At 33.7% G+C, this 56,595-nt stretch carries 65 protein-coding genes and 1 pseudogene (2 of these 66 only partly in view); 47 read left to right on the top strand and 19 right to left on the bottom strand.

The window, feature by feature from the left end:
* The 4 genes in view from MKX37_RS13955 to MKX37_RS13940 are tightly spaced (at most 23 nt apart) and all read left to right on the top strand, a layout consistent with a single transcriptional unit that may run on beyond the window.
* Positions 1-328 carry the 3' portion of a YhbD family protein gene (locus tag MKX37_RS13955; protein WP_002189908.1) on the top strand. The gene continues 296 nt to the left of window position 1, outside the view, so 328 of the gene's 624 nt are visible here — the last part of the coding sequence; the start codon falls outside the window, past its left edge; the stop codon is at positions 326-328.
* 13 nt (positions 329-341) lie between these two features.
* Positions 342-1,052 (top strand): polymer-forming cytoskeletal protein, encoded by a 711-nt coding sequence (locus MKX37_RS13950; protein WP_002127804.1) that lies wholly within the window; start codon positions 342-344, stop codon positions 1,050-1,052.
* Between the two features lie 17 nt (positions 1,053-1,069).
* Positions 1,070-1,777 (top strand): hypothetical protein, encoded by a 708-nt coding sequence (locus MKX37_RS13945; RefSeq protein ID WP_002127803.1) that lies wholly within the window; start codon positions 1,070-1,072, stop codon positions 1,775-1,777.
* Positions 1,778-1,800: 23 nt separating this feature from the next.
* Complete coding sequence (locus tag MKX37_RS13940; RefSeq protein ID WP_002127801.1) at positions 1,801-3,336, top strand: MDR family MFS transporter; 1,536 nt, start codon at positions 1,801-1,803, stop codon at positions 3,334-3,336.
* Positions 3,337-3,390: 54 nt separating this feature from the next.
* On the opposite strand, the gene MKX37_RS13935 is transcribed toward MKX37_RS13940, so the two are convergent.
* Entirely contained in the window at positions 3,391-3,711 is a 321-nt protein-coding gene (locus tag MKX37_RS13935) for a hypothetical protein (protein ID WP_002032538.1), read from the bottom strand.
* Between the two features lie 255 nt (positions 3,712-3,966).
* Here MKX37_RS13935 and MKX37_RS13930 point away from each other — a divergent pair, with 255 nt between their 5' ends.
* Complete coding sequence (locus MKX37_RS13930; protein WP_002127800.1) at positions 3,967-4,746, top strand: BC_2878 family exosporium-associated protein; 780 nt, start codon at positions 3,967-3,969, stop codon at positions 4,744-4,746.
* A 286-nt stretch (positions 4,747-5,032) separates the two neighbouring features.
* Here the strand turns inward: MKX37_RS13930 and ycaC are convergent, their stop codons facing one another.
* Positions 5,033-5,668 (bottom strand): isochorismate family cysteine hydrolase YcaC, encoded by a 636-nt coding sequence (gene ycaC / locus MKX37_RS13925; RefSeq protein WP_002013351.1) that lies wholly within the window; start codon positions 5,666-5,668, stop codon positions 5,033-5,035.
* A 490-nt stretch (positions 5,669-6,158) separates the two neighbouring features.
* Between ycaC and MKX37_RS13920 the strand changes: the two genes are divergently transcribed.
* The 3 genes from MKX37_RS13920 to MKX37_RS13910 all read left to right on the top strand — a co-directional run bounded on the left by MKX37_RS13920 (position 6,159) and on the right by MKX37_RS13910 (position 9,527).
* Positions 6,159-6,929, top strand: coding sequence for a GNAT family N-acetyltransferase (locus MKX37_RS13920; protein WP_002127799.1), 771 nt, complete (start codon positions 6,159-6,161; stop codon positions 6,927-6,929).
* A 593-nt stretch (positions 6,930-7,522) separates the two neighbouring features.
* A complete protein-coding gene (locus tag MKX37_RS13915) occupies positions 7,523-8,218 on the top strand; it encodes a CsxC family protein (RefSeq protein WP_002013348.1) in 696 nt (231 codons plus the stop codon).
* Between the two features lie 127 nt (positions 8,219-8,345).
* Complete coding sequence (locus tag MKX37_RS13910) at positions 8,346-9,527, top strand: BC_2427 family protein (RefSeq protein ID WP_078422491.1); 1,182 nt, start codon at positions 8,346-8,348, stop codon at positions 9,525-9,527.
* Positions 9,528-9,895: 368 nt separating this feature from the next.
* On the opposite strand, the gene MKX37_RS13905 is transcribed toward MKX37_RS13910, so the two are convergent.
* On the bottom strand, positions 9,896-10,327 hold the full coding sequence (locus MKX37_RS13905) for a GNAT family N-acetyltransferase (RefSeq protein WP_002012927.1): 432 nt from the start codon (positions 10,325-10,327) through the stop codon (positions 9,896-9,898).
* Between the two features lie 254 nt (positions 10,328-10,581).
* Between MKX37_RS13905 and MKX37_RS13900 the strand changes: the two genes are divergently transcribed.
* Entirely contained in the window at positions 10,582-11,442 is an 861-nt protein-coding gene (locus MKX37_RS13900) for a DegV family protein (RefSeq protein ID WP_000538291.1), read from the top strand.
* A gap of 71 nt (positions 11,443-11,513) precedes the next feature.
* On the opposite strand, the gene MKX37_RS13895 is transcribed toward MKX37_RS13900, so the two are convergent.
* On the bottom strand, positions 11,514-11,717 hold the full coding sequence (locus tag MKX37_RS13895; RefSeq protein ID WP_002127795.1) for a hypothetical protein: 204 nt from the start codon (positions 11,715-11,717) through the stop codon (positions 11,514-11,516).
* 463 nt (positions 11,718-12,180) lie between these two features.
* Here MKX37_RS13895 and MKX37_RS13890 point away from each other — a divergent pair, with 463 nt between their 5' ends.
* From MKX37_RS13890 to MKX37_RS13870, 5 genes are all read left to right on the top strand, one after another.
* Positions 12,181-13,449 carry a helix-turn-helix domain-containing protein gene (locus MKX37_RS13890; protein WP_002127794.1) on the top strand — a complete coding sequence of 423 codons (1,269 nt, stop codon included), beginning with the start codon at positions 12,181-12,183 and terminating at the stop codon, positions 13,447-13,449.
* A gap of 242 nt (positions 13,450-13,691) precedes the next feature.
* Positions 13,692-15,311 (top strand): M3 family metallopeptidase, encoded by a 1,620-nt coding sequence (locus MKX37_RS13885; protein ID WP_078422490.1) that lies wholly within the window; start codon positions 13,692-13,694, stop codon positions 15,309-15,311.
* Positions 15,312-15,344: 33 nt separating this feature from the next.
* Positions 15,345-16,046 carry a 5'-methylthioadenosine/adenosylhomocysteine nucleosidase gene (locus tag MKX37_RS13880; protein ID WP_002127791.1) on the top strand — a complete coding sequence of 234 codons (702 nt, stop codon included), beginning with the start codon at positions 15,345-15,347 and terminating at the stop codon, positions 16,044-16,046.
* 29 nt (positions 16,047-16,075) lie between these two features.
* Positions 16,076-16,750, top strand: a complete 675-nt coding sequence (locus MKX37_RS13875; RefSeq protein ID WP_016120368.1) for an HAD family hydrolase — start codon at positions 16,076-16,078, stop codon at positions 16,748-16,750.
* Positions 16,751-16,880: 130 nt separating this feature from the next.
* Positions 16,881-17,294, top strand: a complete 414-nt coding sequence (locus MKX37_RS13870; protein WP_002012933.1) for a GNAT family N-acetyltransferase — start codon at positions 16,881-16,883, stop codon at positions 17,292-17,294.
* A gap of 39 nt (positions 17,295-17,333) precedes the next feature.
* Here MKX37_RS13870 and MKX37_RS13865 read toward each other — a convergent pair whose 3' ends face one another.
* Positions 17,334-17,750, bottom strand: coding sequence for a hypothetical protein (locus MKX37_RS13865; RefSeq protein ID WP_002012934.1), 417 nt, complete (start codon positions 17,748-17,750; stop codon positions 17,334-17,336).
* Positions 17,751-17,871: 121 nt separating this feature from the next.
* Between MKX37_RS13865 and MKX37_RS13860 the strand changes: the two genes are divergently transcribed.
* The 10 genes and pseudogenes from MKX37_RS13860 to MKX37_RS13815 all read left to right on the top strand — a co-directional run bounded on the left by MKX37_RS13860 (position 17,872) and on the right by MKX37_RS13815 (position 26,669).
* Positions 17,872-18,519, top strand: coding sequence for a response regulator transcription factor (locus MKX37_RS13860; RefSeq protein WP_000865958.1), 648 nt, complete (start codon positions 17,872-17,874; stop codon positions 18,517-18,519).
* Positions 18,512-19,888 (top strand): sensor histidine kinase, encoded by a 1,377-nt coding sequence (locus MKX37_RS13855; protein ID WP_002127789.1) that lies wholly within the window; start codon positions 18,512-18,514, stop codon positions 19,886-19,888. Before MKX37_RS13860 ends, MKX37_RS13855 begins: the two co-directional genes overlap by 8 nt.
* A 136-nt stretch (positions 19,889-20,024) precedes the next feature.
* On the top strand, positions 20,025-21,821 hold the full coding sequence (locus tag MKX37_RS13850) for a Xaa-Pro dipeptidyl-peptidase (RefSeq protein WP_002127788.1): 1,797 nt from the start codon (positions 20,025-20,027) through the stop codon (positions 21,819-21,821).
* A gap of 228 nt (positions 21,822-22,049) precedes the next feature.
* Positions 22,050-22,808 (top strand): class I SAM-dependent methyltransferase, encoded by a 759-nt coding sequence (locus MKX37_RS13845; protein ID WP_078422489.1) that lies wholly within the window; start codon positions 22,050-22,052, stop codon positions 22,806-22,808.
* Positions 22,809-22,923: 115 nt separating this feature from the next.
* A pseudogene (locus MKX37_RS13840) lies at positions 22,924-23,486 on the top strand (AAA family ATPase).
* A gap of 143 nt (positions 23,487-23,629) precedes the next feature.
* Positions 23,630-23,893 carry a hypothetical protein gene (locus MKX37_RS13835; protein WP_002127785.1) on the top strand — a complete coding sequence of 88 codons (264 nt, stop codon included), beginning with the start codon at positions 23,630-23,632 and terminating at the stop codon, positions 23,891-23,893.
* Positions 23,894-24,301: 408 nt separating this feature from the next.
* Positions 24,302-24,802, top strand: a complete 501-nt coding sequence (locus MKX37_RS13830) for an invasion protein (protein ID WP_002012946.1) — start codon at positions 24,302-24,304, stop codon at positions 24,800-24,802.
* 166 nt (positions 24,803-24,968) lie between these two features.
* Positions 24,969-25,199 carry a hypothetical protein gene (locus tag MKX37_RS13825; RefSeq protein WP_000789035.1) on the top strand — a complete coding sequence of 77 codons (231 nt, stop codon included), beginning with the start codon at positions 24,969-24,971 and terminating at the stop codon, positions 25,197-25,199.
* Between the two features lie 385 nt (positions 25,200-25,584).
* Positions 25,585-26,076 carry an ankyrin repeat domain-containing protein gene (locus MKX37_RS13820; RefSeq protein ID WP_002127784.1) on the top strand — a complete coding sequence of 164 codons (492 nt, stop codon included), beginning with the start codon at positions 25,585-25,587 and terminating at the stop codon, positions 26,074-26,076.
* Positions 26,073-26,669 carry a DJ-1/PfpI family protein gene (locus MKX37_RS13815; protein WP_002168209.1) on the top strand — a complete coding sequence of 199 codons (597 nt, stop codon included), beginning with the start codon at positions 26,073-26,075 and terminating at the stop codon, positions 26,667-26,669. Before MKX37_RS13820 ends, MKX37_RS13815 begins: the two co-directional genes overlap by 4 nt.
* Before the next feature lie 48 nt (positions 26,670-26,717).
* Here MKX37_RS13815 and MKX37_RS13810 read toward each other — a convergent pair whose 3' ends face one another.
* Complete coding sequence (locus MKX37_RS13810; protein ID WP_002127781.1) at positions 26,718-27,644, bottom strand: aldo/keto reductase; 927 nt, start codon at positions 27,642-27,644, stop codon at positions 26,718-26,720.
* 288 nt (positions 27,645-27,932) lie between these two features.
* Here MKX37_RS13810 and MKX37_RS13805 point away from each other — a divergent pair, with 288 nt between their 5' ends.
* The 7 genes from MKX37_RS13805 to dltD all read left to right on the top strand — a co-directional run bounded on the left by MKX37_RS13805 (position 27,933) and on the right by dltD (position 34,285).
* The gene (locus tag MKX37_RS13805) at positions 27,933-28,289 is read left to right on the top strand and encodes an FtsB family cell division protein (protein ID WP_002085024.1); all 357 of its coding nucleotides are present in this window, start codon (positions 27,933-27,935) and stop codon (positions 28,287-28,289) included.
* Complete coding sequence (locus tag MKX37_RS13800) at positions 28,228-28,503, top strand: hypothetical protein (RefSeq protein WP_002127780.1); 276 nt, start codon at positions 28,228-28,230, stop codon at positions 28,501-28,503. The genes MKX37_RS13805 and MKX37_RS13800 overlap by 62 nt, the downstream gene beginning before the upstream one ends.
* An 88-nt stretch (positions 28,504-28,591) precedes the next feature.
* Positions 28,592-28,918 (top strand): DUF3870 domain-containing protein, encoded by a 327-nt coding sequence (locus MKX37_RS13795; protein ID WP_002127779.1) that lies wholly within the window; start codon positions 28,592-28,594, stop codon positions 28,916-28,918.
* A gap of 104 nt (positions 28,919-29,022) precedes the next feature.
* Positions 29,023-30,084: a dipeptide epimerase gene (locus MKX37_RS13790; RefSeq protein WP_176126856.1), complete on the top strand. Its 1,062-nt coding sequence runs from the start codon at positions 29,023-29,025 to the stop codon at positions 30,082-30,084.
* A 39-nt stretch (positions 30,085-30,123) separates the two neighbouring features.
* The gene (locus tag MKX37_RS13785; RefSeq protein WP_078422539.1) at positions 30,124-31,125 is read left to right on the top strand and encodes a C40 family peptidase; all 1,002 of its coding nucleotides are present in this window, start codon (positions 30,124-30,126) and stop codon (positions 31,123-31,125) included.
* 20 nt (positions 31,126-31,145) lie between these two features.
* Positions 31,146-32,768 (top strand): peptide ABC transporter substrate-binding protein, encoded by a 1,623-nt coding sequence (locus tag MKX37_RS13780; protein WP_078422540.1) that lies wholly within the window; start codon positions 31,146-31,148, stop codon positions 32,766-32,768.
* A gap of 335 nt (positions 32,769-33,103) precedes the next feature.
* Entirely contained in the window at positions 33,104-34,285 is a 1,182-nt protein-coding gene (gene dltD, locus MKX37_RS13775; protein WP_078422541.1) for a D-alanyl-lipoteichoic acid biosynthesis protein DltD, read from the top strand.
* Positions 34,286-34,332: 47 nt separating this feature from the next.
* On the opposite strand, the gene MKX37_RS13770 is transcribed toward dltD, so the two are convergent.
* Positions 34,333-34,557, bottom strand: a complete 225-nt coding sequence (locus MKX37_RS13770) for a hypothetical protein (RefSeq protein ID WP_002127774.1) — start codon at positions 34,555-34,557, stop codon at positions 34,333-34,335.
* A 145-nt stretch (positions 34,558-34,702) separates the two neighbouring features.
* Between MKX37_RS13770 and MKX37_RS13765 the strand changes: the two genes are divergently transcribed.
* A complete protein-coding gene (locus MKX37_RS13765) occupies positions 34,703-35,200 on the top strand; it encodes a DinB family protein (protein ID WP_002165617.1) in 498 nt (165 codons plus the stop codon).
* A gap of 28 nt (positions 35,201-35,228) precedes the next feature.
* Here the strand turns inward: MKX37_RS13765 and MKX37_RS13760 are convergent, their stop codons facing one another.
* Both MKX37_RS13760 and MKX37_RS13755 read right to left on the bottom strand, forming a co-directional pair.
* Positions 35,229-35,834, bottom strand: coding sequence for a DedA family protein (locus MKX37_RS13760; protein WP_002032601.1), 606 nt, complete (start codon positions 35,832-35,834; stop codon positions 35,229-35,231).
* A gap of 232 nt (positions 35,835-36,066) precedes the next feature.
* Positions 36,067-36,831, bottom strand: coding sequence for a DUF1836 domain-containing protein (locus MKX37_RS13755; protein ID WP_016127125.1), 765 nt, complete (start codon positions 36,829-36,831; stop codon positions 36,067-36,069).
* A 257-nt stretch (positions 36,832-37,088) separates the two neighbouring features.
* Here MKX37_RS13755 and MKX37_RS13750 point away from each other — a divergent pair, with 257 nt between their 5' ends.
* Both MKX37_RS13750 and MKX37_RS13745 read left to right on the top strand, forming a co-directional pair.
* Complete coding sequence (locus MKX37_RS13750; RefSeq protein ID WP_002032604.1) at positions 37,089-37,538, top strand: hypothetical protein; 450 nt, start codon at positions 37,089-37,091, stop codon at positions 37,536-37,538.
* The gene (locus tag MKX37_RS13745; protein ID WP_078422348.1) at positions 37,526-37,837 is read left to right on the top strand and encodes a YxcD family protein; all 312 of its coding nucleotides are present in this window, start codon (positions 37,526-37,528) and stop codon (positions 37,835-37,837) included. Before MKX37_RS13750 ends, MKX37_RS13745 begins: the two co-directional genes overlap by 13 nt.
* 24 nt (positions 37,838-37,861) lie before the next feature.
* Here the strand turns inward: MKX37_RS13745 and MKX37_RS13740 are convergent, their stop codons facing one another.
* The 4 genes from MKX37_RS13740 to MKX37_RS13725 form a co-directional block, all read right to left on the bottom strand.
* Positions 37,862-39,097, bottom strand: a complete 1,236-nt coding sequence (locus MKX37_RS13740; RefSeq protein WP_002127769.1) for an NAD(P)/FAD-dependent oxidoreductase — start codon at positions 39,095-39,097, stop codon at positions 37,862-37,864.
* The gene (locus tag MKX37_RS13735; RefSeq protein WP_033713751.1) at positions 39,094-39,426 is read right to left on the bottom strand and encodes a (2Fe-2S)-binding protein; all 333 of its coding nucleotides are present in this window, start codon (positions 39,424-39,426) and stop codon (positions 39,094-39,096) included. Before MKX37_RS13735 ends, MKX37_RS13740 begins: the two co-directional genes overlap by 4 nt.
* Positions 39,419-39,694 (bottom strand): (2Fe-2S)-binding protein, encoded by a 276-nt coding sequence (locus MKX37_RS13730; RefSeq protein WP_003189776.1) that lies wholly within the window; start codon positions 39,692-39,694, stop codon positions 39,419-39,421. The genes MKX37_RS13735 and MKX37_RS13730 overlap by 8 nt, the downstream gene beginning before the upstream one ends.
* Positions 39,695-39,767: 73 nt before the next feature.
* Positions 39,768-41,429: a sigma-54 interaction domain-containing protein gene (locus MKX37_RS13725; protein WP_003189777.1), complete on the bottom strand. Its 1,662-nt coding sequence runs from the start codon at positions 41,427-41,429 to the stop codon at positions 39,768-39,770.
* A gap of 182 nt (positions 41,430-41,611) precedes the next feature.
* Between MKX37_RS13725 and MKX37_RS13720 the strand changes: the two genes are divergently transcribed.
* From MKX37_RS13720 to MKX37_RS13690, 7 genes are all read left to right on the top strand, one after another.
* Complete coding sequence (locus MKX37_RS13720; protein ID WP_003189778.1) at positions 41,612-42,787, top strand: NAD(P)/FAD-dependent oxidoreductase; 1,176 nt, start codon at positions 41,612-41,614, stop codon at positions 42,785-42,787.
* Positions 42,784-43,821, top strand: a complete 1,038-nt coding sequence (locus MKX37_RS13715) for a proline racemase family protein (protein WP_001257535.1) — start codon at positions 42,784-42,786, stop codon at positions 43,819-43,821. Before MKX37_RS13720 ends, MKX37_RS13715 begins: the two co-directional genes overlap by 4 nt.
* Entirely contained in the window at positions 43,818-44,759 is a 942-nt protein-coding gene (locus MKX37_RS13710; protein ID WP_016120361.1) for a proline racemase family protein, read from the top strand. The genes MKX37_RS13715 and MKX37_RS13710 overlap by 4 nt, the downstream gene beginning before the upstream one ends.
* A gap of 22 nt (positions 44,760-44,781) precedes the next feature.
* Entirely contained in the window at positions 44,782-45,678 is an 897-nt protein-coding gene (dapA, locus tag MKX37_RS13705) for a 4-hydroxy-tetrahydrodipicolinate synthase (protein WP_078422347.1), read from the top strand.
* An 18-nt stretch (positions 45,679-45,696) separates the two neighbouring features.
* Positions 45,697-47,181, top strand: a complete 1,485-nt coding sequence (locus tag MKX37_RS13700; RefSeq protein WP_002032614.1) for an aldehyde dehydrogenase family protein — start codon at positions 45,697-45,699, stop codon at positions 47,179-47,181.
* 132 nt (positions 47,182-47,313) lie between these two features.
* Positions 47,314-48,804 (top strand): alanine/glycine:cation symporter family protein, encoded by a 1,491-nt coding sequence (locus MKX37_RS13695; protein ID WP_002185654.1) that lies wholly within the window; start codon positions 47,314-47,316, stop codon positions 48,802-48,804.
* A gap of 125 nt (positions 48,805-48,929) precedes the next feature.
* Positions 48,930-49,295: a carboxymuconolactone decarboxylase family protein gene (locus tag MKX37_RS13690; RefSeq protein WP_002168216.1), complete on the top strand. Its 366-nt coding sequence runs from the start codon at positions 48,930-48,932 to the stop codon at positions 49,293-49,295.
* 54 nt (positions 49,296-49,349) lie between these two features.
* Here the strand turns inward: MKX37_RS13690 and MKX37_RS13685 are convergent, their stop codons facing one another.
* Both MKX37_RS13685 and MKX37_RS13680 read right to left on the bottom strand, forming a co-directional pair.
* Complete coding sequence (locus tag MKX37_RS13685; protein WP_033713265.1) at positions 49,350-49,622, bottom strand: hypothetical protein; 273 nt, start codon at positions 49,620-49,622, stop codon at positions 49,350-49,352.
* Position 49,623: 1 nt separating this feature from the next.
* Positions 49,624-50,265, bottom strand: a complete 642-nt coding sequence (locus MKX37_RS13680; RefSeq protein ID WP_003189790.1) for an HD domain-containing protein — start codon at positions 50,263-50,265, stop codon at positions 49,624-49,626.
* Positions 50,266-50,370: 105 nt separating this feature from the next.
* Here MKX37_RS13680 and MKX37_RS13675 point away from each other — a divergent pair, with 105 nt between their 5' ends.
* The 4 genes from MKX37_RS13675 (at position 50,371) to ppaC (ending at position 53,829) form a co-directional block, all read left to right on the top strand.
* Positions 50,371-50,874 (top strand): GNAT family N-acetyltransferase, encoded by a 504-nt coding sequence (locus MKX37_RS13675; RefSeq protein ID WP_048516846.1) that lies wholly within the window; start codon positions 50,371-50,373, stop codon positions 50,872-50,874.
* A 255-nt stretch (positions 50,875-51,129) separates the two neighbouring features.
* Positions 51,130-51,645 (top strand): DinB family protein, encoded by a 516-nt coding sequence (locus MKX37_RS13670; RefSeq protein WP_078422346.1) that lies wholly within the window; start codon positions 51,130-51,132, stop codon positions 51,643-51,645.
* 437 nt (positions 51,646-52,082) lie between these two features.
* Entirely contained in the window at positions 52,083-52,748 is a 666-nt protein-coding gene (locus MKX37_RS13665; protein WP_002127752.1) for a lytic polysaccharide monooxygenase, read from the top strand.
* A gap of 151 nt (positions 52,749-52,899) precedes the next feature.
* Positions 52,900-53,829, top strand: coding sequence for a manganese-dependent inorganic pyrophosphatase (gene ppaC, locus MKX37_RS13660; protein ID WP_002032629.1), 930 nt, complete (start codon positions 52,900-52,902; stop codon positions 53,827-53,829).
* A 129-nt stretch (positions 53,830-53,958) separates the two neighbouring features.
* Here ppaC and MKX37_RS13655 read toward each other — a convergent pair whose 3' ends face one another.
* On the bottom strand, positions 53,959-54,147 hold the full coding sequence (locus tag MKX37_RS13655; RefSeq protein WP_002012993.1) for a DUF4017 family protein: 189 nt from the start codon (positions 54,145-54,147) through the stop codon (positions 53,959-53,961).
* 319 nt (positions 54,148-54,466) lie between these two features.
* On the opposite strand from MKX37_RS13655, the gene MKX37_RS13650 reads away from it, so the two are divergent.
* Positions 54,467-54,916 (top strand): DUF6884 domain-containing protein, encoded by a 450-nt coding sequence (locus MKX37_RS13650; protein WP_002127751.1) that lies wholly within the window; start codon positions 54,467-54,469, stop codon positions 54,914-54,916.
* Between the two features lie 126 nt (positions 54,917-55,042).
* A complete protein-coding gene (locus tag MKX37_RS13645) occupies positions 55,043-55,228 on the top strand; it encodes a hypothetical protein (protein WP_002085081.1) in 186 nt (61 codons plus the stop codon).
* Positions 55,229-55,279: 51 nt separating this feature from the next.
* Here MKX37_RS13645 and MKX37_RS13640 read toward each other — a convergent pair whose 3' ends face one another.
* The 3 genes from MKX37_RS13640 to MKX37_RS13630 all read right to left on the bottom strand — a co-directional run.
* Positions 55,280-55,732 carry a hypothetical protein gene (locus MKX37_RS13640; protein ID WP_002012998.1) on the bottom strand — a complete coding sequence of 151 codons (453 nt, stop codon included), beginning with the start codon at positions 55,730-55,732 and terminating at the stop codon, positions 55,280-55,282.
* Positions 55,733-55,869: 137 nt separating this feature from the next.
* Positions 55,870-56,226 carry a hypothetical protein gene (locus tag MKX37_RS13635; protein WP_002012999.1) on the bottom strand — a complete coding sequence of 119 codons (357 nt, stop codon included), beginning with the start codon at positions 56,224-56,226 and terminating at the stop codon, positions 55,870-55,872.
* Positions 56,227-56,355: 129 nt separating this feature from the next.
* Positions 56,356-56,595 carry the 3' end of a hypothetical protein gene (locus MKX37_RS13630; RefSeq protein WP_002127750.1) on the bottom strand. Its footprint extends 384 nt past the window's final position, so 240 of the gene's 624 nt are visible here — the last part of the coding sequence; its start codon lies beyond the right edge, outside the window; it ends in the stop codon at positions 56,356-56,358.

Here is a 56,595-nt window from a genome sequence, read left to right as displayed (position 1 = left end):
ACCTGTTTTACAATTTTTCATGGAGCAAACGAACAAAACGGCAGATTTTCAATTTGCAGATATTCTTTATGTATACGTGTTAGAAGAACTTCTTCAATCAGGAGACGTTAGCTTAGAAGAAGGGAAAATGGTTTTACAAGTTTTACGTGAAAATTATGAAGCGATTAAACATAAAAATTGTGACTTAGTTATTATTCGGAAGTTAGGGATTTCTACATGCTTCTTAGTATCAAGCGTTGAGGATTTAATTTTTGAAAAGGGAACAAAGATTGTTTTACGTGTAGCAATTATGAAATATACCGAAGCATTAAAAACTAAACTGTTGTAGTGGAGGAGAAATCATGCGTACAGAAAATTTAATTATAAACGGTTACGGTACATCGAATGGCGGTGAGTTTCACAAAGTACAGCTAAACGGAAAAGGAACTGTTAATGGAAACGTTGAATGTGAGCAATTTGAATGTAATGGTTACGGTGCAGTTACTGGTGATTTGAAAAGTAGTAATGCAAGAATTAGCGGATCGGGTAAAGTTGATGGTACAGTTAGCACAGAAATGATGCGAATCGATGGGAAAGGGACAATTACACAAGATGTAAAGGCGACCACTTTAAAAATTGCAGGAAAAGGTACGATAGGTGGAAATGTCACCGGTGAAGAATTTAAAATCAATGGCCAAGCGACGATTGATGGTAATTGCGAGGTTGATGTTTTTTCTTCAGAGGGACAGTTTACGGTAGGTGGTTTATTAAGCGCAGATGAAATTAATATTAATATTCACGGTACATGTAGAGCGAAAGAAATTGGCGGTCAAACAATTAAAGTAAGACATAGATTGAGTACTTTTAGTAAACTTTTTAAAACAGTATTTGGCCTGCAGTTAGAGGCTGAATTGTTAGAAGGTGACAATATCGATATTGATTATGCTCACATAAAAACGGTAAGAGGAAACAATGTTACAGTAGGACCGAACTGTGAGATTGAACTCATTGAATATACCGGAGTTCTTACTGTTGATAAAAGCGCAAATGTAAAAGAAATTAGGCAGGTGTAAAGAAGGGAGCAATCGATATGGAAAATCAACATAGTCTTACTGTTAATGGATCAGGTAGCTCAGCGGGTGGGGATTATAACAAAGTAAAGATACGCGGCGAAGGAACAATTTCTAATCATATGAGTTGTAATGAATTTAAAACGTACGGCACGAGTGATGTACGTGGTAATATGAAAGTTAAAAATTATGTCGTGTATGGAGATAGTGGAGTACAAGGAAACGTAGATGCGGAATGTATAAAAGTATATGGCAATACACAAATGTATGGTGATGCTCATATAGAAAAAACAAAAGTAAGAGGTATGATTGAAGTTAAAGGAAAGTTTTCAGGTGATTTCGTAGATGTGAAAGGCGCTTTAAATGTGAAGGGAGATATAGAAGTAGAGGAATTATTACTAACTGGTGGTCTTGAAAGTGATGGTTTGCTTAATGCTGAAAATATTGAAATCTCACTTCGTTATGAAGGAAGTAAAGTAAGGGAAATCGGTGGCAAAAAGATTACAGTACGTAAAAAAGTGAGATTTAATCCTTTTACAAGTCATGCTGGAAACCTCCAAACATCAATTATTGAAGGAGATGATATTTATTTAGAGCATACAATTGCAGACGTAGTTAGAGGAAATCATGTTATAATTGGCCCTGGCTGTGAAATTAGTGTAGTAGAATATCATACTAGTTTTAACCTGAAAGGGAATTCAGTCGTAAAAGAACATAAACAAATATAAGTAGTATGAGGGAGAGCAAGGTTATGGTTGAAAAGAATAATAAACTCGGCTTCGTTGTTGCCGGTTTATTGCTAGGTATCTTAATGGCATCAATGGATAATACCATTGTCGTAACAGCGATGGGAACAATCGTTGGTGATTTAGGAGGTCTTGAAAACTTTGTATGGGTTGTTTCTGCCTATATGGTTGCAGAAATGGCAGGTATGCCGATTTTCGGTAAACTATCAGATATGTATGGTAGAAAGAGATTCTTTATTTTCGGTTTAATCGTCTTTATGATTGGTTCGGCACTTTGTGGTACTGCTGAAAATATTACACAGTTAGGTATTTATCGTGCCATTCAAGGTATTGGCGGCGGGGCACTAGTGCCGATCGCATTTACTATCGTTTTTGATATTTTCCCTCCAGAAAAGCGCGGGAAAATGGGTGGTTTATTCGGAGCAGTATTTGGTTTATCAAGTATTTTCGGGCCATTACTTGGCGCATATATTACGGATTATATTAGCTGGCACTGGGTGTTTTATATTAACTTACCACTTGGAATTTTAGCACTTATTTTTATTACATTATTTTATAAAGAGTCACGAGTTCATAGAGAACAAAAGATTGATTGGTTTGGCGCAATTACTTTAGTTGGTGCAGTAATTTGTTTAATGTTCGCCTTAGAATTAGGCGGACAAAAGTATGATTGGGATTCTAGCTTTATTTTAAGTTTATTTGCTGGGTTCGCTATTTTAGTAATTGCTTTTATTGTTATTGAACGAAAAGTAGAAGAACCAATCATTTCATTTGAGATGTTTAAACAACGTCTATTCGGAATGAGTACAATTATTGCCTTATGTTACGGGGCGGCATTTATGTCAGCAACTGTGTACATTCCGTTATTTATTCAAGGCGTATACGGTGGTACCGCAACAAACTCAGGATTATTGTTATTACCAATGATGTTAGGATCAGTAGTTACAGCGCAGTTAGGTGGATTTTTAACATCGAAACTTAGCTACCGAAACATTATGATTATTTCTGCTGTAATTATGCTAATCGGATTATTCTTATTAAGTACATTAACGCCAGAAACAAGTCGTATATTATTAACAATTTATATGGTTATTATCGGTTTTGGAGTTGGTTTCTCATTCTCTGTACTAAGTATGGCTGCTATTCATAACTTCGGTATGGAGCAACGCGGTTCTGCGACTTCAACGAGTAACTTCATTCGTTCATTAGGTATGACACTTGGTATTACAATCTTCGGAATGATTCAAAGAACTGGTTTCCAGGATCAATTAGAAGAATCGTTTAAAGGTATGAGCGGGGGAATGAATACAAACGCTTTAGGAGATTCAAGAGCTATTCTATCAGAATCGGCAAGATCTCAAATTCCGCCGCAAATATTAGATAAAATTATTGAAGCTCTCTCTAGTTCAATCGTTCAGACATTTATGTGGGCGTTAGTCCCCGCAAGTTTAGCGTTCGTATTCGTTTTCTTTATGGGAAATGAGCGCATGGTATATAAAAAAGAACAAAACAAGGTGAAAAGTGAAACATCAAAAGCATAAAGAAAAAGCTCCTTTCAATTTTGAAAGGAGCTTTTTCTTATGTACGGAGTCGAATTAGCCTTCGATAATTTCGTATTCTTCGTCTGCTAATAATAAAATTTGTGTTTTCTTACCTTTGTTTTGAACTTCGATTACATCATATGTACCTAAGTCTCTTAGCTTGCTTTGAGAAGCGTTAACCATAACTTCCATAGAATCAATTAAGATATCTTCTTCAACGTATGATTCAGGTAATGCCATATCTTCAGTATCTAATACACATGTATATAGATTTTGTAAGTTCTCAGCAGTTGGGTTTTGTTCCTCAACATCAATAATGTTTTTTACTGCTTCCATATTTTCTTCTTTTACTTGATATACTTTAATTTTAGTCATTGTTTTAATCTCCTTTATTACGTAATCTTAGAGGCTGCACCTCATTATAACGCTTTTTCATTGAAAGATGAAATTGTTATATGTATTTATAGTAAAAATTATGTGTTATTACTTATTATTGGTGTAATTTCCATATTGATGTTAGGCGTAACAAATTATATCCTTACGTTAAAATTATATTGTCCAAGCTTTTCATATATCCCGCTCATATTATGTGTATTAGATAAAAACATATAGGGAAGGGATTGAATGTAAGTGGATTGCGAGCCGAAACGAAATTGTCAATGTTGTCAAAATAGTATATGTGAATTTTTGAAAAGTTTAGATCCTTATTCTAGGATTGAGAGTATCACAATAGACGGAAACGAAATAGTTGTATCATATTTCATTTCATTTAATGAGATAAAAGGTATAGTTTCATTTGCACAAGAAGACAATGAGGTAATATTTGTAGATTGTTCAAGGATTGATGCGATTCGAATAGGAAAAGTGTGTAGTTGTAAAGCGAAAGTTAAATTTATTGAAGAGGATTTTAGTCTCCTTGGAAATGTTTGTCCACAGTGTTTAACGGAGGGAAGTACACTCTTTTTCGATTTTTATAATTCTGAATTGAATTTATCTCTACAAGCAAAAACAATTGATACGCCTAGATGTATTGAATTTACAGATGAACTTGGGAATGTAGTAAAGCAAATTACAATAGTAGGTGAAGCGATTGTTTCTAAAGATTTTGTTCAAGTGCCAGAACTACTAGATTTCCGATTGCTTTTATCGCATCCAGCTGGAGATCCTTTGAACTATGGATTGCTATTTATTAATTTCCCTGATGTTACTTTTATTATTATTTTAGTATCAAGCGGATACCTTTCCATTTCGAACTGTTTAAAAATAGAGAGTGGAACTGGCAATGCCGAAATAGAAGAAATGAAAAAAATGATAGTGGATGACAATAATACGTACAAGTCGATTATTAAGTTGACCAAAATATATAAAAATGGTGCGACGGAATCTTTTATTTCTAAGAAGGAGCTATAACGTACCTATTGATTAATCCTCTTAAAATATACGAGGCGGATTGTAGTAACGGAAGAAATCGCTTTGTTAGTATGGATGTTAGAAGTAAATAGGATGGCTAGTTGTACTAATAATTGCTATTTGTAATTTAAATATAGTAACGGAGGAACATACAATATTGGTAAAGCAATTAAGAAAAGGGCTATTAAAGCAGCCCTTTTCTTAATTATGTAAAATAGCTATTGGTAGTGTTTATTGAGTTTACATAGTTATTCAAAATTGATATCAAGTTTAATCAAGAATTAATTTATTTACTAAATTCTTTTTGAGCCCCCATATAGCTTCCAATGATATTTTGATAACTTGGAAGATGCTTAGCAAGTAAAGCTCCGAAACCTTCAACATCATTTCGCCAGTCACGCTGTAATTCTGCTGCAACGCTAAACCAGTTCATTAGTTGCACCCCTCCATGAGCCATACGCATAAGAGCGGCATCAGCAACTTGTTTACTAAAAGTTCCAGATGCATCCGTTACAACAAATACCTCATACCCTGCATTTATAGCTGATAGAGCTGGGAACGCAACACAAACATCAGTAACGACACCTGCGATAATTAACTGTTTTTTACCCGTTGCTTCAATAGCTTTTACAAATTCATCATTGTCCCACGCGTTAATTTGTCCAGGACGCGCTATTTTAGGCGCATTTGGAAATAGTTCGATTAATTGCTGCATGAGTGGACCATTAGGACCGTCTTCGAAGCTAGTTGTTAAAATAACAGGTAAATCAAAAAACTTAGCGGTATTCGCAAGAGCTAAAACATTATTCTTGAATTCATCAACACCATAGTCACGCACTAGACTGGAAATAAGACCTGTTTGATGATCCACTAGAAGAACCGCGGCATCACTTTTTGAAAGACGAGAATACAAATCAGACATTTTATAATCCCCCTTAATAAGCTTATTTACAAATCAATCTTACAGTTATTTATCTTGATTTGGTATACATGCAAAAATTTATCAACAAATAGTTTTCATTAGAATATTGGGATGTATGTATTTTTATATTGAGGAATTACAAATTTTTCGTTTTGGGAAACAATGTATTAATTGAGTGGATAGCTATGTGGTATGGTCCTAATGCTATCTATTATTTGTGAATAATAATGTTTTTACCTGTAAATAGAAAATGAGATATGAGGACTAAAATGAATCTGAAAATAGCAATTCTTGATTGGTAAATCATTTCAATGAAATTAGATGTTATAATAAAATTGAATTTACGTATAATTTATAATTATTTGACATTTTAGAGTTGAGTTTCATAGACATTTACTTAGATAATAAATAAGTGTGTATAAGAATACTAATAAAAGTTAACTCATGAAAATGTTGAGTCTAGTTGATTTTAAAGAAAGCGGGAATGTAAATGATATATGAGGCAAAAATACATACAAGAAAAAAATTAGTTTCTATGTTCGAGGATTTTAATAATGTTGTTCTACTTTCTTATTTACAAGGACATATGGGCAATGCCTGGGTGAACGATCTTGAAAACCCGACAGTAGCGCAAATTACGGTAGGGATTTTCACATTTTACGCTGGGGATCCAAATGCAAAAGAGACAGAAGAGTTATTACGTAACATCCCTGAAAGAATTTTAGTAATCGTAAATAGTGATCAATGGAAAAAGCGTTTAGAAACATTCCATGAAAGAAAAATAGATAAGTTTTTACGATATAAATTTAAAAGAAATGCAGAAGTGTTTAATCGCTCAAAATTACAATCTTTTATAACTGCACTTCCAAAAGGATATGAATTAAGAAAAATAGATGAGCATATCGCAAATAATCCAACATTACACAACGTTTCTGAAGATTTTACAAATCAATTTCGATCAATAGATGATTATGTAAATCGAGGTATAGGTTATAGCATTTTGTATAATGGAGAAGTCGTATGCGGTGCATCATCATATAGTATTTATAATGATGGTATTGAAATTGAAGTTGCTACTGATCTTGATCATAGAAGAAAGGGATTGGCAACTGTAGTTTGTGCGACCTTAATATTGGATTGTTTAGAAAAGGGGAGGTATCCAAACTGGGACGCAGCGAATAGTACTTCTGTCAAATTAGCAGAAAAGCTAGGGTATGTTTTTGATAAGGCATATGATACTTATTTTGTAAATAATAAGTGAATGAACGGGAGCGTGTACGGATTGTACAACGTCATAAGACTAGTAAATTAACGTTTAGTAGTCTTATTTTTTATAATTGCAAACAAAAACTAAACTATCCAAAGATAAAAAGGTATTAAAAGAGATGTTAATAAATGAAATTAAGGGAAAAGAATGACGACAAGATTGGTTTCCTAAGAAGAGTTGATAAATTTCAGTGAAAAATTTGAGAATAAAACAATGATATTAATGATAAGGATGAAGGGATTCCGCAAGAATTTGGGTATAAAAACCGACTTTTTTTAGTCGGTTTTTATTTTTTTCAACAGTAGAGTGATACTAATATTGATTTTTCTTCTATTACTAGTGAATATAATTAACACATCAGTTCCTACTTCCACGATGAGGGTTCAGAAATTCTCTTTTTATATAGGTAGATAATCATAAAGGCTTAATATATTAAGTTATGTGTGCTTAACTAACAATAAATTTGCTATTTTTTTGTAAATGATGAAAGTAACTATTATACAAACCCACGCATTAATAGAAGAGATACATATACAGTATAGAGAGTTAAAAAACTCCAAAATATTGTATAAAGGAGATTATAAAATATGAGCGAACAATGCCCAATTAATGTACCATGTCAGGTAGATGGACAAACTCAAACGCCATTAAGTGATGCAGCTGCAACACCAATTCTTACTCCAGGAACACCGATTGTAAAAATACCAGTTGTATTAGCAGAAAGAACAATTCAAATTGTTGTAGAATCTGATATTTCATTAGATCCTCCAGCAACTGAGATTAAACGTGTGTTAAAAAATGTATTTTTAACACAATGTAAGTTAGTTCCTGTAGCATTTACTCCAGTACCAGGTACAAATTACCGCCGAGTTACAAGAGCAAAATTATTTGTACAAGGATATATTCGTAAAAATATTGAATATGCAAATGATGAGTGTAATGGAGTGCTATATGATCGTATTGCAAATGTTCCATTTTCTGGTTTTGCAGATTTAACAGCAGCTGATTTTCTATCACAAGCTGTAGTAGCTTCTTCCTCAGATACTACATCTCACTTTATTAATCCTAAAAATGGTGATTTACCACGTTTAGACAAATACTTCTTCGAAAATACAGTTTTTTATAATGAACAACCATATTGTGAATTAGTAAGCGCACAATTTTTCGAATTAGACTTTTCACCTTGTCCAACAGAATTAAACGAGCCATTTGGAACTCTTCGTGAAAAAATTGTACTAGATCTTACTTTAAAAGTTTTACAAGTACAACAAGTACAAGTATAAGACTAAAAAAGCATTGTCTTTAATAAAAAGACAATGTCTTTTTTATTATTATAAAACATATATAATGATGGAATGGTCGCGTACAAAAAGCATATTTTTATGAATTTCATCAGATGGGGGGATGGTGATGAATAAGCCATGGGTTGGTAAGGAAATATGGAACAAAGTTTACAAATGGAAAATGCTGAATGTTCAAGATGATTCGCGCGAAATAAGAGAAAAAAAGGAAAGTAAAGAAACAGAGTCAAAAAAAGAAGATAAAGCAATGGGGATAGAGAAAGAAAGTAAAGAAACAGAGTCAAAAAAAGAAGATAAAGTAATTGGAATAGAGAAAGAGAGTGAAAAAACTGGATTAACAAAAGAAAATAAAGCGATTGGATTAGAGGAAGAAGAGGTGAAAATTGAATCAGTAAAAGAATATGAAGAAAGAGAATTAGAGAAAGAAGAAATAGCAATTGAATCAAACAAAGAAAGTGAAGAGACTGAACCAGCAAAAGAAAATAAAGTGATTGGATTAGAGAAAGTAGAAGTAGCAAATGAATCAGAGAAAAAAAGTGAAGAAACTGAATCAAAGAGAGAAAGTATAGGTTTAGGATCAAAAATAGAGACTTCAGTGCATTCAATGGTAGTGAAAACGCCATTTTCTATTATTTCAGAAGTGTCTAGCTTTAAAGTATTTCCAAAAATAAATGTGAAAAATCAAGATGCATTTGTATTTCGAAATGAAAAAGATGCGGAGGGGCGTGAATTAGATTCTAAGTTATTAACTACAGTGCAACAGTATCATTCGGAGGCTTATTGTAAATTAGTTTCTTTAAATCTTCATGAAAAGAGAGTGCTTGTTGAATTATATAATCAAAAAGTTAAAGGGAATAATGAAGAGAATAAGGTAGAGACATCTTCATGGATTCCTATTCACAGCATAATATTAGAGAGTGAAAATGGGGGAGAAGTAAGTAATTATATAACAGCCAGACTACCAATAGAAATAGGAAGATATAAAGGTGAAATTAGTTTACGAGAAAAAGTGGTATTTACAGAAAAAGTGATAGGAATAAAAGAGGTGGAACAGGAGATTATTTTGACAAAAACCGAATTTTTAGTACCAAAAGTAAAAAAGAATGGACAAAATAAATTTACAGTTGAAAAAGGGAGCTTATTGGTAGAAGGATATATATATCAATGTATTGAATACATATCAGAACAAAGTACATTTCATGACAATGTGTATCAGTTAGTACAAAATATTGTATTGGAATTAATCATTCAAGTGATACAAGAACAGGAAGTACAAGTGCGAATTACATAAAAATGATTATATTCCCTTGATTAGCTCATTATTTTTATTCGTAGCGTATCAATGCGTAATCTTTTGTAAATCATTCAGTGCTATAGAATATCCTCCAAACGGTTTATCCTCAATGAATTCATTTTAATATTTATGAAGGATTATATTATTGCTAGCTAGGATAGTTACTTAATTGTATGGATTTCTTCAGGTTTAAGTTTTAAAAAGGTGCTAACAAGTTTGTCAACGAACTTGCTAACACTTATTTAAAACGGACATAAAATTGGCGTAAATGTTGTTTGATTAATGAAGCTAATTAATAACATAGATAATTACATCTTATAACCTAGGGTGTAATATAAAGTATATTCACTCCTTTTTTACAAAACTCACAATTTAAATAGTAAAACATGTTTATCGTAATTTTCCAAACACCAATTATATTTTTTTAGAATAATTGGGTGGACGTCTTCTTCTGTAGTATCGACTTCAGTATAGCCGTATTTTTTATAAAAGCTTTCTAGTTCTTCAAAAGGAAGACAATACACATTTTGTATTTGTAATTTTTTCGCAGTTTGTACTAAAAATGAAACAAGTTCTCCAGCTAATTGTAGACCCCTGAATTTAGGAAGAATGAAAATTCCACCCATTTCAATTGTATCTTCATCTATTTGGACTAAACGTCCAACACCCGCATACTCTTTGTTGTATGTAATGATCGCAACCTTATCTCGTGATAAATCACTCGGTACAAATCCGATTGATTCGTATTGGTTATTAATCCATTCTATATCATTAGGTATAGCTAGTTGAATTCCCATTTTTAGGCCTCCATTTGAAATGTTTTAATATTTCTATTATATAAAGAACGATACGAGTTGTAATTCATAATTGGCACAATAAATTATGAAAATAGGAGAAAACGGTATCATTTTTAATAATAGTTCAAGTTTTGAAGAAGAGTGCATATAATATAAAGTCTTTTCCTTTCTTCATTTAAGTTTTACGTATATAATTTAAAAGTACTATTTTTATTTTATATTTTTTATATTTATAACAGAATAGAGGTTTAAAAATGGGTGTTAAAATCATTACGGATAGTGCGGCGGATTTACCGGTAGAATTGCTGCAAGCATATGATATTGATTTAATTCCACTCCGTGTATATGATGAAGCAGAAACAGAGTATTTAGATGGGGTTACATTAAAATCGGTTACATTACTGCAAAAAATGAGAGAAGGTGCAGTGTATAAAACGTCACTGCCTTCACTTGAAACATTCCAAGAAAAATTTGTTTCTTATGCAAAAGAAGGTAATCCTTGTATATATTTAGCTTTCTCATCTGAACTGTCCGGTACATATCAATCGTCAGTTCTCATTAAAGAAGAAGTGAAAGAAACATACACTGATTTAGATTTAGAAATTATTGATACAAAATGTGCCTCACTCGGTCAAGGTATTGTCGTATTAGAAGCTGCAAAAATGGCGAAAGAGGGCGCATCAAAAGAAGAAATATTAAACCGTGTCGCTTTTCTAATGAACCATATGGAACATATCTTCACTGTAGCTGACTTGCAGTACCTAGTGAGAGGTGGGCGTTTAAGTAAAGTAGCTGGTTTTATCGGTGGTTTATTAAACATTAAGCCGATCTTAAATGTGGATGAAGGGAAACTTGTACCACTTGAAAAGGTAAGAGGGAAAAAGAAAGTATTAAGCCGCATTGTTGATATTATGGAAGAGCGTGGGAAAGACCTTAAAGGTCAAACAATTGGTATGACTCACGGTGATGATTTAGAAACTGCCGAAGCATTAAAAGCATTAATTACTGAAAGATTCGGCTGTGAAGTATTTATCGTAAATACAATTGGAGCTGCAATCGGAGCGCATACAGGACCTGGTGCGTTAACATTGTTCTTCTTAAATGAAGTAGAGTAAAGGATTGATCTTTTGATCAATCCTTTTTTTTATTCTATTATAATTGTTTTATGTAAATAAAAAATATGTAATTATTTCTTCACTTTCTCTTTAAAAGGTAAGAAGGTAGATAGGAAAGTAATGATAACTAGTCCAAAGCTGACTCTTTCAGTTTGATCAATTACTAAGTCATTTTTCCACTGATAAAGGAAAGAAGCGATTATTAAAAGTAAAGCAGCGCCTCCAACATATCTTACTATTTTTCGTGCGGATTCATCTTTAAGTCTTACAATCATGTTTATCATCCTTTCGAGTTTACTAAATAATTCGACAAACTAATTACTAGGAAGTGATATTGATAATTCATCTATTAAGCTTAATTAATTTATTTTGATATACAATAGATGTCTTTCATGTACTAGGTAAATGTAATTAACCATACGATCTAATTTAAGATGGATAGTTTACATGTCGTTAAATCTTTTCATTAAGTTTATCGTAATTCAAGTATATGACGCTGTCTTTGTTAATAACAAGTAGTAAAATTGCATGAAAAAAATGGACAAAAAAACCAAATTTTAACCATTAAATTTAACAAAGTATCTAGAAATAATCATAATATGAATGTAAAATTAAAATGGGTGATACATTTTTTTACATTTGTGAAATTATAAAGTTTATTTAGTATGAAAGATTAAGAAATACATAATGACTTAATTAGTAAAAAGCATGAAATGGTTAAATAGGGAGAGTAGAGAGATGGAAATTGGGGAACGTATTCGGCAAGTTCGTATGCATAAAGGATTAACACAGGGGGAGCTCGTATCAGAAATATGCTCAGTAACCTATTTAAGTAGAATTGAGAGTGGGAAAATCAAACCATCATCTTCTTTTTTAAAGAAAGTTTCTAAGAAGCTGGATGTTGATGGTGATTATCTCATAGAAGGTAATCACGAGGAGATAAAGCTTACTATTCTTGAAATATGTAATAAATATAAAAAAGATAAAAGTATAACTAAAGCTGAATTATCCTCATTAGAATTATATGTGCGTGAAGTGGATTCAATCCCTTTATTATTAAAGGTATATGGTGTACTTATATACTATCATGCCCGACAAAAAAACTTGTTATATGTGAAGTCGCTTGTAGATCAAGCTTCGCAAATGATACCAAGTCAGGTCGAAATGCAAGATCCTGAAGATTATATTTATTATTTAAAATCTCGAGGTTATTATTTTTATAATAAACAAGACTACATTGCTGCGCATGATATTTATGTACAGGCTGAGAGTTTACTTGGAGTAGAAGAAACTGAACAACATGCTCATATATACTATAATTTATGTCATGTATATAAGGAGCTTTATAAAGATAAAAGTATTAGTCGTTTGTATGCCTTAAAAGCTTTCAATATATACAGAAAAAACGGTATGCAGAAAAACGTAATAAATGCACTTTTAATGCTTGCCGTATTGTATATTATGGATGAGTTATATGACAAGGCACTTGAAATTTTACAGCAGGTAGAAAATAGTTTAGCTACTAATGGTGATTCAAAGTATTTACCTATCATTTCTTATGATTACGGGAAAATTTATCAAGGTTTGAAAGACTATACGAATGCCATTAAATACTATGAAGAAACTTTGGAGTTAAGTGAATTTTTATCGGAGAAAGATCAAAAGGTGTATGCATTACGAAATATGATAGAGGTGTACATAGAACTTAAAGATTGGAAAAATGTTAATAAAGTTATGGATGAAGCATTTCATTTTATATCGATTTATGATGTACCAATTGCACATGTCCAACTATATGGTTTGAAAGCTAAAATATTCAAAATACGTGGAGATTATTATGAATATGAGAAAAATATACAAAAAGCAATTGACGTGGGAGTAGAAAAAAAGCAACATCGCTTAGTTGCTGAATTATCCTATGAGTTAGGTAACTTTTATAATGAAAATCGCTCTTATAAATTATCTGCGAAGTACTTTAAAATTTCAGCTGAAAATAAAATGGATTAAAACAGGTTTTCAGTAATATGTTTTCTCAGATTATTAATTAAAAGAGGTTCCCACGCATTAATGGTTCTGTATGGGAAGGAATCACAAAATAAGAATTTCGTATAGGAAGAAATAGAAAATGAAATATCAAATTACATTCATATAAGTTTGAACATTTCAAGATATTAAAATTTTGATAGTTCATATATAATAGTGAAAAGAGTAGATTTTTGTAACTATTTGTAAAAAAAGAAGGGTGCAAAATGAATAAAATAATACAAGCCCAATCTCAATGGGATTTGGACAGGCTATATCCTCAAGAACAAAACTTCACGTTTTCTATAGAAACGATAGAAAGATTAAAAATTGAATATAAAGCAACAAAAGACTCAGTAATCCTTTCACAACTTATAGAGGCTATCGAAAAAGCAGAGTATTACTTATATTGCCGTGCTGCTGAAGATGAGAAGCATCCTGAAAATACTTTACTAAGTGTAAAAGTAAATCAATTAAAGAAAGAAGTTCAACTATTAATAGAATCTAGTAAGGGACAAAGTGTTAATACAAATCATTCAAGTATTAAACTAATAGAAAATGAATTAAAAGCTTGGGAAGATATGTATACACAATTAAGAAATAAAATAGAAGTAATACACGATAAAGAGACTTTATCATTTGGACAAGCAAATTACGTTGCGATGAATAGTGATGATCATAATGAAAGATTAATAGTATTTGATTCTCTTACAAATGCTTTGAATAAGGAAAAAGATATCTTCGCTACTGTATTGAATCAAATAGGAAGATTACGTCATGCTAAAAGTGATGAAATGGAAGGGACAGAGATTTTAAAACAATCACTACAAGCAAATGGCATCTCTGAAACTGCATTATCCCAAATGTGGAATGCAACGGAACAAAATCTTACGAAGCTAGTAATTGCGTTAAACGGTTATAAAAAAGGAAAGAATTCAATTACATGGTACGAGCTAATGACATGGAAAGAAAGTAATGAGACTGTTATTCCTTTTTCAGTAGCAGTAAAAAACATATATGATGCACTAAAAAATATAGATGAAGAATTGGCACAGTTCGCACAGAATGCAATAGCAAATGGATGGGTAGATGCTGAACCGAGAGATAATAAACCACCAGGTGGGTTTTGTGCTCCTTTTTTCAGTGAAAAAGAATCCCGTATTTCAATGCGTTATGATGGAACAATTGATAGTGTAAGAGTACTTGCTCATGAATTAGGACATGCTTGGCATTTTTATGTTATGAGTTTGGAACAATCTACTTCATTTTTAGATGATTACCTGCCAATGAGTACAGCAGAATCAGCGTCTATTTTCTTTGAGATGGTGCTCGTAGATCACTTAATAAAAACAGCAGAATGTACAGAAATGAAAAAGGCATTGCTTAGCTGGAAAATTAGAAATAGCTTTAATTATGTTATGGCAATTCGTGCATCGTTTCAGTTCGAAAAGAGTTTTTATGAAAAAAATAAAGAAGGTCCTATAAGTGCTGATGAAATTGAGAAATCATCTATAGCAGCGCAAGAAAAGGCATACGGAAATGCACTAACAGAATATCAGCCATTTGTTTGGATGAAATACGTTCAGTTTTATATAGCAGACGTTCCTTTTTACAATTATCCATACACATTTGGGTATTTAGTAAGTTTTAGTTTACTAGAATTAGCGAAAGAAAATAAAAGTGAATTTCATTTGAAGTATAAAGAATTTTTGCGAGAAACGGGAAAAGCTCCAGTTGAAGAACTTATGAAAATACATTTTGAAATTGATCTAACAAATTATGAATTTTGGAATAAAGCTTTTATACAAATAAATAAAGATATTGATGAATATTTGCAGCTTATGTAGGGGGAGAACAAATTAACAAAGGGGACTACATACATGAACAGAATCGGTATTATCGGAGCAATGCAAATCGAAATAGACTTACTATTAGAAAAACTACTTATTAAAGAGGAACATACTATTGCGGGAATACCTTTTTATAAAGGAAACTTCATGGATACAGAAATTATTATTACGCGATGTGGTGTAGGAAAGGTAAATGCTGCCGCATGTACACAAATTTTAATTAATAAATTTGATGTGGATTCTATCATTAATACAGGTATTGCGGGTGGATTACATCCGGATGTGAAAATTGGTGATCTAGTTATTTCTACAAATGTTACGCATCATGATGTTAATAAAAATCAAATGAAGAATCTATTTCCGTTTCAAGAAGTGTTTCATGCAAGCAAGGAATTAAGAGATTTAGCCCGAAAAGCTGTTAATAGTAGTAGTTTAAATATTACTGTTCATGAAGGAAGAATCGTCAGCGGAGAATGCTTCGTCGAGGATTCAAAATTAAAGGAGCAATTAGTCACTGAATATGTACCTCATTGTACAGAAATGGAAGGGGCAGCAATTGGACATGTTTCTTATATAAATGACATACCGTTTCTTGTTTTGAGATGCATTTCTGACAGTGCAGATGATTCAGCGCAAGTTTCATATGATGATTTCGCGAAAACCGCAGCGAATTATTGCTCAGAAATTATTGTTGAGATGCTTAAAAATATTTCGATTAAAGCTGTATTGTAGTTCATAAGTAAAGAATGGGAGAGAATATCATGTTACAAGCACTAATTTTCGATATGGATGGAACTTTATTTCAAACAGATAAAATTTTAGAGTTATCACTAGATGATACATTTGATCATTTACGGTCACTACAATTATGGAATACGATAACACCAATTGATAAATATCGTGAAATTATGGGTGTACCTTTACCTAAAGTTTGGGAAGCTTTATTACCTAATCATTCTAATGAAGTAAGGGAACAAACAGATGCATATTTTTTAGAAAGACTAATTGAAAATATAAAGAGCGGAAATGGTGCTTTATATCCGAATGTAAAGGAAGTTTTTAGTTTTATAAAAGAAAATAATTGTTCTGTTTACATTGCTAGTAATGGTTTAACGGAATATTTACAAGCAATCGTATCTTATTATGATTTAGACCAATGGGTTACGGAAACATTCAGTATTGAACAAATACACTCGCTAAATAAAGGTGACTTAGTAAAAAGTATTTTGATGAAATATGATATAAAAGAGGCAGCGGTAGTTGGGGATCGTTTATCGGATATTAATGCGGCAAAAGATAATGGTCTAATTGCAATTGGATGTAATTTTGATTTTGCACAAGAAGATGAACTTGCTCATGCTGATTTAGTAATTGATGATTTAATGGAACTGAAGGGGATATTACCAGAATTGAAGAATACGTACATAACAAAATGAATAAGTTCACATTCAAATGAATGCTCAGGATAATATATTTTTGGGCATTTTTATTTTTCAAAAAGATACATTTGGATAGAGAAAGTGGGGGATTAAGCTGGAAGATATACAAATTAAGCAGATTGAAGATTTGTTTAAATATGAGATTAATCACCTTATTCAAGAAAGTACAAAAGAGGGATTTAACTTCTTAATAAAACTAATAAATGAATATGAAAGTAAAAGAAATACATTTAGTAAAACGGGCGAATGTTTATATGGCATTTTTCGAGGTGATACGTTAATTGGAATCGGGGGATTAAATCAAGATCCGTATACGAAAGTTAATAAGATTGGCCGATTGAGGAGATTTTATATTTCAAAGGATTATCGGCGCATCGGATTAGGGAAGTTGTTATTAAAGAAACTATTAAGACATGCGGAAAAGTATTTTCACGTTGTTGTTCTACATTCGGATACAAAGCAAGGTGAGGAGTTTTATAGCGCAAATGGATTTGTAAAAATCGGAAATTATAAAGGTTCAAGTCACCTGATAAGATTGTAGAAAGGTTCTATACTCAAGTATGGAACCTTTCTTATGCAATTACATCTTAACATTCATTTGTTTCAATAAACCCTTAGGATCACCTTTTACATAATAAAAATGCGGATTATTTTCATCATCGTAAAGCATAATATAAGGTTTTTCATTAAGCGGGAGAAGAATAAGTACCTCATCAATTGTTGTATGTAACCATTGATTTGTAATAGAAACTGGTTTAGATAAAGGGATTTTTATCATGTGACCATCTTTTGGAACGACGTTTAAGTTTTTGAACGGGCCAGTAATGTATTTAGCATATTGAACAGCTTCTTTTTGAATAGCTGGATCTAAAGATTGTTTTTGAACGACCATTTCTTTTTTACAATCAAATACTTCAATTTGTTTATTTGTATTTGCGAACGCATTTGTTGATAATAAAAAGAAGAGAAGAGTAATGACTCCTATTTTTTTGAACATGAAATAACACCTCACACTTACTATACCCTCAAACGTTGTAAATATTTTTATGTCACATTGATGTAACAAAGAAGTTGTATGATAAAATTGATATTTGTTTATAAGTAATGGAGGAAATGTAATGAAAGTATTAATCGCGGATGATGAACAAGATATGCTGAAAATTTTAAAAGCATATTTTGAAAAAGAAGGCTTCGAAGTTTTATTAGCAAAAGATGGAGAGGAAGCACTTCAAATATTTTATGATGAGAAAATTGACTTAGCTATTTTAGACTGGATGATGCCGAAAAGTAGTGGTATTACTGTCTGTCAGGAAATAAAAAAGAATTCGAGTGTAAAAGTATTAATGCTTACTGCGAAAAGTGAAAGTGAAGATGAATTAGCAGCTCTTCAAAGCGGGGCAGATGAGTATGTGAAAAAACCATTTCACCCAGGAGTGCTAATTACGCGAGCGAAAAAGCTTGTACAGCATGAAGATGTTATTCAAGTTCAAGATTTAAAAATAGATTTCACCAAAAATAAAGTATATAAAAATGAGAAAGAATTAGACATTACAAAGACAGAATTACAATTAATAAAGTGCTTTTTAAATCATAAAGGCACGATTTTAACGAGGAAAAAGTTGTTAGATATCGTCTGGGGATTTGATTATTTTGGGGAAGAGCGAACGGTTGATACGCATGTAAGAAGATTACGTAAAAAAATAGGAGAAAATATTATAAAGACACATCGCGGTTTAGGATACAGTTTGGAGGAAGAGTGTGAATAAACTCGGTAAAAAGTTATTTTTCAGCATCTCTTTAACAGTCATCCTTATTTTTGCCATCTCTTTATTATTAATCAACTATTTTTTACCAAAATATAATGTGCACAAAACACGCGAAAGCTTAGAAGGCATTACAGCGCAAATCCAGTCAATACCGCGTAAAGAGCTGGATAATGCTATAAATCATATTGAAAATGAAGGTAATGTTACGATTGCTTATACATCAATAAATAGTTCAGAAGATGCTATTAATGAAGAATTACGCATGCAACTTACAAAAAAGAGAGTTGCATTGAATAAACTTTGGATTACAAAAGAAGAAATTACGAAAGTGAAGAACCTCGGACAATCGAATAAAATATATGATCAAGAAAAGATAAAATCTAGTTTTTTTGCGAAATACATTGCGAAAGATGATATGTTGATTTTAGTAGGAGTTTCTATCGCACATTCAAATGAAGTAATTAAAACGCTTAACTCATTTTATATATACATTTTGGGATTCTCACTATTTCTTATTATCGTGCTCGTCTGGATTTTTTCAAAAACAATCACTACGCCACTGAATGAATTGAGTGATGTCGCAGAAGATATTTCACGTCTGAAATTTAAACGGACGAAAGTTAAAACAAATGATGAAATAGGTGATTTAGCAAATAGTATAAACATTATGAGTGATAAATTACATGAAGCACATCAAGATTTAACAGATCGAAATGACCACTTAAAACGATTTATGGGCGATGTAACTCATGAATTAAAAACACCAATCGCATTAGTAAAAGCATATTCTATGGGAATAAAAGACGGTTTAGATGATGGCACATATGTTGATACAATCATTAAACAAACAGATCAAATTTCAAATTTAATTGAAGAGTTATTGCGATTTTCTAAACTAGAAAGAGATATTTTACAAAAAGAAGAATTCCCTATTGAACCACTAGTACAAAGTATAATAGATAAGCATAAGATTGAACTAGAGTCGAAAGAAATCAAGTTGCAAGTGAACTATAGTGTTGGTGACACGATTGTTTATGCTGATTTAAATAAAATGAGAATGGTCTTTCAAAATTTAATTTCTAATGCGATAAAATATACAACGAATCAAAATATAAAAATCATATTAGAAGAGAAAAATGGCATTGTGTATTTTCAAATTCAAAATGGTATTGCTGCTGAGGTAATTAAAGAGGTAGATAAAATTTGGGAGCCTTTTTACGTATTAGAATCTTCTCGCAGTAAAGAAAAATCAGGTACTGGATTAGGATTAGCGATTGTAAAAAGTATATTAGAAAGACATGGTTTTGAATACGGAGTTTCGGTAGAAGATGGAGAAATACAATTTTATATGTATATAGAAAGGAACTAATTGTTATTAGTTCCTTTTCTATTATCTTGAAAGATTCGAATGTTTTACAAATTTCTCAACTTTCCATAAAATATAAACTGAATTTTCTGCAATTTTAATGTATAGTAAAAGAAGGAATATATGGGGAGGGAAGGGCATGAGGAAAAAGAAATTAGCAATAACACTTTCAGCTATATTATCTTTAACAATTACTTCAGGAGTTTCTAGTATGACTGCACATGCAGAAAATAAAGAAGGGAGCTCTGTAAAAGGGAGTGATATTAAGTTAAATGGTCAAATTTCAGAAGCTTTAACTCCAAACACAAAAATTCAATTGGAAAATGGGATGACAAAACCAATCTATTCTCTTGATGAAGCAATTATTGAAAATTTATTTGTAGAGACAGAAGTCGATAGTGATAGAGATGGTAAGAAAGATCGAGTATCAATTAAAGTTATGCGTCCAAAGACAGAATCAAATGTAAAAGTTCCTGTTATATATGAAATGAGTCCATATCGATCTGGATTGAAAGATGTTCCTGTTTATAATGTTGATGAAGAATTGTATGCGTATGAAGGAAAACCGTATGCAGCGGTTAATCTTGGTTCATACGGCAATTATTATGTTCCAAGAGGATATGCAGTTATTTTAGGCGAAAGCATCGGAACTGGAAAATCAGATGGATGTCCGACAACCGGAGATGAACAAGAAATACTAGGGACGAAGTCTGTCATTGATTGGGTAAATGGGCGTGCAAAAGCATATACAGAGGATGGTAAGGAAGTAAATGCAAATTGGTCTTCGGGAAATGTAGGAATGACAGGAGTTTCTTATAATGGTACGTTACCGAATGCTGTCGCAACGACAGGAGTGGAAGGGTTAAAAACAATTATTCCAATCGCAGCGATTAGTAGCTGGTATGATTATTATCGTGCAAATGGGGCGGTTATTGCGCCAGGTGGATATCAGGGAGAAGATACAGATAATATGGCAGAAGCAGTACTAACAAGAAAGAACCCTGAAGTTTGCGGGCAAATTATTAAAGAACTAACAGCTGGACAAGATCGTAAAACAGGCGATTATAACGATTTTTGGGATAAACGTAACTATGTAAAAGATGTTAAGAATGTGAAGGCTAGTGTGTTTGTTGTTCACGGTTTAAATGATTGGAATGTAAAAACGAAGCAGTTCGCACAGTGGTGGGAAGCTCTTGGCAAAAATAATGTTCCTCGTAAAATGTGGTTACATCAAGGTGGACATGGTGGAACATCAAGTAATAACTGGCAACAAACCCAAAATAAATGGTTCGATTATTGGTTATATGGAATTGAAAATGGAATTATGGATGAACCGATGGTAGATGTACAACGTGAAAATAAATCGTGGCAAAAAATAAAAAATTGGCCAGATCCAGCAGCTGTACCATCAAAAGTCCGTATGTATTTAAGTAATAAAGCAGTCAATCTACCATTAAGTATGGGATCAGTAAACAATGTTTTCTCATTAGTAGATGATGCTAAAATAAAGTCAAATCAACTAGTAGAAAACCCTGAGTTAGAAATAGCGAATCGATTAGTATATACAATGCCTGTACTGCAAAAAGATATGCGAATAAGTGGTACGCCTAAAATTTCAATAACAGGAAATATTGATCGATCTGTTTCAAATTTAACAGCTTTACTTGTTGATTATGGCGGAGCGAGGCCTGAAATTGTAACGAGAGGTTGGATGGATCCGCAAAACTTAAATAGTATAGAAAATTCAACAGCGATTCAACCTGGTAAAGATTACACATTTACATGGGACATGCAGCCAGATGATTATGTATTTAAAGCAGGGCATCAAATGGGGGTCGTTTTAATCGCAAGTGATTACGATTATACAATTAGACCGAAAGCAGGAACGAAGCTAACGGTGAAATTGAGCGAAGTGACATTGCCGATTGTGAAATAAATAGTTTTTGATAAAGAGCTTACTATAGTAAGCTCTTTGTTTATAATCGGAATTTTCAACTTGTATATGTTCAATCGCGAGGAAATATTATACAATGTAAATATATTACATGGAAAGTGAGTGATAAATTATGACAGTCAGCTCTTTCGAATTCTCATTAAAATTTGAGGTACGGAAAGATTAAGTAAATTAGAATCTTCCGTACACATAAAACGGAGGAGAAAATAAATGTTTAGTTTTTATAGTACACTTTGTACAGAACTATATGATTTTACAAAACCTGTCGGTTATTCTTTAAATGGTGATATTGAGTATTACCAAGAACGTTTAAATAATTGTGGGGGAAGAATTCTCGAAGCGGCAGTAGGATCAGGGCGTGTCATTATTCCACTTCTTGAAGTTGGATTTAAAGTTGATGGGATAGATTATTCAACTGAAATGCTAGATTCTTGCCGTAAGCGTTGTAAAGAGAGAGGCTTAAACCCTAATTTATACCAAGGAAGCTTACAACAATTTTCATTACCATATAAATATGAGGCGATAATAATTCCTACCGGATCCTTTTGTTTAATTGAAAATCGTGATGATTCTATAAACGCTTTGAAATGTTTTTATGAACATCTTAATCTAGGCGGGCGTTTAATTGTAGATCTTGCGCTTCCATATGACTGGAAGACGGGTGAGATTCATACATCGACTTTTTCCTTACCAAGCGGGGACGGAATTACATTAGAAAATAAATCAATTGAAATAGATTGGCTTAACCAAGTAACTGTATCATATTTAAAATATGAAAAATGGAGTAAAGGACAGTTAGTACAAACTGAACTACAACGTTTTGCAATGCGGTGGTATGGAATAGAAGAGTTTAAACTCCTTTTAGAAAGTATAGGTTTCACTGACATTACTTGCTCTGCTGACTATGTTTATGAAAAGCAACCGTCAAATGCAGAACAAATTATTACTTTTGAAGCTGTACGAAAGTAATAATATAGGAACTATTCATGAAAATAAGGCAATCGACACAACATCGACTGCCTTATTTTCAATTTTAGGATATGTTTTATTTAATTGTTTATAGAGAAAAATCGGAGGAAAACAAATGAAATTCATCTTAATATTTGGCCCGCAAGCAGTCGGGAAAATGACGGTCGGGCATGAGTTAGAAAAAATAACTGATTTAAAGCTATTTCATAATCATATGACGATTGATTTTGTTAGCTCGTTTTTTGATTACAGTACAAAGCGGAAGCACAACGGTTAGTAAGTTTGTTTCGTAATGAACTATTTGAAGAAGTGTCTAAAAGTGATTTATACGGAATGATTTTTACATATGTATGGGCATTTGATCTTCAATCGGATTGGGATTACATAAACCATGTAGTAAGTATTTTTGAATCAAAAGGCGCAGCAGTATATTTTGTAGAGCTCGAGGCAGAATTAGATGAAAGATTAGAGCGAAATAAAAGTCCACATAGACTAGAGCATAAACCGAAAAAAAGAGACATTGAATGGTCTGAAAAAAATTTAAAAGAAACGATGAAAAAACATAGATTAAATTCATTTCATGATGAAATTGAAAAAGAAGAGTACATAAAAATTAATAATACTCATTTGAGTGCTAAAGAAGTAGCTGTAATGATTAAGGAAAAATTCCGATTGTAAAATACTTAAATGCTGTTACGTTTTCATTGTCCAAGCATTCTCCTACTAACTACATATACTATTTATATTAAGGACGGTCACTAATTTATTGAGAAACCGTCATTTATATATAAATGACAACTTTGGAAGGAGGTAAGAAAAAATTGGAAAATGAACAGCCAGGAAGAATTGAAAATCAAGTGTATTCTAATCGAGTTGTAAGATCAGAATTTGATAAGCATTGGGAAACTTGTATTTCAAAAAGTGGTTATGTAATCTATGTAGCGACAAGTGATCATGCTGAAGTAATAGTACTTCTTTCAGATGGTTCAAGTAAATTGTTAATCTTCGAAAAAGGCGGAAAAGTAGTAGTGGGTGGTGGTGGAACAAGTCATTACAGCAAACCGCATATTGCAAGAAATATTTAATGTGAAAAATGTTAATCGAGAAGATGCTGGTAGCCTTATAACCTTTAATTTATATATATAAAAATACAAATCATAAAGTAAGTTTTTTTAGATTCTGGCGTTTTTTGTAACAAAAATAAGATGAAAAAGATCTTTAACGTATAAAGGTCTTTTTTGTTTTATTATAGCAGGGATATACTGTATACATAAAAAAGTGTAGTGAAAAACAATCAGCCTTTCATGTACTATACATGAAAGGCTGATTGTTTTTATGTGTTGAAGGAGTCTTTTAGAAGAATTGTAGTTTTTAGATTGATAGTTAAAACTGTAACAGCTTATGTATAATTAATATCATTTTGTCAAATGAATGTCACATAAAAGTCTTATAGTGTATATAGAAAGTGAAACATATACAAAGCAGGAGATGAAATGATGAAAAAGGCACTACAATATATATTCATATTATTTACGTTAGTTACTTTAAGTTATGTAATTTATATTAACTATGAAAAGCAGAAAGAGATTAAAAATAATAAACAAGTAATTAGTGAAGTTGCAAAGAGGTATGATATTCCAGATTGGATACCATTATCTATTGCTGATCATGAAACAAAATTTGATCGAAAAGCGATAGGGGATAACGGAACATCTTTCGGATTATTCCAATTACATCGTGGTGGATTAGCACCAGCGCAATTATCGGAAGAGAGTTTAGTGGATTCGCGTATAAATACAACGATAGCAATTTCAAGTATGGTCAAATCGTATGAACGTGGTGTGAAAAAAGGACTGCAGGATTGGGAGTTGCTTAAATATGTTGCTAATACATCAGGGTGGCCAGGAAACTTAGGAGGAGAATGGACAGATAATAATACGAAATATAATAAAGGGCTAGAACAATCATATCAATTATATAAAAAAGAGAAGTAGATATAAAAAGGCATTTTCAATTTGGGGAAATGTCTTTTTTATGTTATAGTATAAAAGTGTTTGGGTGTTATGTTATTTCGATATATCTTCAAATTTGTTGTGTAGTATTTTTATATTAAATAACTACTAAAATCATTTTTTTATATAAGGAGTAAGAAGTAGGGATATGAAAAATATAGATTTTATACTAGAAAGTGATGAAACATTAAAACCGTCAGAACGATTAGTACTATTATTATTAGAGAAGCATAGAATGTTATATACGAACGATCTATTAGCTCTTTCAAATTTATCATATAAAACATTAACAGATTCACTAACAGCACTCGTTTTAAAGTCTTATGTTTTAAAGGATACAGGTAAGGGAAGAAGGCAGAATTGTTATAGATTAGTATGATAAGAGTACTGCTATAGATTCTTGCTATATATGTATTTTTCAAATGTAAGGATAAATTCCATTTTTATTTTCAAGTGATAAAAAACTATTAATTTAAGTAAATAGCCGGTTTTGAATATATAAAGAGTTCATGGCTGCTAAATATATAATTTCATTTCATTTTTATTAATGTTTATTAGTTGTAAGTGAAAATGATATTTTTTTAAACAAATATAAAAATGAAATTCAAAAACAATCTACTCATTAGAGTGGGTTGTTTTTTTATTAGGATAGCGAATTATAAAAATAATATTATTATGTAAACTTAATTATTTAGAAAGGAACATGTGATTATTAATGGAATTTATTAAGGGGTACTTAACATTTGTATACATGGAGGTTCATTATGGAACAAATCATATCAATATCACAAGCAGTCATAAGAGGGGAAAAAGAAAAGGTAGTAGAAATCATTAATACGGATCCAAGTGTTGTTAACTCATTTAGTGAAGATGGATGGACACCGCTTCACTTAGCTGCTTATTTTGGACAGAAAGAAATTGCAAGTTTCCTTTTAGAACAGGGAGCAGAAATACATATTAGAGCAAAAAACGAAAATGAAAATACACCTCTTCAAGCAGCAATTGCGAATAAGCAAAGCGAGCTTGTAGCTTTCTTAATTGAAAAGGGATCAGATGTGAATGCTGTGCAAAGTGGTGGCTGGACAGGACTTCATGAAGCGGCGTTATTAGGAAATGAAGAAATCATTATATTACTTCTTGAAAATGGTGCTAATAAAATGATTAAGAAAAATGATGGAAAAACCGCATATGATATTGCTTTAGAAAAAGGGTATGAATCCCTATTACATCATTTGCAAGAGGAAGTGAGCTTATGATTAGCCACTGGAATGTAGGGATTTTTCTTTTTAATGAAGTGGAAGTGTTAGATTTTGCGGGTCCATTTGAAGTTTTTTCCGTTACAGCAACAAGTGAAGGTCAACTATTTACAGTTCATACTGTTAGTCAAGATGGAGAAATGATTACAGCGAGAAATGGATTAAAGGTACAACCGGACTATAGTATCGAAAACTTGCCTCCAGTTGATATTTTAATTATTCCTGGTGGGTTAGGTGTTAGAGAAAACGAAATGAAAAATGAAATAATAACAAATTGGATCCGCGAGCAAATGAAAGAAGTAAAGTTAATGACTTCTGTTTGTACCGGTGCGCTTTTACTTGCGAAAGCTGGATTACTCGATGGCTTCAAAGCGACAACACATTGGGCAAGTATTGAAAGTTTTAGAAATGATTTTCCGAATGTGGAAGTATTAGAGAATGTAAAGTTTGTAGATGAGGGGCATATTATTACGTCTGGAGGAATTTCAGCTGGAATTAATATGTCATTTCACATTGTGAGAAATTTGTTGGGTGCTCGGGTTGCTGAAGAAACAGCGAAGAGGATGGAATATGATATAGATTTAAAGTATTAAAAGTAAAACAAGACCAGCAGTTGGATATTTCCAGCTGCTGGTCTTGTTTTATATTGACTGAATATGCGCTAATTCCTCATCTGTAAGAATCGGACGGATAGACGAGTCTGCATTTTCTTTCGCTTGTTTTTCTGTTTTTGCGCCAGGAATTGCGACCGATACCGCTGGATGAGTGAGGACATAACGAAGTGCAAGTTGCCCTAAGGTTTGATTTTCATTTGAGAGTAATCGTAGTTTCTCTACTTTTTGTAAATCTTCTTGAAACCACTTTTCTTTTGGCCATTCTTTGCGTAAATCTCCGTCAAGAAAAGTTGTTTTATTTGTAAATTTTCCAGTTAATATCCCCATTTTTAAAGGGCCGCGTATAACAGCTCCTAAATTGTTCTCCTGTAGGTAGGGCAGTATGTCGTTTTCCGGTTTTCGGTTTAATATGTTGTAATCAAGTTGCACAACATCAATTTCATTGTTTTTATTGAAGTGTTTTATATATTGTATGTCGTGAGTTGAAACACCAACAGCTCTTACTTTTCCGTCCCGTTTTAATATTTCAAATGCTCGTAAAAATGCTTCTGTTTCTTCTTGTTTATCCCACCAAATGTGACAGAAATAAACATCAATATAATCTGTTTCTAGGCGCAGTAAGCTAGTTTCAAATACTGCGATCACTTTTTCTGCAGTATTATAAACAGGCTCTCCACTTGGATCATAGTGATGCCCAATTAAACCGCCTTTCGTTGATAAAACGATATTATTACGGTGCTCTCTTATCGCTTGAGTTACTAACCTTTCACTATGTCCTAATCCGTATACATCAGCAGTATCAATAAAGTTTACGCCACATTCAATTGCTTTCTTCATAGCGGTTATAGATTGTTTGTCGTTAACAGGACCCCATTCATCGCCGCCAATCGCCCACGCTCCAAAGCCAATTTCAGAAACAGTAATTCCAGTTTTACCTAATGTACGGTAGTGCATCATTTTTCCTCCTTGTAAGCATGTTATAACATCGGTATGCAAAACTAGAATTTATATGTGTAAAAATGTTTTCTACAATTGGGGAAAAAGAATAACATAAACTACTATTTTATAGCAGCATAAATAAAAATTCTCATTTTAAATACAGAGATGTCGTCGAACGCTATCTCTAATTGGTTAATTTGTGAGATTTTTTTGTGAAGGAGGTTATTTTATAAGAATAGAATTTAAGTTAGTAAGAGATCGTGCCTATGGTAGTGAGAAAATATGGGTTAGGGGGATTTGAAAATGAGGAAACTCAAAAGAGTCAATGTTCCTAATATACCAGAGCAACTATCACAGCCTAACGACAAGCGAACTATAAATAAGAAGAAGTTAAGGCGTTTTATTTTCATGTTCATTTTTATTGCTGCGACTACTTTGTACGTTCAATATATTTTAACGAAACAACAAGAAGTAATTAATGGCAAAAAAAATACAATAACAAATCAAAAGAAACAATTAGTTTCTTTAAAGAAAGATCAAGGTTCTTTAAAGACTAACATTGAGAATTTAACCGATAATGAAGAAGAGATTTTAAAGTTTGCTAGAAAAGAGTATCAATTTTCTAAGTCAAACGAAACAATATTCGTATTGCCAAAGTGAAGTGGTGGAACAGTTAGCGATAGCTAACTGTTTTTTGATGTATGAGGGAAAAGTTGTTTGTAGTGTGAATGTCATGGTACAAGGAGAAATGACATATTGTAAAAATGAGAAGTTTGAGCCAATTTTAATTGTTTTAAGAGATTTTCATAATTATGGAATATATGTCAAAATAAATATTGTTAAAATTCTGTCAATTGTATATAATACAAGGTAAGCGGATACATTTTTTAATCAACGTTGAGTTAACAGCTTATACGTCTGTTAAGAAAACCGTTATCCTCGTATAAGAAAGGAAGATAGCTGTGTACGCTTCAAATACAATTTACGTCGTAGGGGATGCGAAAGCACCTCAAAATAATCCCATTACCGAAAAGTTCAAAAGTTATTTTGTAGCATTTGTACTTGAGAAGGATACAGGGGAAATTGTAGATGCAGATTGCTCAGCCACAATTGCATTAACATCTCAATTTGTTAAATATTTGTTTCTACATAAAAATATTAATGACCCAGCATTAGTAACAGAAATAAAAAATCGGTACTTCGGTTCGTGTCAAAAGGCGCTACTTGTAGCGCTAAAGGATGCACAGAAAAAATATAATCAGATCGCTGCTTTGTCTACCCATTCATAGACAAAATCCAGCCGTAAGAATCTTCTTATGGCTGGATTTTTTTGTTTCGCATTAACGGAAAAGCCACCCGGATATTAAAGTAGCACTCTATAAACAATGAAAGGATGAACAAAATGAAAATTACCGATGTGAAGGTAAACCGCCGACATGTAAAGCTTCATACACCGTTTAAAACTGCGCTTCGCACTGTAACGGAAATCGAAAGTATAGATGTGTTTATTCATACAGATGAAGGGATTGTTGGAAAAGGAGCTGCTGCAGCAACACCGGTTATTACAGGTGATTTTGCCAACGGGATTGAGGAAGCAATATTAGGGCCAATTCGCTCCGTATTAGTTGATAAAGATGTGCTGCAATTTCAAACGTTATTGTTACACATTCAAATGAGCTGTATAGGAAATACAAGTGCGAAAGCGGCGGTAGATATGGCTTTATACGATGTATATTGTCGATTTCACAACATACCGTTATATGCATTGTTAGGTGGGAAGAAAGAGATTTATACTGATATTACAGTAAGTGTTGATGAGCCTTTATTAATGGCAAAAGAAGCGAAAAAGCATATCGAAAAGGGATTCCAAACATTAAAAATTAAGGTGGGTAAAGAGGCACATTTAGATTTAGAACGCATAGAGGCAATTCGAAATGTAGTACCAAAGAATACGACGTTACGTTTAGATGCAAATCAAGGATGGAAACCGAAAGAAGCGGTTTCTATTATTAGAGAAATGGAGAATAGAAATTTAAATATAGAATTTGTAGAACAACCAGTTCATGCGAAAGATTGGGAAGGATTAAAGTACGTGAAGGACAATGTACAAACGCCTATTATGGCAGATGAAAGTATGTTTTCGGCAAGAGACGCATTAAAGATTGTCCAAGGAGGATATGCAGACCTACTTAATATTAAATTAATGAAATGCGGCGGCATACGAGAAGCATGGAAAATTGCGGATATTGCGGAAGCAGCAGGTGTGAAATGTATGGTCGGAAGTATGATGGAATCTTCACTTTCAGTTAGCGCTGTTGCCCATTTAGCTGCGGCTCATCCGAATATTCATTACTTTGATCTTGATGCACCGTTATGGTTAGTAGAAGAGCCAGAAGGGATGACTTACACTGGTCCAAAGGTAAACCTGCATTCTATAGTGAATATACAATCTTAGAAGTAGTACCTAGTAAACTATCTTATAAGGGGGATATATATGAAAAAAGTAGGAACTGCATTTTTAACAACTTTATTTATATTTTCATCGTTTACTTCGGTGAATGCTGAAGAGAAGAAGGATAGTAAAGCATTTATAGATGTATCTGCTGCAACGTTATGGACTGCACCAGATTCATTACGACCAATTGATGCACCGAGTGCGACAAATCCAGTTGATTTATGGAAGTGGACGAAATCAATGACGCTAGATGAGAAGCTTTGGTTAACGAGTGCAAATAAATTAGAAACGCAAGCGCTACTCGGTCAAGAAGTAACAGTAATTGATAAAAAAGGTGATTGGGTAAAAGTAGTAGTGCACGGACAGCCAACGCCGCGAAATGAAGAAGGGTATCCAGGGTGGATGCCTGAAAAACAATTAACGTATAATCAGGAATTTGCAGATAAAACAAACGAAGCTTTTGTATTAGTAACGAAACCGACAGCAATTGTATATATTAACCCTTCTGAAAAACATAAATCGCTAGAAGTCAGTTATAATACGCGTTTACCGCTATTAAGTGAAGATACGATCTCATACCGCGTATTGTTACCAAATGGTCAGAAGGCGTGGCTACGGAAAAATGATGGAACTGTTTACCATTCTCAAAATGATATTCCGACTCCAACCGCTGATGACTTAATAAACACCGGAAAAATGTTTTTAGGATTACCGTATATATGGGCTGGTACAAGTGGTTTTGGATTTGATTGCTCTGGATTTACACATACGATTTATAAATCACATGGCATTACAATACCGAGGGATTCTGGGCCACAATCAAAAGCAGGAATTGCGGTTGATAAAGAAAACCTACAAAAGGGCGATTTAATATTCTTTGCACATAATCAAGGAAAAGGTAGTGTTCATCACGTTGCCATGTATATTGGTGATGGAAATATGATTCACTCTCCAAAGGCTGAAAGATCGGTAGAAATTATACCGCTAAATACACCAGGATATATAGAAGAATACGCTGGTGCTCGTCGTTACTTACCTTAAAAAAGATAGGGGGGCTTTATATGAAAAAGGTTGTTCGCTACTCATTAGTTAGTACTCTACTTGTATCTTCATTTTTAGTAGGCTGTGCTAAAGAAAAAACAGCTACAAAGCCGAAAGATGAGAAGAAAGTATTACAACTACTAGAAACGGGTGAAATTCCATCATTAAATTCAGGGAAAGTAACAGATGCGGTATCATTTAACGTTTTGAATAACGTAATGGAAGGGTTATTCCGTTTATCGAAAAATGATGAAGTGATTCAAGCGGGAGTACAAAAATATGAAGTGAGTAAAGATGGTAAGACATATACATTCCACTTACGTGATGCGAAATGGTCTAACGGAGATCCAGTAACAGCTCATGATTACGTATATGCTTGGAAGCAACTTATAAATCCAGATACAGCCTCTCAATATGCATATATCGCGTACGATGTGAAAAATGCGGAGAAGATAAATAAGAAACAATTAGGCTTAGAAGAATTAGGTGTGAAAGCAAAGGATGATAAAACGTTCGTTGTAGAGCTGGAACATCCTGTACCGTATTTTACGAAACTACTCATTTTACCATCTTTCTATCCAATTAATGAAAAATATGCGAAGGAGCAAGGTGATAAATACGGGTTAGAGGCAAATAAAGCGATATATAATGGGCCGTTTACATTATCAGAGTGGAAGCACGAAGCGAGCTTTACAATGAAGAAAAACGATAAATATTGGGATAAAAAAGAAGTGAAGTTAGATGAAGTAAACTATCAAATTGTTAAAGAAATTTCAACTGCGGTAAATTTATATGAGACAGATAAAGTTGATAGAGCTGTCATTTCAACAGAATTCGTAGATAAATATAAAAATAATAAAGATTTGAAACAATATACAGATCCGGTTATGTATTTCTTCCGTTTCAATGAAAATGTGCCGATTCTTAAAAATAAAAATGCACGTCTTGCGCTAAGTACAGTGTTTGATAAAAAGGGCTTGGCGACATCATTTTTAAATGACGGATCAGTTGCTGCGAATTATTACGTACCAAAAGGATTTTTAAAAGGACCAGATAAGAAAGATTTTAGAAGTACGGCAGGTGAGTTTAATAAGACGGATGTAAAACAAGCGAAAGAATATTGGGAAAAGGCGAAGCAAGAGACAGGCACAAATGAAGTGACGTTAGAACTATTAAACTATGACTTAGAGAACTTTAAAAAGGTAGGCGAATATATTAAAGAACAGCTTGAGAAAAACTTACCGGGGCTAAAAGTAAATGTGAAATTACAACCACATACGCAAAAATTAGCGTTAGAGAAGAAAAAAGAATACGAAATGTCGTTATCACGTTGGTTACCTGATTATCCAGATCCAATGACGTACTTAGAAGTTTTCCTTTCGGGAAGTACCGTAAATAATACAGGATATGCAAATCCAGAATATGATGCGTTAATTAAGAAGATTAAAACAGAATTAGGTAATGATGAAAAAGCTCGTTGGAAAGCACTGCAAGATGCGGAAAAAGTGCTCCTTGATGATGCGGTAATTGCACCAGTATTCCAGCGCGGTCTTTCTTACTTACAAAAACCATATGTGAAAGAATTATATGTACATCAATTCGGTCCAGCTACAAGTTTAAAATGGGCAGATGTACAAAAATAAAGTGATGGAGAAACAGACTTCACGTATGTGATAGTCTGTTTTTTCTTATAGATTCAAATGAATTATAGACATTTTATAAGTTTTTTCATAGCTTAAAAATAAAATTATTACATAAATTCCAGTGTGAAATTTATGTAGAATCTTGTATAATTAACATGTTTCTTTGGAAACATTTTCTTTCTCTATGAATGTATGAATTTGCAGAGAAAAGAGAGGAATACATACATGTATACAATAGATAAATAGAATGGGACATGTATAGAAAAAAGGAGAAAAATGATGACGTGTCATAAACAAGGGTTACAATTTATTAGCAATAGAAAGAGGAATAAACGATGAAGATGAAGCATGCTTTCGGACCAATTATTTTAGCCTGTGTACTCTTTTTCATTGTATTGCTTATTCCATCTAAGAGTTTAGTGTCACTAATAAGCGATAAAAAGATAGAAGATGCAGCAACCTCCTTACAAAAAGAGAAATTACAAAGTGTTTTCTTGCAACAGAAAATGTTAGAGAATTCGCATTATTTACCGATGTATGGTTCATCAGAGTTTTTACGAATGGATGCATATCATCCATCTAACTATTTTAGAGTAAATCCAGCAGGTTTTACTCCATTTTTAATAGGGACTGGTGGTACGCAAAGCTTGGCTCATATATTAAATATGACGTCTACAATGGATGAATTAGAAGGTAAAAAGGTAGTCTTTGTTCTTTCACCACAATGGTTTACAAAAACCGGTGTATCACAAGGGGATTTTACAAATAATTTCTCCAAACAACAAGCCTATCACTTTATTTTTAATGACGAAATAAAGCCTGAAATGAAGAAAAAAATCGCGAAACGTATACTAGATTATAAAGTTGTTCGTAAGGATGCGATATTAAGTAGTTCGCTAGAAAGTATTGTATATAACGATACAAAACATAACATAAAAGCTGGACTAGCTAAACCGCTAGCTTATATGTACCGGAACATTTTAGATCATCGAGATTTATTTAACTCTCTATTTAAGATCGAACCGATGAAAGAGGAAACAAATATGGGATTACGTTCGCTTTCTTGGGAAGATGCACGTAAACATGCGGAACAAGAAGGTAAAGTAGGATCCACAACAAATACATTCGGAATTGAAAATCCATATTATTATAAACATAATTTAAAGAAAAAATTAAAAGGTTTAAAAAACTTTAGAGCAAATGAATCGTATGATGATTCACCAGAATATGATGACTTACAAATTGTTTTAGATCTTTTCAAAGAAAAAAATGTAAAACCACTCTTTATTTCTGTGCCTGTAAACGGACCGTGGTATGATTACGCTGGTTTCCCAAAAGAACGTCGTGATGTGTATTACAATAAGGTTCGCGATCAAGTTGAGAAAGCAGGATACCCAGTAGTCGATTTTTCTAGCCATGAATATGATAAGTATTTCTTAAAAGATACGATTCATTTAGGCTGGAAAGGATGGATCTATTTTGATGAAGCAGTGCAGAAGTTTTACTCTGAAAAATAATGCATAAACAATAGAAACAGGAATGGCAATAAAGCCGTTTCTGTTTTTTAGTATAGAGGATTTTGGTGTGGGCAATTTGGAAAGGCGTGTATATCTTGAATTTGTCTAAAGTCATAATGTTTCATGGCGAACTGGGCTTGGTAAAGGTATTCGTAAACAAATAATTGATTATTTTGAACTCTGCATAAAACGCCGGATGTCCCTTGCCCATTAATGAGAGAAACACCAACAGGGCGTCCGATTAAGTATGGTACTTTTTGCTGCCAATGCATAGGGAATCAATCCTTTTTGAGTTACTATACGTATTTTATAGTGGAATTGTTGCTTATCCATGTAAATCTTAGACTGGAGGGTTTTAATGAAATGTCTAGAAATCATTAATATGAATGAATTATTAGTGTGGAAGAGGAGTGCATTATGGAGAAAGGAAGGATTCTGGAAGAAAAGTTAAATCTAATAGAATGGTGCCAAACATTGAATGGAATATCGGAGGATATATGGTTTCAACCATTTAAAAAAGGTTCATGGGCAATTGCGGATGTAATTTCACATTTTATTGTTTGGGATGAGTTTCTAATGAAGTATAGAATTTCATATTTTGTAAGCGGGAAATCTGTACATATCGTTCCAACAGATGTTGAGGAAATGAATAAGGGTGCAATAAAATATGCAAGGTCTGGTATTTCAAAGGAAGAACTAATAGATCAATTTAGCTTTACTCGTAAACAATTAGTAGACCAAATTGAGCGAATTCCTGCTCGGAATTTTAATAATGACTATCAATTTGGCACAAAAAAATTGAGGTTAAATAATTATTTTTCATCACTTATCGAGCATGACTTAAAGCATAAAAAAGAAATAATACAATTTCTAATACATGATCAAGCCGATAATAAAAACCGCTATAATTCTTAATGAATTTATAGCGGTTTTTATTATAATCTTAAGCAAGATTTTTACGTTTTTTTGTCCACTTTTTTATTACGAAATATAAAAGTATAAGTACAACGCCACCGATAGCGAACGATTTCACATACGGTCCAGCAATATCGTTAATATTCTCCCAATTTTCACCTAGTTTCTCACCTAAATAAATGAAAATGATAGACCAAGGGATGATCGCAAGTGCTGTTAATGTAGTGAAACGTAGTAATGGCATTTTTGTAATACCAGCAGGAATTGATATCGCATGACGAACGATAGGAATGAAACGTGCAGTGAAAATTACGCCAGTTCCGTAACGATTAAACCAATCTTCAGCAGCATCCATTTGTTTTTTATGTATGAAAATATACTTACCGTAACGTTCTAATACAGGGCGACCACCATATCGACCAATCCAGTAAACAAAGATTTGGGCAATAACCCCACCAATTGTACCGAATATAACTGCGCCTACAAATGAGATACTACCATTGAATACTAAGTATCCCGCATAAGCAAGGACAATCTCACTTGGAATAATTTCAATCATAAGTCCAAGCATTATGCCCCAATAACCTAATCCCTCAAAAAATGTTAATACTGAATGAATAAAACTACTTAACATTGTTGCACCTTCTAATTTATGAATTTTGAATATAAGCCCCTTTATTTAACAATATAAAAGGTTCACTATATGTAGATTATACCTTATTTATATAGGGGATTGCCATTTCAATTCTTTTATGTCTCTCATAAGTATTATAGTAAAGGATATAAGCCCAGTTTTCATGAAGAGATAATGAAAAGATTATTAAAAATTTCTCATAAAAAAATAGAAGCATTTCTGCTCCTATTTTTTACGGTTTCACTTCTAAATTTTGTAAAAATAAAGTTGCTGTTACGTAACGTTTCGCTAACATTTGTACATATGCGGTATGTACAGAAAGGGTGGCGATAATAATGGCGTTACGAATTGCTTCGCGTTGTTCGTTGTTAACCTGATCGAAATTGCTTGCAATTTTATCAGCTCTTTCTTTCACGATATTTTCAATTGTATGGATTGTGTCTGTTGCATTTAATTGTAAGCAATTCCCTTGATTGAGTTCTTCAAATAGAGAAGAGTATGCTCCGTACAAATGAACAGGATTGATTAAGTCATCACTTCGATCGGCCGGGTCATTTACGATGAGTCGTAATAGTTTGCGAATAGATTCAAAATCAAGCGCTGTTTTTAAATCTTCGACAATGAATAGTAATGCTGCTTGTTCGATTGAGTATTTCTTCCCTTTTTGAGGGGAGCCAATCATTTCTTTTATATCTCGTTTCACCCAGTTTTGCATAGCAGTTACAGAGAAACTCGTGTTTTCAATCTGATTGCCAAGCGCAACTATTTCATTTAAAGAAAAACCGACATCCGTATCGTCAATCTTAATCAATTTTTCAAAAATAGGTGAAAGTGCGGTTGTAATAAAAGCAGTAACGCTTTGTCCGCTTTCAATATCTTTTTTATGTGACTTTGCCCAAGCTTCTTGTAAAATGCCGAGAGGCTTCTTCGTATTCCATCCTCTTAGTGATAGAAGGAGCGTTGCCATTTCGTTTCGTGTGAGATGAAATGTTTCCATCTTTTCACCTCCAAAATTATAAAAAGTTCTTATGAACTTATAATATGTTTTGTTTCATTTAAAGTCAATTCCGTTTTGCTTAATTTTTCCTATGTCATGAAATTGTCGTAAGTAAATAATGCTTGCATATTTCGACAAAAGTTCATATAATAAGTTCATAAGAACCTTTAAAATGGTTTTAAAACAAATCTATCATTCTGAATTTACTAGAAAGATAGATTTCACATATATCTATATAAAAGGAGAATGGATATAATATGTTGAAAAAACTTGTAGCAGTAATGACAGCATTCATGGTTATCTTTGGGGCTAGTAGCTTTATGTTCGTAGATCATGCGGCAGCGAAAAGTTACAAATCTGGTAAAAAATCATATACACCAAGTTCAGGTCAAAAGTCAAAAGTTGATTTAAACAAAAAAGATTCTAATGTGAATTCACAAAAAACGACAACTGATTCAAAAACAAAAGCAACAAACACAGCGCCAAAAAGTAATAAAGGTGGCTTTATGAAAGGCCTATTACTAGGTGGTCTTGGTGGTTTACTAATGGGTAGCTTATTTGCAAATATGGGAGCACTTGGTTCTGTATTAGCGTTTATGGTAAATATGTTAGTAATGGCTGGTATCGTAATGTTAGCAGTTCGTGCATTTAAATACTTCAAAGATCAACGTAAGAAAAAGGCAGATGAAGTAGCATGGAAACAATAAAAATTTCTGAACAAGAACTTATAAATGCACTTTGCGTATATATCGCTGAAAAACGACAAGTTGGTCCAGAAGAAGTTTCAGTTGAACTAATGTATGATGATGATGACTACGGTTTCTCTGCAGAAGTAGAGGTAAATGGTCGCCAGCAAATTTTAATTCAAGCAAACTTAATCGAAGCACTACGCTTGTTGCTTGATCGAGAATACAACGTCAATTCATTTGCAGCAAGATTGCAACTTGAATTAGATGATGAAGAAGGCATTTACGCATTAGCGAAATTTAATAACTCGGACGAGTAGTGAAAAGAGCTGTTGAGAGTAATCTCAGCAGCTCTTTTTAGTATGTGCATATGTAGAAGAATAATCACGCCAAAGTTCATTCATCTTCCGTCTACCAACATCAATCATTGGATTAAATTGAATCGCTGCTTTTTGACGAACAGAGTGAACGTTTTGAATTGCTTGTTGTAATTGTTGGTCGACTACGTCAAGTTTCTCACTTGCATGTTTAGCGACAGATAGACCTGCAACTGTCCCTTGCACCATCGCGATTTTTCCGCTTTCAATGCCAGTAATATTTCCAGCTACAAATAAACCTGGAAGAGGGGTTTCCATTTCTTCTGAATGAAGTGGAACATGTCCGCCTAATTCTGGAATGTAATGGAAAGGGCATCCTGCTACAGCGGCAAGCTCAGCAAGCGGATATAAACCTCCGGCTATACAAACGAAGTCTGCCTCATAGATCTTTTCTGATCCGTTAATAATATTCCCTTTAGAGTCAATGTTAGCAACACGTACACCCTCTACTTGATCTGTACCGATAATTTCAAGTGCAGCTTTACGAAGATGAAGCGGCGTCCCGTTTATTTTCATGCCGCTATTTGGATAAAATGTTAATCCAGCTTTTCGAATCCAATCATATTTCATAAAACGGCTACCTATACGTAGGAAGGGAGATGGGGCGAGGTGAGCCGCATTTAAGAGCGATTTTAAAACTTCTTCTGGTTCACCGGCCTTTTGGCTTAACTCGCTTTTTTCAGGGATTACAATATGATCCACTGTGATGCCAGCTAATTGCAATTCGTTTAAAATGGCGAATGACAAAATATTAGCACCGATAATGATTCCCTTTTTACCAACTTGAACGCGGTGAACATTTGTCATAACTTGAGCTGCGCCAATTGACATAACCCCTGGAAGTGTCCAACCGGGTAGGGGAATAGAATACTCCGCAGCCCCAGTAGCAATTAGTACGAACGGTGCTTCTAACGTACCGATATTTGTATGCACGAACCAACAACTCTCATCTTTATCTAAATTATATACGGAAACACCGCACCGAATATCGACTGAAAGGGATTTTGCTTCTTCGTGAAGACGTTTTGATTCTTCTATTCCGTTCCACCATTCCCCAGTAGGCTCTTGATGCAACTGTCCTAACAATCTCCCGCCCGGCTTCATAAATTCATCAATAACAAGTACGTTAAGTCCAAAACGTGCACAAGAGATGGAAGCTGATAATCCTGCTGGTCCTGCACCAATAATAATTACATCGATCATCGCTTTTTCACCATCTCTCTCACGATATTTGGATGCTGTTTTCCGCTGTCAACAACCATATCGTTTTCAACTACAGTTAAGCAAGCTCGTACATTCGTTTGATTGTTTACAGTCACGCGGCATTCAGAACAATGCCCGATATTACAATAAATACCTCGCGGAGTTCCGCTATCTTCATGTACTCTTAACGTTCTTATTCCGTTTGCAAGTAGAGCGGCCGCTATCGTTTCATGTTCATATGCTTCGTATTGTTGACCGTTAAATTGAAAAGTGATGTGCTGATTATTATTTAAATTACCTAAAATAGGGTGATTTGTAATTCTACTCATGATTTTCACCTACCGCTCCAAAAGTAACTGCACGCACGGGTGGTTGATATTTTAATGGAATTTCATTTTGGGATATGTTAGGATTCGCATTTTCTACCATTCGTTCTATCGTCATTCTACATGTTCTACCGCCGCAAAAACCCATACCAGCACGTGTTCTTAGTTTTAGCTCACGAGCTGAGCAATTATATTCAGCAATTGTCGATTGAAGTTGTCCGTATGTAACTTCTTCACAACGACAAACAATTAAGTTCTCTTTATTCGTCATATGTATTCCTCCTCTAGTTCGGTTTACATAAATTATTATGCAAAAACTATGCCAATATAGAGGAGGAGAGGGGTTATTGTAACCCTAGTCTTTTTAAACGGTTATATAAAGTGGCCCTCGTTACGCCAAGTTGTTTCGCACATTCTAATTTATTACCATCTAAAATGCGTAAAGCTCTTTCAATTACCTTTTTCTCGTGCTCATCCATTTCTTCTTGTAAAGAAAGAATCGTATTATTGTTGCTGAGTAATAGGGATTGAGCTGTATGATTGTCTAAAGTTTCATTTGTATGAAATGGTAAATATTCTTGTTTAATAATGCCGTCTGTCGCAAATACGACGAGTCTTTCAACTACGTTTCGGAGCTCGCGAATATTACCAGGCCAATTGTAATGAAGTAGTTCATGCATAATATTTGAAGGTAAGTCTCGAATAGGCCTGTTATAGTTTATTGAAAAATCGTTTAAAAAGGAGTACGTCAATTCGATAATATCCTCTCGTCTTTCGCGCAGCGGTGGAATAAGCAAGCTAACTACATTTAAGCGATAGTATAAATCTTCTCGGAAAGTTCCTTTTCTCATTTCTTCTTGTAAATCACGGTTTGTAGCAGCGATAATGCGGAAATCAATATTTATTTCTTTTTCTCCGCCAACTCGGTAATACTTTCGTTCTTGCAGTACACGTAAAAGCTTCACTTGCATATCGAGCGGCATTTCACCTATTTCATCGAGGAACAAAGTACCACCTTGTGCGAGTTCTATTTTACCTTTCTTACCTTTACTATTTGCACCAGAAAAAGCCCCGCGCTCGTAACCAAATAATTCACTTTCAAATAACGCTTCTGGGATTGCGCCGCAGTTAATTGAAATGAAAGGGGCATTTGCTGTCTCACTTGCTTCATGAATTGCTTTCGCAAACACTTCTTTTCCAACTCCGCTTTCTCCGAGTATTAAAACCGTGGATTTCACTGAACAAACCTTTCTAGCTAATTGAATCGTTCTTTGTATAACAGGGCTTTTTCCATTCATCGCAAGGAAAGGATCGGATGTATCTTTATATTTTGCTACTTCTTGTTCTAATCGGTGCATTTCATGCGACATATTAAATAGTTTTTCATTCAAAGCGACTTGATTTGTAACATCAGTTTCAGAAACGACTGCTCCTATAATTTCATCGTTACAATAAACTGGGTTTGAATTAATTAATACGAACAAATCTGGACGTGGCTGATGGAACTGAGCAATTATGCTTTTTCCGTCATGTAATGATTGCAGAATTTCTAAATCTTTATAATCAAAAAAACGGGTAATGGGTTGTCCGATAATTTCATTATGGTTCACTGAAAAAATCTTTTCAGCGCCATCTGTCCAAGTACGAACGCATTCTTTATCGTCGATGACTGTAACAGAAGAATCAGACGTTTGAATAACAGTGTTATAAAAAGCTAGTAGTTCATTGTAATACTTATAAAGAAAAGGAATCATTTGCTGAGCAGTTATACAGCATAAAGGCTCTTGATTTTCTTTAATGATGACAACGGCTAGTTCATGAGAAAATGCGTCGATTAAAGTAGTGAAAGAGTCATCTTCATATATAACTGCGCACCTCCATTCCTCAGTAGGTGAATGGAGGTAATAAAATTTTTCACCTACCTGTTTCATGCGCTTAACGATACTTGTACAATCAATTGACAAAATTTTTATTAACTCTTTTATTGTTGGGAATGAAAATGCCATATTGCCCTCCTATTATGTATAAAAATTTAGACAGTGATAAAAAAATAATACACCTATTTACGATAAATTTAAAATATTTTTACAAATAAAAATTATTTCATATAAATAGTTCTGTATGTAGAGTTGGCACACCAATTGCATAAATAGAAAGTGAGAGATTTAGGAGAAAGGAGGGGTGCTATGTGAGACACTGTGACGTTTTAATAATAGGCGGTGGTATTATAGGCTGTTCTATCGCGTACTACACATCAAAATACGGAAGAGACGTAACAATCATCGAAAAAGGAGAATTTGTCAGTGGGACGTCTTCACGGTGTGATGGGAACATTTTGGCTATTGATAAAGACCCAGGGTTTGATAGTCAAATGTCGTTAGTAAGTCAAAAATTAGTAACGGATTTAAGTGAAGAGTTGGAGCATTCATTTGAATATAGGGCGCCAGGAAGTATTCTCGTTTGTGAATCAGACGAAGAGATGGAGGCAGCGCAGCAATGGGTAAATCGTCAAAAAGAGGCTGGTTTACCATTTCGAATGCTTGATAGGCAAGATATAAGAGAGGAATCACCATTTTTTGCGGATGATTTATTAGGTGGTTTAGAATGCGCAACTGATTCGACTGTAAATCCATATCTTCTTGCTTTTTCACTTCTTACAGAATCGAAGAAATTTGGTACGAAAGCTTTTAATCATACAGAAGTGAAAGAAATAAAAATAGATATAGACGGTTCCTTTATTGTAGAAACGACAAATGGAACGTTTACTGCGAAACAAGTGGTGAACGCAGCCGGTGTGTGGGCTCCTAAAATCGGACAAATGTTAGATGTGAATATCCCAATTGAACCGAGAAAGGGACATATTATTGTAGCTTCAAGGCAACAACACGTTGGCTGCCGTAAAGTAATGGAATTTGGTTATTTAATTTCTAAATTTGGTGGAAAACGAAAAGTGGATGCTTTAACTGAAAAGTATGGGGTGGCACTTGTATTTGAACCGACAGAAAGCCAAAATTTTTTAATTGGTAGTAGTAGAGAGTTTGTAGGTTTTCATACGAAGATAAATAACGAGGTTATTAAATGTATTGCGAATAGAGCAATTCGTTTTTATCCGAAAATGGCAGATATGATGGTGATTCGTTCATATGCTGGATTACGCCCGTGGACAGAAGATCATTTGCCGATAATTTCACGAGTGGAACATATTCCGAACTACTTTATAGCAGCAGGACATGAAGGTGATGGAATTAGTCTTGCAGCAGTAACCGGGAAAGTAATTGAAGAGTTATTAAATGACAAAGAAACAATCATTCCTATTGAACAACTTCGTTTGAGTCGTTTTACAGAAAGGGTGTTAAACGGATGAGGTCACAAAGAGTCTTTACGACGATTGATACACATACGGGCGGGAATCCAACGAGGACATTAATTAGCGGACTTCCTAAGTTAATTGGGGAGACGATGGCAGAGAAGATGTTACATATGAAAAAGGAGTATGACTGGATTCGTAAATTGTTAATGAATGAGCCACGTGGTCATGATGTAATGTCAGGAGCACTATTAACAGATCCGTGTCATCCTGAAGCTGATATAGGTGTTATATACATAGAGACAGGTGGATATTTGCCGATGTGTGGCCACGATACAATCGGTGTATGTACAGCTTTAGTTGAATCAGGTTTAATTCCAGTAATTGAACCGGTTACTTCTTTAAAGCTAGATACACCAGCTGGCTTAGTTGAAGTAGATATTTCTGTTCAAGATGGGAAAGCGAAAGAAGTCTCCTTCTGTAACATACCAGCTTTTTTACTGAAAAATATTTCTGTACACGTCGAAGAAATTGGAACTGTAGAGGCTGATATTGCGTATGGAGGGAATTTTTATGCCATTATCGATGCGAAGTCAGTAGGTTTAGAGTTAGTACCAGAAAACGCATCTACAATCATTGATAAGGCTATTCATATTAGAAATACAATTAATGAGAAGTTTGAAATCATTCATCCAGAGTATTCGTTTATAAGAGGATTAACACATGTTGAATTTTATACAGATCCTACTCATGAAAGTGCGCATGTGAAAAATACAGTTGTTGTTCCGCCAGGAGGAATTGATCGATCTCCATGCGGCACAGGAACATCAGCGAAGTTAGCTGTATTATATGCTCATAAAAAAATTGATATCGATGAAGAATTTGTTCATGAGAGTATTGTAGGTTCTTTATTTAAAGGGTGTGTTATGAATACAACATATGTAGAAAATATTGAAGCTGTAGTAACGAAAATTACGGGATCAGCTTGGCTTATGGGTATGCATAGATTTTTTTACAATGAAAAGGATCCACTTAAAGAAGGCTTTTTGCTAATTCCGCCGATGGAACATGAAACGGAGGATGTAAAATGAACATTCAAAAAATGTATACAGCAGTAGACGTACACGTAAATGGCGAGGCGTTTCGTGTAATGAAAGACGTACCATGCAAATACTATTACAGTTTGGAGCAATTAAATGAACAATTTTCAGGTGAATTAGCAGAAGAAATGAAGCTTTTATTAAATGAACCACGTGGTTTTATCGGTTTAAATGGATGTATTGTCGTTCCTTCTATTCATAATGAAGTGGATGCAGCTGTATTGTTTTTTAATCATGAAGGATCCATTCCTCTTCATTACGGAGGCATTGTCGCAGTAATAACGATGTTACTAGAAAGCGGGTATTTAAAAAAGAGAGAGTCTAATCAATACAAAATCGAAACGCTATCTGGCATATTTTCAGTCGATGCATATGTAGAGAATGATGAAGTTGTATCTGTTTCGATTGAAAGCAAACTATGTTATATGATTGAGAAAAATTTAAAGATTGGTAATATAAGTTACTCTCTCATACAGGCAGATAAAGTATATGCAGTTGTAGAAAAAGATACGTATTCGCCAGAAATCAGTATTGAAAACATCTCTAAATTAAAAAAATGGGGTGAAGCTACACTTCAAACTATACAAAAACAGTCATTAATAAAAAGACTTATTTTAGTAGATTCTATGCAAAAAGAAAAGAACCATATAAAGTCGATTACATTTCATGAAGATAACTTTATAGTACGTTCACCAGGTTTTGTTTCTACTATTGTGTCTTATGTTCATACATTATTTAAAAATGATTATATAGCGGATAAACCTTTTAGAAATGAAAGTATTTTTAATAGCTTTATAACAGTAGAAAAAGTGAAGAAAGAAGAACTCGGATACATTTTTCGATTTGAAAGTAGAGGGTTTATTACAGGTATGCAAACATTTATATTAGATCCTACTGATCCGTTTCCAACAGGTTTCTTATTAAAATAATATGTTAAAGGGAGAGATAAAGATGCAAAAAATTAAAGGGGCATTTCCAGTATTAATAACACCGATGGATGAATTTCAAGAGATTGATTGGAAAGGCGTAAAACAAAACGTAAACTACTTTATTGAGCAAAAGGTAGCTGGAATTATTATTAATGGAAGTACAGGGGAATTTGTTAGTTTATCAAAAGAAGAACGATTTAACATGGTAGAAACAGTATTAAAAGAAGTTGATGGCCGTATTCCTGTCATTGTTGGAACTGCTGCAGAGACGACGAAAGAAACGATTGAATATACGAAACATGCAGAAGCGCACGGAGCGGATTGCGCATTAATTATAAACTCTTACTATTGTAAACCGAAGGAAGAGGAGATTTATTTTCATTTTAAAGAAATCTCAAACGCTGTAAATATACCAATTATGCTATACAATAACCCATTTACTTCTGGTGTTGATATGAGCACAGAGTTAATGCTCCGTATTGGAAAAGAGTGTAAAAATGTTACACATATTAAAGAATCTAGCGGAGATATTCGAAAAGCGAGAGATTTAGTAAGACAAGGTGAAGGTGCTTTCCAAGTCTTCTGCGGATCTGAAGATTTAGTTATGGAATCTTATTTAGTTGGTGCATCGGGATGGGTTTCAGTAGCCGGAAATATCGTTCCAGGACTCGTTACGAAAATGTATGAGCATTTTCAAAATGGTGAATTAGAAAAAGCGTGGGAAATGAACGATGCTATTTTACCTCTTTGTGAGTTTCTTGAAGGATCAGGAAAGTATGTGCAAATCGTTAAACGTTCAATGGAATTACATGGGCAAGTCGGAGGACCTTCACGTTATCCGAGATTAGGATTAACTGAAGAAGAAGATCAAAAGCTTCAAGCTATTTTACTAGAAATTGCAGCTAATGCAGCTGTTTAAATAAGGAGGAGAGTATATATGTTAACGACAAACATTGAGCTGAAACCAAAAGTGAAAGCGTTTTTAAATGAAGAAATTAAAATGTTTATTAATGGTGAATTTGTTTCTTCAATAAGTGGAAAGACGTTTGAAACATACAATCCAGCAACTGAAGATGTTCTAGCAGTCGTATGTGAAGCGCAAGAAGAAGATGTTGATGTCGCAGTAAAAGCAGCAAGATTTGCTTTTGAATCAGGCCCGTGGGCAGAGATGACTACTGCTGAAAGAGCACACCTTATTTATAAATTAGCAGATTTAATTGAAGAGCATAGAGAAGAATTAGCACAGCTGGAAGCTTTAGATAATGGAAAACCATATCAAGTAGCACTTGATGATGATATTTCAGCGACTGTAGAAAATTACCGCTATTACGCGGGATGGGCTACAAAAATTATTGGTCAAACCATTCCAATTTCAAAAGACTATTTAAATTACACACGCCATGAACCGGTTGGCGTTGTAGGTCAAATTATCCCGTGGAATTTTCCGCTCGTTATGTCTTCTTGGAAAATGGGAGCCGCTCTTGCGACGGGTTGTACGATTGTATTAAAACCAGCAGAGCAAACACCTTTATCTTTACTATATACAGCGAAGCTTTTTAAAGAAGCTGGTTTTCCAAACGGTGTCGTAAACTTTGTACCAGGTTTCGGTCCTGAAGCAGGATCGGCAATTGTAAACCATCATGATATTGATAAAGTAGCTTTCACAGGTTCAACAGTTACAGGGAAATATATTATGCGTCAATCTGCAGAAACAATTAAACATGTAACGTTAGAACTTGGTGGTAAGTCACCAAACATCATTTTAGAAGACGCTGACTTAGAAGAAGCGATTAACGGTGCGTTCCAAGGCATTATGTATAATCATGGTCAAAATTGTAGCGCAGGATCTCGAGTTTTCGTTCATCGGAAGCATTATGAAATAGTAGTAAATGAACTTGTGAAAATGGCAAATAACGTGAAGCTAGGGGCAGGTATGGAGGCGGAAACTGAAATGGGACCGCTCGTATCTAAAAAACAACAAGAGCGTGTGCTAAATTACATTGAACAAGGAAAATCTGAAGGTGCTACTGTTGCAGCTGGTGGTAAACGTGCATTTGAAAAAGGTTATTTTGTACAGCCAACAGTATTCACAAATGTTACAGACGATATGACAATCGTTAAGGAAGAAATTTTCGGACCAGTTGTCGTTGTACTCCCGTTCGATTCGACAGAAGAAGTAATTGAAAGAGCAAATCGCTCGTCTTACGGGCTTGCTGCGGGCGTATGGACACAAAATATTAAAACCGGACATCAAGTTGCCAATAAATTAAAGGCAGGAACAGTGTGGATTAATGATTATAACTTAGAAAATGCAGCTGCACCATTTGGTGGATATAAGCAATCTGGTATCGGACGTGAATTAGGTTCATACGCCCTTGATAACTATACAGAAGTGAAAAGTGTTTGGGTAAATATAAAGTAATAGAGAGTCTAACTGTTAATAAATAGAGGGATGAAATAATGAGAGATGCGGACAACTGGAAGGTTTAATAATAGTTGTCCGTTTTCTTATATATAAAATTGCTTTTTCAAAAGAATTATAAGGGGGATTTGGATGGAGCAGTTAGTAGAATGGTTAGTAGGGCAAGTTTGGAGTATTGGCTTAGTTGTTTTCGCATTAGGAGCAGGAGTGTATTTCACAATTGCAACTCGTTTTTTACAAATTCGCTATTTTAAGGAGATGATTAAACTATTATTTGAAGGGAAGAGCTCGGAGACTGGGATATCATCCTTTCAAGCATTTTGTTTGGCGTTATCAGGTAGGGTTGGAATTGGTAATATCGCAGGAGTAGCGACAGCTATCGCTTTCGGCGGACCTGGAGCTGTATTTTGGATGTGGGTGATGGCATTATTAGGAGCAGCTAGTGCATTTGTTGAATCAACATTAGCACAAGTATATAAAAGTAAAGTAGGCAATGAATACCGTGGTGGTACGCCATATTTCATTGAGAAAGGCTTGAAAATGAAATGGTTTGCGGTCATTGTAGCGGTCGTTGTAACACTATCATATGGCGTTTTATTACCAGGTATTCAATCGAGTAGTATCGCAGTTGGATTTGAAAATTCTAATGGTATTAGCAAATATATAACTGGTATATTGTTAGTCGTATTATTAGCAGCTATCATTTTTGGTGGCGTAAAGAGAATTGCGGGCGTTTCTCAAATGCTAGTTCCATTTATGGCAATTGGTTATGTAATTGTTACATGTATCGTATTAATTGCGAATGTAACGGAAATTCCAAGTATGTTTGCTTTAATTTTCTCAAGTGCTTTTGGTGTAAATGAAATGTTTGGCGGCATCGTCGGCGCAGCTATTGCATGGGGTGTAAAGCGTGCTGTATTTTCAAATGTTGCTGGTGTTGGAGAAGCAACGTATAGCTCTGCCGCTGCTGAAGTATCTCATCCTGCAAAACAAGGGCTAGTTCAAGCGTTTTCTGTATATATTGATACAATTGTAGTATGTACAGCGACAGCTCTTATGATATTAATAACAGGTATGTATAATGTAATACCTGAAGGGAAAAGCGCTATTGTAAAGAATATGGGAAATGTAGATGCAGGTCCAATCTATACACAACAAGCAGTTGAAACTGTTATGACAGGATTTGGTCCATTATTTATTTCAATCGCAATCTTCTTTTTTGCATTTACAACTTTACTCGCGTACTACTATATCGCTGAAACGACACTCACTTATTTAGATCGTGACCTCAAATATAGCTGGTTAAAACCAGTTTTGAAAATTGGGTTTTTAATTATGGTTTACATCGGTAGCGTAGAATCAGCTTCGCTATTATGGAACCTTGGAGATTTAGGAATCGGTAGTATGGCATGGTTAAACTTAATCGCGATTCTATTATTAAGTAAAACGGCATTAAAAGTGTTAAAAGACTATGAAACGCAGAAAAAAGAAGGGAAAGATCCAGTGTTTGATCCTAAAAATGTGGGAATTGAAGGTTTAACATTTTGGGAAGAAAGAAGTAAAGAGGTTGAAAGGAAAAATTCTAAAGAAAAAGTGTCAGTAGATAATGGGCTGAAACTGTAGATGTGCAAATTTAAAAGTAAAATAAACTGAAAATTCATTCTATTTTTTAAAGTAAATATTTGTATATGTCCTTTATTTTATCTCATACTAAAGTAAGTGTGAATAAATTGAATGGAGGATATACGATGGAAAATCAACAATATGGCTCTATAAATGATGTATTACTTGATTATAAAGAAGGTATAGGGAATTTTACGCAACAAATCCCTGAAATTGCAGAAACATATAACGCTTTTACACAAGCATGTTTTCAGGAGGGTACATTAACTAAAAGAGAAAAGCAGCTCATTGCATTAGGGATTAGTTTAGCAACACAAGACGAATATTGTACGATTTATCATACGAAGGGCTGTATTGACCAAGGATGTTCTGATAAAGAAATTTTAGAAGCTTGTGGTGTTTCAGCCGCGTTTGCTGGGGGAGCTGCAATGAGTCAGGCAGTAACCTTAGTACAAGAATGTCTGGTGGAATTGAAACATCAAAATCATTAAACAAGAAAAAGCCCTCCTTAAAATATTCTTTTAAGGGGGACTTTCTAGTTTAGTCTAATTTTTTTGAAAGAGTTTCAATTGCTTCATATAGTCGATAGCTTTTGTTTTATTACTCTGTTTAGAAACATAGTGTGCCTCGTTTAAATTTCTATAAAAACTATTAAATATTTCTTCAGAAAGTATGCCGTCAGAGATAGCTTTTTTTACTGCACAGTGTGGTTCATTTGTATGCGAACAATTAGAAAATTTACATTTCCGAGATATACCCGCAATATCTTCATATCCAAAATCAAAGTTACCTTTATGTTCTATCAAGTCAAATCCCATTTTAATATTCTATATTTTTATAAATCGATGTCTCTATATTAGGGAGAAGTGTGTATATGCTCTTACCAATTAAAGATTCTAATTCTTTCTTAATTGCATAGAATCCCTTCCAATGTAAAGAAGTGTGAGAGGTTGTGCCATGACGTAAACCAACTGAAACCAATCTTTTTTCAAGAGTAGTAAAGCCTTCCGCATCAGCAAGTGCGTCACAAAGGGTAATCACCTTATTGTATAAGTCGTAGTCACTGTTTTCATTCAATATTTCAATTAATCGGCTTTCCATATAATCAGGAACAATGCTCCACTCTGCCGCGATATCTAAATGCTCATTTTTGCAAGGAAATGAATGCGTCACACATATAATGGCGTTTCCTGTATACCCTAAATCATTCATATACATATAACCATCATAGGAATGAATAACAGATTTAGTAAAACCTTTATATCTTCCTATGTCATGCAGGAGGGCAGCGTTGTATGCTATATCAGCATCTAGGTCGTACCCATTATTAATAAGTTCAACAACTATCTTTTCAGTTGCAAGGGCAACATTACGTGAATGATCGAACCACGGACCTGGGTTTTGTTCATATGCCCACTGGAGTAATTCTCTTGCATATGTCCTATCTAATATATATTTCATATAGGTATCCTTTCTTTAAAAAATCATATATTTAATAATTTCATCTTAGAATTTCATTATTCCTTCTTTAAAAGTTGTTACAATGAAACAAAAGGGGGAAAAGGAATGCGAAGTATAGTAATAGAAGAAATTAAACGACTTGATGAAGACATTGAAGAGCTTTCTGAACTGTTGAAAACTGTAGTAAATGATGGGGCGTCAATTGGTTTTTTACCTCCACTGGAACAAAAAGAAGCAACAAATTATTGGCAAACTGTATTAGCACCAGAAGTGATATTGTATGTTGCTAAAATAAACAATGAAGTGGCAGGGAGTATTCAATTACATTTAGTTACAAAGCCTAATGGGATACATAGAGCTGAAATTTGCAAGTTAATGACTCATCCGAATTATAGACGAAATGGTATTGGGCGTTTACTTATGCAAAAAGCAGAAGAACGGGCAAAGCGAGAAAACAGATCTCTTTTAGTATTAGATACTAGAGAAGGAGATTCTTCCAATAGATTGTACAAGTCATTAGGCTTTCAAGAATCCGGTAAAATACCGGGGTATGCAATTTCTCCGAATGGTGAGTTAGATGCAACGGTTATTTATTATAAAATGATTTAGTATTTTTATTTAAAAAGAAGGATATTTTCAAACCACAAAGTTGTTATTAGGTCTGAGTATTGATTTATAAAAAGATTGATAAACCCCTGTATAATAGGGGTTTTCTTTTCATTCATTAACTTTATATTGAATGTTCAATTTGAGGGCCAATTTGTATAAGGTTTTAATAGGTTTATAAGAGGTATTATTTAAATAGGAATTTTGAAGTCTTTTGGTGAATATTAAATGTTAATCTAAAAGATGGAGGTTGCTGTGATGTTGAAACTGTTTCAATATAACTGGCAAGTTCGTGATGATTGGTTTACATTGTGCGAAGACATGTCGGCTGAAGAACTGGTAAAGAAACGGGTCGGTGGGCTCGGCAGTATACTACATACCCTATTTCACATTGTAGATGTGGAATATATGTGGATCTTAGGTTTGCGAGGTGAACCAGTGCCTGAGGAGCCATTGTTTGAAGATTATGCTAGCTTGCAAAAAGTGAAAAATCTTTCGGATCAATACCACGAGAAAGTGAAGCCATTTGTGACCTCTTGGACAAATGAAATGGATTCTCGGAAACTTTCAGAAACTGATTTCAATGAAGAACCGATTAGCTCTAGAGACGCCCCAATCAGGCGCCGAGTCATTGAATGTACACACGGAGAGATAATACGTCATGTCATTGTCCATGAAATCCACCATATCGGCCAGTTATCTATATGGGCACGTGAGATAGGAAAGGAGCCAGTTTCCGCAAATCTGAGAGGGAGAGGGCTATTTGATAACTAGACTACCTTTGCCAATTTCGTAATTTATTTATAAACGAATGGTTTAATTGAGTATATTTAAAGCGTGTTTAGATCAATCTTTTTCAAAACACACTTTTTCTTTGTATTATTTTATCTAGGTTTATAGAGTTAATGTAATCAAACTTTTTTCGAAGCTACACTGTGATATATAATTGTAAGTAATTATTAACTACTTTAACGCCGTTTGTATTTTCAGACGGTGTTATAAGTATTTAACAGTAAAACGACAAAATAAATAATAGATTTGATAACTGGTAATTAAAATGCGTGAAGAATTGATATTTTTGTATCTAGAAGAATTTGAGAAAGTTTTTAGAGGGTTCTTTTAGTAATACTCTTCCACTTATAATGGATGTAGAGAAGATGACTAGGCAACTATAGTTATTTTCATTTCATTTTTGGGAAGGGGATGAAAGAATGAAAAAGACAAGTTTACAAAAGGTGAAGAAGGTTATATTAAGTGGCGGGATATTACTTACGGGGTTATTAACATTTGGATTTTCAGAAAAGGCTTCAGCTCATGGGTATGTAGAATCACCAGCGAGCCGATCTTATTTATGTAAGCAAGGGGTAAATGTAAATTGCGGTCCAGTTCAATATGAACCACAAAGTGTAGAAGGAATAGGGGGTTTTCCGCAATTAGGACCTTCTGATGGACAAATCGCAGGAGCTGGCCATTTTCCTGCTTTAGACGTTCAAGCAGTTGATAGGTGGAAGAAAGTTACGTTAAACGGCGGGATGAATACATTCAAGTGGAAACTAACCGCTCCTCATAGTACGAAAGAATGGAAATACTACATTACAAAGAAGGATTGGAATCCAAATATGCCTTTAACAAGGTCTAGTTTAGATTTAGTGCCGTTCTATGTAAAAAATGATGGCGGAGTTAGACCGGGGACAACAGTAACGCATGAAGCAAATGTACCAACTGACCGTAATGGCTACCATCTTATTTTAGCTGTTTGGGAGATTGCGGACACTGGAAATGCGTTTTATCAAGTTATTGATGTGAACCTTGTGAATAATGGTTTAAATTCCAATTTTGCTTTTAACAATGTAGTGCAAGTTCCTAAACTATTTTAAATTAAATATACATTTTGATCATCTAATTCATTTTAGATGATTTTTTTTATGAAAAATATAGAAGAAACTGCAATTATTTATAAAAAAATGTGTCTAAAATATTGTCATATTTGCTTCTTTAAGATATCCTTTTCATGAAGAGGTGGAAAACATGGAAAAAGTACTAGTTTTCGGGCATAAAAACCCAGATACAGATGCAATTTGTTCTGCGATTGCTTATGCAGAATTGAAAAAAGAATTAGGAATGAATGCTGAGCCTGTACGTTTAGGCGAAATCAGTGGTGAAACTCAATTTGCGTTAGACTCTTTTAAAGTAGAAGGACCGCGTTTTGTTGAGACAGTAGCAAACGAAGTGGACAACGTTATTTTAGTTGACCATAACGAGCGTCAACAAAGTGCTAACGATATCGAATCTGTTCGTGTGTTAGAAGTTATTGACCATCACCGTATTGCTAACTTTGAAACAAGCGATCCTATTTACTACCGTTGTGAGCCAGTTGGATGTACAGCTACAATCTTAAACAAAATGTACAAAGAAAATGGCGTTACAATTCGTAAAGAAGTTGCTGGTTTAATGTTATCTGCAATTATTTCAGATTCTTTACTATTCAAATCTCCAACTTGCACAGAACAAGACGTAGCAGCAGCTCGTGAATTAGCGGAAATCGCTGGTGTAGATGCAGATAGCTACGGCTTAGAAATGTTAAAAGCTGGTGCTGATTTAAGCGGAAAAACAATGGAGCAATTAATCTCTCTTGACGCTAAAGAATTCCAAATGGGTAACGCGAAAGTTGAAATCGCACAAGTAAACGCTGTTGATACAAACGACGTTCTTGTACACCAAGCAGAACTTGAAAAAGTTATCACTACAGTAGTAGAAGAAAAAGGTTTGGACCTATTCTTATTCGTTGTAACTGATATCTTAACTAACGATTCTGTTGGTCTTGCGATTGGTAAAGCAACAAACGTTGTTGAGAAAGCTTACAACGTAACATTACAAAACAACACAGCTACTTTAAAAGGTGTTGTATCTCGTAAAAAACAAATCGTTCCTGTATTAACAGAAACATTCCAAGCTTAATATTATTGAGTATGGATAAAAGAAAGGACAAGTAGTCATATTGGCTACTTGTCCTTTTTATTATAAAATTACAGAAGAGCCTATTGGATGGAAATAAAAAAGGATAGCAATAGCTATCCTTCTTATCATTTATTCATAAGATCGTTTCTTATTTATATAAAATGTGATAATAGCTGCAATAATGAAAATAGGTATTGCGTACGCTTGCCCAACAAAGAATTTCCAACCTACAGTATTATAGCCCTCAGATGCTGGAATGATAATCGCGATGATACAAACAATAATATAAGCTAATAATGCTGGGAGTATATTTTTCATAGTTGTTCACCTCCTTTTTATACTATATTTATATATTGTGCTATTGAATAGAGATTGGGAGATTAAGTGTACTTGATTTTACGAAATCTTTACAAATTCACTAAAGGATGAGGAGTCTGCATGCTGTATGAAAGTGACTTTAGTACGGTGTGTTTATGTAATAATACATATGCTTAATAGACTGTTCTGAAATAAATTAAACCAAATATAGGATATAATGTAATTTTATCTTTCGAGATAAGTATATAGTATTCTGTAAAAAAATGTACTGAAAAATTGATATTTCATAAGAAATATAGAATCGAGGTAAGAAATAACGATGAAAAGGTTATGCATAATTCCATGCGGAAAGAAGAAAATTTGGGATAAGTACTCAGATTACAGAGAGGCAGAGGCAAAAGATGTATATATTAGTCCATTCGGAAAAGCATGTCAGGCGTATGCAACTGAGTTTTTCGAGAATTGGGTTATATTATCAGCAAAGCATGGATTTTTAAGACCAAATGATATTGTAAAGGGAAATTATGATCTTGCATTTGATTCAAATAGTAATGAGATTATTAGCATAGATCAATTAAAACAACAGATGATTGATAAAGATTTACTTCAGTTTGATGAAATAGTATTACTTGCAGGGAAGAAGCATAAAAAAGTTGTGACGAAGCTATATCCAGAAGAAATCATTACATATCCATTAGAAGGGTGTAAAGGAATTGGGTATATGTTGCAGAGGTTGAATGGGGCAGTGGAAGCGCAGAAGGAAGTATAGGGATAAATTAGTAATATAGATTCAAATTATACCAAATTAATACATTTAAAATAGACTAGTAAACAAGCCTTTTTACGTTTTTAAACATAGAATATGATGAACGCTATTGAGGGGAGAGTCATATTCATGTGTAATAATTGTGGTTGTAGACGCAGAGATTGTAATAGATTTTGGGATGATTTAATGTTTGGAAGATGTAGACGCAGAGATTGTGATGATTGTGGTTGTAGACGTAAACGTGACTGTGATTGTGATGATTGCCGTCGCAATCGTAAACGTGACGACGATGATGATAAATGTCGTAAGTGGTAATATTTTAAAAAGAGTACTTCGAAGTAAGTACTCTTTTTGTGTATAAACCTTTTAAATTCCATCTTGAACAGATTTTTTTTCAATTTCCCATGAATCCTGTTTTATAATCTTTAAAGCTACATTAGTACCATTAGATTCCTTATAAAAGATATATCCGTGGTTTGATTTAACGTAAGTTAAAGGCTCGCCAATACAATCTTTAGAACAAGATGTGTTGATAAGTTCAATTAAGGATAGTTCGCTAGGATCGGTTTTACTAGCATCTATAAGTGTATCAAGGTTTGTTTTACGAAAACCTTGTAAGTTTACATCGAAATTCTTTTCTATTTCTCCAGTAACGCTAGTATTCATTACTTCAACTGAATTTTTCTTTTCTAGAAGAAAACCATTTCCATAAAGGAATTTTGTATAACCAAGCCAGGCGATTAAAAATAGTATAAAAAACATACCAGTTGTTTTAAGTTTTCGAAGCCGTTTACTTACGATTGATTCTGAATATTTCATTCAGCCTAATCCTCCAATGTTTTTATTTTAAAGTATGCTTGGGTATATATATTTAGAAGGAGATGAAAGTTAGAGAGTTACTGATTCAAAAAAAGAAAGCATCTGAAGTTAGGTGCTTTCTTTTTGGATACTGTCCGCTATCTGTTAGTTACTTGTTTCATAAGCGGTCTTATTTCTTTAACAGGTGGTTTTTTATCATAGGCATCAACGTAAGAAAAGTAATAATTTAAGTTTCTAAGAAGTCCCTTTCCTATTTTTGTGCTTAAGAAGGGGAATACTTGTCCAGTATAATCATCGAGAGATTTACAATAGTATTTTTCATCTAAGTATATGCTGTATTTACATGTTAGTTCTACTAATGAGTTACCTTCATCATCAAATACTTCTTTAGAATCAATAATGTCTATTAATGCGAATTTTTCATTCAGATAAACTTTCTTCTTTTTCTCGTGCTTATTTGTGAGAATAAATACGAGACCAATTGCGTTAATCAAACTATTTCCTCCTATAAAAAACGGATATTAATAAAATATATCGATATACGTTAAATGTAAAGAGGAGTAGTGAAATATCATTGATAGAAAACTAAATAAGCCGATTTGTTTTTTCAAATCGGCTTATTTTTATTGAAATACTTGCGGAAATTGTTTTACGATTGCGTCTGTTATCATGTCGGCCATTTCTAATGCTTCTTTTTCAATTTTATCGTATAGTTTTACACTGGCATCATAATCTTTATTTAGGAAGGCAAGTGCTTCCGCTTTCGTTAACGCTAAATGCTCATAAAACATTTTTCTAAATTCTTCTTTTTCTATATGTGGATTGATACTAGTTAGAAACTCAACAATTTCGTCTCCATTAGC

The sequence above is a fragment of the Bacillus sp. FSL R5-0709 genome, from assembly GCF_038004785.1.
In the GTDB taxonomy this organism is placed as follows: Bacteria; Bacillota; Bacilli; order Bacillales; family Bacillaceae_G; genus Bacillus_A; species Bacillus_A mycoides.
The sequence above is the reverse complement of the archived record's forward strand: the minus strand, read 5'-3'. Positions and strand labels throughout refer to the sequence as shown.

Coding starts and splice junctions, on each gene's coding strand:
- MKX37_RS13860 (WP_000865958.1), top strand. CDS start 17,872: ATGAAAGTATTAATCGCGGATGATGAACAAGATATGCTGAAAATTTTA.
- MKX37_RS13725 (WP_003189777.1), bottom strand. CDS start 41,429: ATGGCATTTTCATTCCCAACAATAAAAGAGTTAATAAAAATTTTGTCA.
- MKX37_RS13690 (WP_002168216.1), top strand. CDS start 48,930: ATGGAAAATCAACAATATGGCTCTATAAATGATGTATTACTTGATTAT.
- MKX37_RS13765 (WP_002165617.1), top strand. CDS start 34,703: ATGGAGAAAGGAAGGATTCTGGAAGAAAAGTTAAATCTAATAGAATGG.
- MKX37_RS13910 (WP_078422491.1), top strand. CDS start 8,346: ATGAATAAGCCATGGGTTGGTAAGGAAATATGGAACAAAGTTTACAAA.
- MKX37_RS13810 (WP_002127781.1), bottom strand. CDS start 27,644: ATGCACTACCGTACATTAGGTAAAACTGGAATTACTGTTTCTGAAATT.
- MKX37_RS13935 (WP_002032538.1), bottom strand. CDS start 3,711: ATGACTAAAATTAAAGTATATCAAGTAAAAGAAGAAAATATGGAAGCA.
- MKX37_RS13750 (WP_002032604.1), top strand. CDS start 37,089: ATGTTGAAAAAACTTGTAGCAGTAATGACAGCATTCATGGTTATCTTT.
- dapA (WP_078422347.1), top strand. CDS start 44,782: ATGCAAAAAATTAAAGGGGCATTTCCAGTATTAATAACACCGATGGAT.
- MKX37_RS13740 (WP_002127769.1), bottom strand. CDS start 39,097: ATGATCGATGTAATTATTATTGGTGCAGGACCAGCAGGATTATCAGCT.
- MKX37_RS13665 (WP_002127752.1), top strand. CDS start 52,083: ATGAAAAAGACAAGTTTACAAAAGGTGAAGAAGGTTATATTAAGTGGC.
- MKX37_RS13670 (WP_078422346.1), top strand. CDS start 51,130: ATGTTGAAACTGTTTCAATATAACTGGCAAGTTCGTGATGATTGGTTT.
- dltD (WP_078422541.1), top strand. CDS start 33,104: ATGAAGATGAAGCATGCTTTCGGACCAATTATTTTAGCCTGTGTACTC.
- MKX37_RS13885 (WP_078422490.1), top strand. CDS start 13,692: ATGAATAAAATAATACAAGCCCAATCTCAATGGGATTTGGACAGGCTA.
- MKX37_RS13845 (WP_078422489.1), top strand. CDS start 22,050: ATGTTTAGTTTTTATAGTACACTTTGTACAGAACTATATGATTTTACA.
- MKX37_RS13905 (WP_002012927.1), bottom strand. CDS start 10,327: ATGGGAATTCAACTAGCTATACCTAATGATATAGAATGGATTAATAAC.
- ycaC (WP_002013351.1), bottom strand. CDS start 5,668: ATGTCTGATTTGTATTCTCGTCTTTCAAAAAGTGATGCCGCGGTTCTT.
- MKX37_RS13755 (WP_016127125.1), bottom strand. CDS start 36,831: ATGGAAACATTTCATCTCACACGAAACGAAATGGCAACGCTCCTTCTA.
- MKX37_RS13780 (WP_078422540.1), top strand. CDS start 31,146: ATGAAAAAGGTTGTTCGCTACTCATTAGTTAGTACTCTACTTGTATCT.
- MKX37_RS13640 (WP_002012998.1), bottom strand. CDS start 55,732: ATGAAATATTCAGAATCAATCGTAAGTAAACGGCTTCGAAAACTTAAA.
- MKX37_RS13745 (WP_078422348.1), top strand. CDS start 37,526: ATGGAAACAATAAAAATTTCTGAACAAGAACTTATAAATGCACTTTGC.
- MKX37_RS13655 (WP_002012993.1), bottom strand. CDS start 54,147: ATGAAAAATATACTCCCAGCATTATTAGCTTATATTATTGTTTGTATC.
- MKX37_RS13700 (WP_002032614.1), top strand. CDS start 45,697: ATGTTAACGACAAACATTGAGCTGAAACCAAAAGTGAAAGCGTTTTTA.
- MKX37_RS13790 (WP_176126856.1), top strand. CDS start 29,023: ATGAACAAAATGAAAATTACCGATGTGAAGGTAAACCGCCGACATGTA.
- MKX37_RS13940 (WP_002127801.1), top strand. CDS start 1,801: ATGGTTGAAAAGAATAATAAACTCGGCTTCGTTGTTGCCGGTTTATTG.
- MKX37_RS13645 (WP_002085081.1), top strand. CDS start 55,043: ATGTGTAATAATTGTGGTTGTAGACGCAGAGATTGTAATAGATTTTGG.
- MKX37_RS13770 (WP_002127774.1), bottom strand. CDS start 34,557: ATGCATTGGCAGCAAAAAGTACCATACTTAATCGGACGCCCTGTTGGT.
- MKX37_RS13680 (WP_003189790.1), bottom strand. CDS start 50,265: ATGAAATATATATTAGATAGGACATATGCAAGAGAATTACTCCAGTGG.
- ppaC (WP_002032629.1), top strand. CDS start 52,900: ATGGAAAAAGTACTAGTTTTCGGGCATAAAAACCCAGATACAGATGCA.
- MKX37_RS13895 (WP_002127795.1), bottom strand. CDS start 11,717: ATGATTGTAAGACTTAAAGATGAATCCGCACGAAAAATAGTAAGATAT.
- MKX37_RS13900 (WP_000538291.1), top strand. CDS start 10,582: ATGGGTGTTAAAATCATTACGGATAGTGCGGCGGATTTACCGGTAGAA.
- MKX37_RS13805 (WP_002085024.1), top strand. CDS start 27,933: ATGAGGAAACTCAAAAGAGTCAATGTTCCTAATATACCAGAGCAACTA.
- MKX37_RS13815 (WP_002168209.1), top strand. CDS start 26,073: ATGATTAGCCACTGGAATGTAGGGATTTTTCTTTTTAATGAAGTGGAA.
- MKX37_RS13730 (WP_003189776.1), bottom strand. CDS start 39,694: ATGACGAATAAAGAGAACTTAATTGTTTGTCGTTGTGAAGAAGTTACA.
- MKX37_RS13685 (WP_033713265.1), bottom strand. CDS start 49,622: ATGGGATTTGACTTGATAGAACATAAAGGTAACTTTGATTTTGGATAT.
- MKX37_RS13875 (WP_016120368.1), top strand. CDS start 16,076: ATGTTACAAGCACTAATTTTCGATATGGATGGAACTTTATTTCAAACA.
- MKX37_RS13710 (WP_016120361.1), top strand. CDS start 43,818: ATGAACATTCAAAAAATGTATACAGCAGTAGACGTACACGTAAATGGC.
- MKX37_RS13850 (WP_002127788.1), top strand. CDS start 20,025: ATGAGGAAAAAGAAATTAGCAATAACACTTTCAGCTATATTATCTTTA.
- MKX37_RS13880 (WP_002127791.1), top strand. CDS start 15,345: ATGAACAGAATCGGTATTATCGGAGCAATGCAAATCGAAATAGACTTA.
- MKX37_RS13865 (WP_002012934.1), bottom strand. CDS start 17,750: ATGTTCAAAAAAATAGGAGTCATTACTCTTCTCTTCTTTTTATTATCA.
- MKX37_RS13915 (WP_002013348.1), top strand. CDS start 7,523: ATGAGCGAACAATGCCCAATTAATGTACCATGTCAGGTAGATGGACAA.
- MKX37_RS13735 (WP_033713751.1), bottom strand. CDS start 39,426: ATGAGTAGAATTACAAATCACCCTATTTTAGGTAATTTAAATAATAAT.
- MKX37_RS13785 (WP_078422539.1), top strand. CDS start 30,124: ATGAAAAAAGTAGGAACTGCATTTTTAACAACTTTATTTATATTTTCA.
- MKX37_RS13890 (WP_002127794.1), top strand. CDS start 12,181: ATGGAAATTGGGGAACGTATTCGGCAAGTTCGTATGCATAAAGGATTA.
- MKX37_RS13950 (WP_002127804.1), top strand. CDS start 342: ATGCGTACAGAAAATTTAATTATAAACGGTTACGGTACATCGAATGGC.
- MKX37_RS13830 (WP_002012946.1), top strand. CDS start 24,302: ATGATGAAAAAGGCACTACAATATATATTCATATTATTTACGTTAGTT.
- MKX37_RS13760 (WP_002032601.1), bottom strand. CDS start 35,834: ATGTTAAGTAGTTTTATTCATTCAGTATTAACATTTTTTGAGGGATTA.
- MKX37_RS13695 (WP_002185654.1), top strand. CDS start 47,314: ATGGAGCAGTTAGTAGAATGGTTAGTAGGGCAAGTTTGGAGTATTGGC.
- MKX37_RS13675 (WP_048516846.1), top strand. CDS start 50,371: ATGCGAAGTATAGTAATAGAAGAAATTAAACGACTTGATGAAGACATT.
- MKX37_RS13820 (WP_002127784.1), top strand. CDS start 25,585: ATGGAACAAATCATATCAATATCACAAGCAGTCATAAGAGGGGAAAAA.
- MKX37_RS13650 (WP_002127751.1), top strand. CDS start 54,467: ATGAAAAGGTTATGCATAATTCCATGCGGAAAGAAGAAAATTTGGGAT.
- MKX37_RS13825 (WP_000789035.1), top strand. CDS start 24,969: ATGAAAAATATAGATTTTATACTAGAAAGTGATGAAACATTAAAACCG.
- MKX37_RS13945 (WP_002127803.1), top strand. CDS start 1,070: ATGGAAAATCAACATAGTCTTACTGTTAATGGATCAGGTAGCTCAGCG.
- MKX37_RS13920 (WP_002127799.1), top strand. CDS start 6,159: ATGATATATGAGGCAAAAATACATACAAGAAAAAAATTAGTTTCTATG.
- MKX37_RS13715 (WP_001257535.1), top strand. CDS start 42,784: ATGAGGTCACAAAGAGTCTTTACGACGATTGATACACATACGGGCGGG.